At 66.9% G+C, this 57,671-nt stretch carries 48 protein-coding genes (2 of these 48 running past the window's edge); 16 read left to right on the top strand and 32 right to left on the bottom strand.

Translation table 11 applies throughout. The features are described from left to right. The 4 genes from rpsO to WC815_05690 all read left to right on the top strand — a co-directional run. On the top strand, nt 1-186 hold the 3' portion of the coding sequence (gene rpsO, locus WC815_05705) for a 30S ribosomal protein S15 (GenBank protein ID MFA5908249.1). It extends 84 nt beyond the left edge of the window; 186 of the gene's 270 nt are visible here — the last part of the coding sequence; its start codon lies beyond the left edge, outside the window; the stop codon is at nt 184-186. A gap of 36 nt (nt 187-222) precedes the next feature. Continuing rightward, a complete protein-coding gene (pnp, locus tag WC815_05700) occupies nt 223-2,421 on the top strand; it encodes a polyribonucleotide nucleotidyltransferase (GenBank protein MFA5908248.1) in 2,199 nt (732 codons plus the stop codon). Nucleotides 2,422-2,677: 256 nt separating this feature from the next. Continuing rightward, a complete protein-coding gene (locus WC815_05695) occupies nt 2,678-5,038 on the top strand; it encodes a DUF5916 domain-containing protein (GenBank protein ID MFA5908247.1) in 2,361 nt (786 codons plus the stop codon). An 80-nt stretch (nt 5,039-5,118) separates the two neighbouring features. After that, entirely contained in the window at nt 5,119-5,478 is a 360-nt protein-coding gene (locus WC815_05690) for a cupredoxin domain-containing protein (protein MFA5908246.1), read from the top strand. Here the strand turns inward: WC815_05690 and WC815_05685 are convergent, their stop codons facing one another. The 3 genes from WC815_05685 to WC815_05675 all read right to left on the bottom strand — a co-directional run bounded on the left by WC815_05685 (nt 5,479) and on the right by WC815_05675 (nt 8,463). After that, on the bottom strand, nt 5,479-6,351 hold the full coding sequence (locus WC815_05685) for a glycerophosphodiester phosphodiesterase family protein (GenBank protein ID MFA5908245.1): 873 nt from the start codon (nt 6,349-6,351) through the stop codon (nt 5,479-5,481). Between the two features lie 74 nt (nt 6,352-6,425). Beyond that, on the bottom strand, nt 6,426-7,553 hold the full coding sequence (locus WC815_05680; protein MFA5908244.1) for a M48 family metallopeptidase: 1,128 nt from the start codon (nt 7,551-7,553) through the stop codon (nt 6,426-6,428). A 67-nt stretch (nt 7,554-7,620) separates the two neighbouring features. Continuing rightward, nucleotides 7,621-8,463, bottom strand: a complete 843-nt coding sequence (locus WC815_05675) for a DUF4097 family beta strand repeat-containing protein (GenBank protein ID MFA5908243.1) — start codon at nt 8,461-8,463, stop codon at nt 7,621-7,623. Between the two features lie 238 nt (nt 8,464-8,701). Here WC815_05675 and WC815_05670 point away from each other — a divergent pair, with 238 nt between their 5' ends. Then, nucleotides 8,702-10,618 (top strand): hypothetical protein, encoded by a 1,917-nt coding sequence (locus WC815_05670; GenBank protein ID MFA5908242.1) that lies wholly within the window; start codon nt 8,702-8,704, stop codon nt 10,616-10,618. A gap of 41 nt (nt 10,619-10,659) precedes the next feature. Here the strand turns inward: WC815_05670 and WC815_05665 are convergent, their stop codons facing one another. Next, nucleotides 10,660-11,148: a hypothetical protein gene (locus WC815_05665; GenBank protein ID MFA5908241.1), complete on the bottom strand. Its 489-nt coding sequence runs from the start codon at nt 11,146-11,148 to the stop codon at nt 10,660-10,662. 26 nt (nt 11,149-11,174) lie between these two features. Continuing rightward, nucleotides 11,175-12,053: an OmpA family protein gene (locus tag WC815_05660; protein ID MFA5908240.1), complete on the bottom strand. Its 879-nt coding sequence runs from the start codon at nt 12,051-12,053 to the stop codon at nt 11,175-11,177. Nucleotides 12,054-12,210: 157 nt separating this feature from the next. Here WC815_05660 and WC815_05655 point away from each other — a divergent pair, with 157 nt between their 5' ends. Next, nucleotides 12,211-13,368 (top strand): peptidyl-alpha-hydroxyglycine alpha-amidating lyase family protein, encoded by a 1,158-nt coding sequence (locus WC815_05655; protein ID MFA5908239.1) that lies wholly within the window; start codon nt 12,211-12,213, stop codon nt 13,366-13,368. Nucleotides 13,369-13,463: 95 nt separating this feature from the next. On the opposite strand, the gene WC815_05650 is transcribed toward WC815_05655, so the two are convergent. Then, nucleotides 13,464-17,336 (bottom strand): chromosome segregation protein SMC, encoded by a 3,873-nt coding sequence (locus WC815_05650; protein ID MFA5908238.1) that lies wholly within the window; start codon nt 17,334-17,336, stop codon nt 13,464-13,466. 100 nt (nt 17,337-17,436) lie between these two features. Continuing rightward, entirely contained in the window at nt 17,437-19,047 is a 1,611-nt protein-coding gene (locus WC815_05645) for a S41 family peptidase (GenBank protein MFA5908237.1), read from the bottom strand. A gap of 170 nt (nt 19,048-19,217) precedes the next feature. Between WC815_05645 and WC815_05640 the strand changes: the two genes are divergently transcribed. From WC815_05640 to WC815_05630, 3 genes are all read left to right on the top strand, one after another. Then, on the top strand, nt 19,218-19,505 hold the full coding sequence (locus tag WC815_05640; GenBank protein MFA5908236.1) for a TatA/E family twin arginine-targeting protein translocase: 288 nt from the start codon (nt 19,218-19,220) through the stop codon (nt 19,503-19,505). A 48-nt stretch (nt 19,506-19,553) separates the two neighbouring features. Then, nucleotides 19,554-20,393, top strand: a complete 840-nt coding sequence (gene tatC, locus WC815_05635; GenBank protein MFA5908235.1) for a twin-arginine translocase subunit TatC — start codon at nt 19,554-19,556, stop codon at nt 20,391-20,393. A gap of 216 nt (nt 20,394-20,609) precedes the next feature. Continuing rightward, nucleotides 20,610-22,094, top strand: coding sequence for an OmpA family protein (locus WC815_05630; GenBank protein MFA5908234.1), 1,485 nt, complete (start codon nt 20,610-20,612; stop codon nt 22,092-22,094). A 156-nt stretch (nt 22,095-22,250) separates the two neighbouring features. On the opposite strand, the gene WC815_05625 is transcribed toward WC815_05630, so the two are convergent. The 3 genes from WC815_05625 to nadB are packed head-to-tail and all read right to left on the bottom strand — an operon-like array spanning nt 22,251 to nt 25,714. Continuing rightward, nucleotides 22,251-22,613, bottom strand: coding sequence for a DUF1428 domain-containing protein (locus WC815_05625; GenBank protein MFA5908233.1), 363 nt, complete (start codon nt 22,611-22,613; stop codon nt 22,251-22,253). Between the two features lie 46 nt (nt 22,614-22,659). Continuing rightward, nucleotides 22,660-24,123 (bottom strand): proline--tRNA ligase, encoded by a 1,464-nt coding sequence (gene proS, locus WC815_05620; GenBank protein MFA5908232.1) that lies wholly within the window; start codon nt 24,121-24,123, stop codon nt 22,660-22,662. Continuing rightward, nucleotides 24,107-25,714 (bottom strand): L-aspartate oxidase, encoded by a 1,608-nt coding sequence (nadB, locus tag WC815_05615; protein MFA5908231.1) that lies wholly within the window; start codon nt 25,712-25,714, stop codon nt 24,107-24,109. The genes proS and nadB overlap by 17 nt, the downstream gene beginning before the upstream one ends. Before the next feature lie 62 nt (nt 25,715-25,776). Between nadB and aroB the strand changes: the two genes are divergently transcribed. Beyond that, nucleotides 25,777-26,862, top strand: coding sequence for a 3-dehydroquinate synthase (gene aroB / locus WC815_05610; GenBank protein MFA5908230.1), 1,086 nt, complete (start codon nt 25,777-25,779; stop codon nt 26,860-26,862). A gap of 26 nt (nt 26,863-26,888) precedes the next feature. Here aroB and WC815_05605 read toward each other — a convergent pair whose 3' ends face one another. From WC815_05605 to traF, 22 genes are all read right to left on the bottom strand, one after another. Then, on the bottom strand, nt 26,889-28,289 hold the full coding sequence (locus tag WC815_05605; protein ID MFA5908229.1) for a sigma-54 dependent transcriptional regulator: 1,401 nt from the start codon (nt 28,287-28,289) through the stop codon (nt 26,889-26,891). Next, entirely contained in the window at nt 28,286-28,882 is a 597-nt protein-coding gene (locus WC815_05600) for a hypothetical protein (protein MFA5908228.1), read from the bottom strand. The genes WC815_05605 and WC815_05600 overlap by 4 nt, the downstream gene beginning before the upstream one ends. 65 nt (nt 28,883-28,947) lie before the next feature. After that, on the bottom strand, nt 28,948-29,646 hold the full coding sequence (locus WC815_05595; GenBank protein ID MFA5908227.1) for a hypothetical protein: 699 nt from the start codon (nt 29,644-29,646) through the stop codon (nt 28,948-28,950). Beyond that, the gene (locus tag WC815_05590) at nt 29,643-30,587 is read right to left on the bottom strand and encodes a prepilin-type N-terminal cleavage/methylation domain-containing protein (protein ID MFA5908226.1); all 945 of its coding nucleotides are present in this window, start codon (nt 30,585-30,587) and stop codon (nt 29,643-29,645) included. The genes WC815_05595 and WC815_05590 overlap by 4 nt, the downstream gene beginning before the upstream one ends. Beyond that, nucleotides 30,584-31,084 (bottom strand): hypothetical protein, encoded by a 501-nt coding sequence (locus tag WC815_05585; protein ID MFA5908225.1) that lies wholly within the window; start codon nt 31,082-31,084, stop codon nt 30,584-30,586. Before WC815_05585 ends, WC815_05590 begins: the two co-directional genes overlap by 4 nt. A 382-nt stretch (nt 31,085-31,466) precedes the next feature. After that, nucleotides 31,467-31,934, bottom strand: a complete 468-nt coding sequence (locus WC815_05580; protein MFA5908224.1) for a hypothetical protein — start codon at nt 31,932-31,934, stop codon at nt 31,467-31,469. Between the two features lie 72 nt (nt 31,935-32,006). Beyond that, nucleotides 32,007-32,357, bottom strand: a complete 351-nt coding sequence (locus WC815_05575) for a DUF5615 family PIN-like protein (GenBank protein ID MFA5908223.1) — start codon at nt 32,355-32,357, stop codon at nt 32,007-32,009. Next, a complete protein-coding gene (locus WC815_05570) occupies nt 32,354-32,578 on the bottom strand; it encodes a DUF433 domain-containing protein (GenBank protein ID MFA5908222.1) in 225 nt (74 codons plus the stop codon). The genes WC815_05575 and WC815_05570 overlap by 4 nt, the downstream gene beginning before the upstream one ends. Nucleotides 32,579-33,411: 833 nt before the next feature. Then, nucleotides 33,412-34,659, bottom strand: coding sequence for an ATP-binding protein (locus WC815_05565; protein MFA5908221.1), 1,248 nt, complete (start codon nt 34,657-34,659; stop codon nt 33,412-33,414). Further along, complete coding sequence (locus WC815_05560; GenBank protein MFA5908220.1) at nt 34,659-35,429, bottom strand: prepilin peptidase; 771 nt, start codon at nt 35,427-35,429, stop codon at nt 34,659-34,661. The genes WC815_05565 and WC815_05560 overlap by 1 nt, the downstream gene beginning before the upstream one ends. After that, complete coding sequence (locus tag WC815_05555; GenBank protein MFA5908219.1) at nt 35,429-36,364, bottom strand: hypothetical protein; 936 nt, start codon at nt 36,362-36,364, stop codon at nt 35,429-35,431. The genes WC815_05560 and WC815_05555 overlap by 1 nt, the downstream gene beginning before the upstream one ends. Nucleotides 36,365-36,371: 7 nt before the next feature. After that, a complete protein-coding gene (locus WC815_05550; GenBank protein MFA5908218.1) occupies nt 36,372-37,178 on the bottom strand; it encodes an ABC transporter permease in 807 nt (268 codons plus the stop codon). A 2-nt stretch (nt 37,179-37,180) separates the two neighbouring features. Then, nucleotides 37,181-38,134: an ABC transporter ATP-binding protein gene (locus WC815_05545; protein MFA5908217.1), complete on the bottom strand. Its 954-nt coding sequence runs from the start codon at nt 38,132-38,134 to the stop codon at nt 37,181-37,183. Then, the gene (locus WC815_05540; protein ID MFA5908216.1) at nt 38,134-39,387 is read right to left on the bottom strand and encodes a vitamin K epoxide reductase family protein; all 1,254 of its coding nucleotides are present in this window, start codon (nt 39,385-39,387) and stop codon (nt 38,134-38,136) included. Before WC815_05540 ends, WC815_05545 begins: the two co-directional genes overlap by 1 nt. A 169-nt stretch (nt 39,388-39,556) precedes the next feature. Continuing rightward, entirely contained in the window at nt 39,557-40,105 is a 549-nt protein-coding gene (locus WC815_05535; GenBank protein ID MFA5908215.1) for a prepilin-type N-terminal cleavage/methylation domain-containing protein, read from the bottom strand. Between the two features lie 285 nt (nt 40,106-40,390). Further along, nucleotides 40,391-41,992, bottom strand: a complete 1,602-nt coding sequence (locus WC815_05530) for a glycosyltransferase family 39 protein (protein MFA5908214.1) — start codon at nt 41,990-41,992, stop codon at nt 40,391-40,393. 3 nt (nt 41,993-41,995) lie between these two features. Beyond that, nucleotides 41,996-43,420, bottom strand: a complete 1,425-nt coding sequence (locus WC815_05525) for a sigma-54 dependent transcriptional regulator (GenBank protein MFA5908213.1) — start codon at nt 43,418-43,420, stop codon at nt 41,996-41,998. Beyond that, nucleotides 43,417-45,114, bottom strand: a complete 1,698-nt coding sequence (locus WC815_05520; GenBank protein ID MFA5908212.1) for an ATP-binding protein — start codon at nt 45,112-45,114, stop codon at nt 43,417-43,419. Before WC815_05520 ends, WC815_05525 begins: the two co-directional genes overlap by 4 nt. Then, nucleotides 45,111-46,331, bottom strand: a complete 1,221-nt coding sequence (locus tag WC815_05515) for a type II secretion system F family protein (protein ID MFA5908211.1) — start codon at nt 46,329-46,331, stop codon at nt 45,111-45,113. Before WC815_05515 ends, WC815_05520 begins: the two co-directional genes overlap by 4 nt. 65 nt (nt 46,332-46,396) lie before the next feature. Then, nucleotides 46,397-47,545 carry a type IV pilus twitching motility protein PilT gene (locus WC815_05510; protein MFA5908210.1) on the bottom strand — a complete coding sequence of 383 codons (1,149 nt, stop codon included), beginning with the start codon at nt 47,543-47,545 and terminating at the stop codon, nt 46,397-46,399. 57 nt (nt 47,546-47,602) lie between these two features. Then, nucleotides 47,603-49,396: a type IV-A pilus assembly ATPase PilB gene (pilB, locus tag WC815_05505; protein MFA5908209.1), complete on the bottom strand. Its 1,794-nt coding sequence runs from the start codon at nt 49,394-49,396 to the stop codon at nt 47,603-47,605. Between the two features lie 21 nt (nt 49,397-49,417). Then, a complete protein-coding gene (traF, locus tag WC815_05500; protein ID MFA5908208.1) occupies nt 49,418-50,347 on the bottom strand; it encodes a conjugal transfer protein TraF in 930 nt (309 codons plus the stop codon). A gap of 173 nt (nt 50,348-50,520) precedes the next feature. Here traF and WC815_05495 point away from each other — a divergent pair, with 173 nt between their 5' ends. The 6 genes in view from WC815_05495 to fusA are tightly spaced (at most 49 nt apart) and all read left to right on the top strand, a layout consistent with a single transcriptional unit that may run on beyond the window. Continuing rightward, nucleotides 50,521-51,201 (top strand): YIP1 family protein, encoded by a 681-nt coding sequence (locus WC815_05495; protein MFA5908207.1) that lies wholly within the window; start codon nt 50,521-50,523, stop codon nt 51,199-51,201. A gap of 9 nt (nt 51,202-51,210) precedes the next feature. After that, nucleotides 51,211-52,599, top strand: coding sequence for an efflux RND transporter periplasmic adaptor subunit (locus tag WC815_05490; GenBank protein MFA5908206.1), 1,389 nt, complete (start codon nt 51,211-51,213; stop codon nt 52,597-52,599). 9 nt (nt 52,600-52,608) lie between these two features. Beyond that, entirely contained in the window at nt 52,609-53,832 is a 1,224-nt protein-coding gene (locus tag WC815_05485) for an ABC transporter permease (protein ID MFA5908205.1), read from the top strand. Nucleotides 53,833-53,835: 3 nt separating this feature from the next. Further along, nucleotides 53,836-55,134 carry an ABC transporter permease gene (locus tag WC815_05480; GenBank protein MFA5908204.1) on the top strand — a complete coding sequence of 433 codons (1,299 nt, stop codon included), beginning with the start codon at nt 53,836-53,838 and terminating at the stop codon, nt 55,132-55,134. 14 nt (nt 55,135-55,148) lie between these two features. Next, entirely contained in the window at nt 55,149-56,453 is a 1,305-nt protein-coding gene (locus tag WC815_05475; GenBank protein MFA5908203.1) for an ABC transporter permease, read from the top strand. Between the two features lie 49 nt (nt 56,454-56,502). After that, nucleotides 56,503-57,671, top strand: the 5' portion of a protein-coding gene (fusA, locus tag WC815_05470) for an elongation factor G (protein ID MFA5908202.1). 925 nt of this gene lie beyond the right edge of the window; the window shows 1,169 of its 2,094 coding nt (coding positions 1-1,169); the start codon lies at nt 56,503-56,505; its stop codon lies off the right edge, out of view.

Below are 57,671 nucleotides of genomic sequence, written 5' to 3'. Positions count from 1 at the left end.
GTCGCGATCCTCAGCGATCGCATCACCTACCTGACCGAACACTTCAAGACCCACGGGAAGGACCACCATTCCCGCCGCGGATTGCTGAAGCTCGTTGGCCAGCGCCGTCGCCTGCTCGACTACCTGAAGAGCAAGGACACGCAGCGCTACGCAGAGGTCATCAAGCGCCTCGGCATCCGCAAGTAACCGGGACCCGTCCCCTTCATTTTCGCAGGTTGAGTTATGCACAAGCGTGAACTATCTCTCGGCTCGCAGACCCTGTCTATCGAGACAGGCCGGCTGGCGAAGCAGGCCGATGGCGCCGTGGTCGTCCGCATGGGCGACACCATGGTGCTGGTAACGGCATGCCACTCGTCCAGCCCCCGCGAGGGCATCGATTTTCTGCCCCTCACGGTTGACTATCGTGAATACACCTACGCCTCGGGCCGCATCCCCGGCGGCTTCTTCAAGCGCGAAGGCAAGGCCACCGAAAAGGAAACCCTGACCAGCCGCGTCATCGATCGGCCGATCCGGCCGCTGTTCCCCGCCGGCTGGGCCTACGAGACGCAGGTCATCGCGTTCGTGGTGTCGGCCGACACCGACAACGACTCGGACGTGCTCGCCCTCACCGGCGCCTCGGCCGCGCTCGCGCTGTCGGAGATGCCGGTCGAGAAGACCATTGCCGGCGTGCGCGTCGGCCTGGTGGACGGCCAGTTCATCGTCAACCCGACCTTCCCGCAGCGCAAGCTGAGCAAGCTCGACCTCGTCGTCGCCGGCACCAAGGACGGCATCGTGATGGTCGAAGCCGGCGCCATGGAGGTCTCGGAAGAAGAGGCCGTGCAGGCGCTCGAGACGGCGCAGGCCGCCATCAACCAGATCTGCGACATGATCGACGCCCTCTCCAAGGAAGCCGGCCGCAAGAAGCTGGCGAAGCCCGCGGTGAAGGTCGACGAGCAGCTCGCCGCCTACGTCGAGAGCAAGGCCTACGCCGCGCTCGGCGAGGCGATGCGCATCAAGGGCAAGATCGAGAACTACGGCACGGTCGCGAGGATCGAAAAGGAGTTCGCCGCCAACCTGCCCGAGGAATTCGCCGATCGCAAGTCGGCGGTCAAGGGCATCTTCCAGGACCTGCAGGAAAAGACGCTGCGCGACTCGATCCTGAACAAGGGCATCCGCCTGGATGGCCGCAAGTTCGACGAGATTCGCCAGATCACCATCGAGAACACGGTGCTGCCGCGCGTGCACGGCTCGTGCGTGTTCACGCGCGGTGAGACGCAGGCCCTGGTCACCGTGACCCTGGGCACCGCCGACGACCAGCAGAAGATCGAGATGGTCGATGGCGAGACCTGGAAGCGCTTCATGCTGCACTACAACTTCCCGCCCTTCTCGGTCGGTGAAGTCAAGCCGATGCGCGGCCCCGGCCGCCGTGAAATCGGCCATGGCGCGCTCGCCGAGCGCGCGCTGGCGCCGATGATGCCGGCCGAAGCCGACTTCGCCTACACCGTGCGCGTGGTCTCCGACATTCTCGAATCCAACGGCAGCTCGTCGATGGCGTCGGTGTGCGGCGGCTCGATGGCGATGATGGACGCCGGCGTGCCGATCAAGGCCGCCGTCGCGGGCGTGGCCATGGGCCTGATCATCGACGAGGCGACCGGCAAATACGCGGTGCTGAGCGACATCGCCGGTGCCGAGGACCACTACGGCGACATGGACTTCAAGGTCACCGGCACGGCCGCGGGCATCACCGCGCTGCAGATGGACATCAAGGTCACCGGCATCTCCGCCGAGATCATGCGCATTGCGCTGACCCAGGCGAAGGCCGGCCGCATGCACATCCTCGGCATCATGAACGAGGCGCTGTCGGCCACGCGCACCAACATGTCGGCCTACGCGCCGCGCATCATCACCATCAAGATCCCGGTCGACAAGATCCGCGACGTCATCGGGCCCGGCGGCAAGATGATCCGCAGCATCATCGAGAAGACCGGCGTCAAGATCGACGTCGAAGACAGCGGCCAGGTCAACGTCGCCTCGGCCGACGAGGCCGCGGCCCTCAAGGCCATCGGCATGATCCAGGAACTGACCCAGACCGCCGAGCTCGACAAGACCTACCTCGGCAAGGTGCAGCGCATCACCGACTTCGGTGCGTTCATCGAAATCATGCCCGGCACCGACGGCCTGCTCCACGTCTCGGAAATCGCGCACTACCGCGTCAAGGACGTGCGTGACGAGCTGAAGGAAGGCCAGCAGGTGCTGGTGAAGGTGATCAACATCGACCCGACCGGCAAGATCCGCCTGTCGCGCAAGGCGCTGATCACCCCCGAAGAGGGCGGCGCACCGCCGGCCGACTCGGGTGCCGCCGAGGGCGCTCCGTCAGCGCCCGAGGGCGACCGTCCCCCGCGCGGCGACCGTGGTCCCCGCCGCGATCGCGGCCCGCGCTAGGTCTTACGGATCCCGACGGGAGGACACCTCCCGTCGGGATCGCACTTCCTGCTTGCCTCGCCGAAGCGCGCAAGCGCGAAGGCGGGTCGGGAGGGCGCTTCTCGTCGGGAACACACCCGACAGGTACAATTTCCGGCCCGGACGATCGGTCCACGCACTCATCACCTCAAACAGGGAAAGTCCCGTGATCTTCGTTGTTGGTACCCGTGAGTTCTCTGGTCGGTTACGTCCCGGCCCTGCCCTTTTCGCCGTCGCCGTGCTGGCCGCGGTTTTCGGTCTTCCCGGCGCGGCCGTCGCAGGTGGCCGCCAGGGGGCCCCGGCCGCAACCGGTGCCCCCGCCCGACAGCGCCAGGCCCGCCGGCAGTTCAACCTGCCCGGCGCCCCGGAGCCACCGGCGCCCGTGGCACCGGAGGTGATCGTGCGCGGCGACAACGGCCGCGTCGTGGTGCGGGCCACGAAGCTGGCCAGACCGCTCAACATGGATGGCGTGCTGGATGAGCCGATGTACACGCAGGTGAAATCGGTCAGTGATTTCATCCAGACGGTGCCCAACGAGGGCGAGCCCGCCACTGAGCGGACCGAGGCGTGGATTTCGTACGACGAGAACAACTTCTACCTGTCGTGCCGGTGCTGGGACTCGGCGCCCCCCGAAGAGTGGACGGCCAACGAGCTCAGGCGCGACACCAGCCAACTGCGGCAGAACGACATGTTCGGCGCGATGATCGACACCTTCCACGACCGGCGCAACGGCTTCAACTTCTACACCAATCCGCTCGGCGCCCGCGCCGACCAGGTGGTGACCAATGAGGGCAACCCCAACGCCGACTGGAATCCCGTGTGGTTCGTGCGCACGGGACGCTTCGAGGGCGGGTGGACGGTGGAGATGGCCATTCCCTTCAAGTCCATCCGCTACGTGTCGGGCGCAAACCAGGAGTGGGGCATCCAGATTCGCCGGGCGATTCGCCGCAAGAACGAGTGGACGCACCTGACCTTCGTGCCGGCATCGACGGGCGGCGTCACCAGCATCTTTCGGGCATCGGCGGCGGCCACGCTGGTCGGACTCGACCTCCCGCCCGCCGCCAAGAACGTTGAGCTCAAGCCGTACGGGATCTCGAAGCTCACCACCGACGCGGTCCGCACGCCGCCGCTCCTGAACGACCTCAATGCCACCGGTGGGCTCGACGCCAAGTACGGCATCAACGCCAACATGACCGCCGACCTCACCGTCAACACCGACTTCGCGCAGGTTGAAGTGGACGAGCAGCAGGTGAACCTCACGCGCTTCCCGGTGGTTTTTCCAGAAAAGCGCGACTTCTTCCTCGAAGGACGCGGCACCTTTGAGTTCGCCCGCGCGTCGGGCCAGGCGGGCTTCACCGGCCAAACCAGCATCAACACCAACGCGCCCCAGCTCTTCTTCACGCGCCGCATCGGCCTCAACAACGGCCGCCAAGTCCCCATCATCGCCGGGGGGCGCGTGACGGGGACGATGGGCAAGACGGCCTTTGGCGCGATGAACATGGAGACCGGCTACGAGTCGCCCAATGGGATCGACCCGGACGCGTGCGCCGCGCCGTTCAGCCAGTGCACACCGCGCACCAACTTCACGGTGCTGCGCGTGCGGCAGGACATTCTGCGCCGGAGCAACATCGGGGCGATCTTCACCAACCGGTCGCACTCCCCGTCCGCGGCGGGCGCGAACCAGTCCTACGGCGTCGACGGGGCCTTCTCCTTCTTCCAGAACGTCACCGCCAACGCCTACTACGCGCGCAGCGAGTCACCCAACCGGCAGGGCGACGAGGACAGCTATCAGGGCCGTGTCGAGTACTCCGCCGATCGCTACGGCGCCCGCCTCGACCATCTGGACGTCGGCGCGAACTACTACCCAGAAATCGGCTTCGTGCAGCGCCGGGGCTTCGGCCGGACGTTCGGCTCGGCCCGCTTCAGCCCCCGCATGCGCCGGGGCCGGCGCGTGCGCCGCTACGTCTTCGAGGGCGCGGCGGAGTACCTGGTCAACCGCTCGCACGACGTCGAGTCGAGCAGCCGGACCGCGCACTTCCTGACCGAGTTCCAAAACAGCGACCAGTTCGTGTTCGACGTCAACGTCGACTACGAATTGCTGCTGCGTCCCTTCACGGTGTCACCCGGTGTCGTCATTCGGCCGGGCGCATACCCCTTCAACAGCATCAAGACCAGCTACGCGTTCGGCCAGCAGCGGCGCGCCTCGGGGACCGTGGCCGTACAGACCGGGCAGTTCTACGATGGCCGGCTGACCTCGCTCACGCTGAGCGGCGCGCGCCTGGCCATCATGAAGCAGCTCTCTGCCGAGCCATCCCTGACGGTGAACCACGCCACCCTCACGGCCGGGGATTTCACCACGACGCTGGCACGGGTCCGCGTCGACTACGCCTTCTCGCCCCTGCGCTTCCTGGGCGCCCTGCTGCAGTACAACTCGAGCGACCATAGCTTCAGCAGCAACTTCCGCTTCCGGTGGGAATATCGCCCGGGCAGCGAAATCTTCGTCGTCTATACAGACGAACGGGACACCACGACGGCGGGGTACCCCGGCCTGCGGAACAAGGCCTTCGTGGTCAAGGTCAACCGGCTGTTCCGCTTTTAGGGCCTCAATACCAGCGTCGCGAGTAGCCTTCCTCAACCGCGAGGGACGCGAAGCACACGCCGACGTCGTACAATTACCCCATGCGCGTCATGCTCGCAGGTGCCCTCGCCGTCGCCCTCGCCTGGCCAATGCTGGCGGGCGCGCAGGAACAGGCGCCCAACCGGCGCGAGTTCACCATCATCGCCAAGGACCACACCTTCACGCCCAACCGGCTGGAAGTGTCGCAAGACGACCTGGTGAAGATCACGCTCAAGAGCGAAGACCGGCCCAGCAGCTTCGCCATCGACGCCTACCGCATCGTCAAGCGCGCCGCCGGCGGGCAGACCACCACCTTCGAGTTCCGCGCCGACCAGGCCGGCACGTTCCCCTTCTACTGCAACCTGACCACCGACGAGGCGTGCCAGGACATGAAGGGCACGCTCGTCGTCAAGCCGAAGTAGTCACTTCCGCGGGAACTTGTCGGGGTTGTCGGTGAACAACGCATCGACACCGAGCGTGTAGAGATGGTGGCTCATCTCCGCGGTCACGTCCTTGAAGCCACCGGGATCCGACGACCGGAACGTATACGGCGTGACCGTCATGCCTTCGGCGTGCGCCCACTTCACGAAGTCGGGGTTCTTCAGCACGATCTGCTTCGCCGGGCCAAAGCCCTGCACCACGCCCTTCCACGCCGTCACGGCCGCCGCGGATTCAAACCCCTCGGCGTTGCCGAGCAGCAGCACCACCGGCACGCCGATCTTCATCTGTGCCAGCTTGCGCGCGCTGGGCTGACCGAACGTCTGCAGGATGACCGGCGTCTTCGGATCCGCCTTGGGCCCGCGCAGCCCGTTCTTATCGAGCGCGGCCGCCACCATCTCCTCGAACTTGACGTCGCGCCCGGCGTAGATTTCGGGGGTCTTCAACTCCGGGAAGATCCCGGCCTTGCCGCGAATGGCGGCAATGGCCTCGTCGAACGTCAGCACCTTCTCGCCGGCGAACTTCTTGTCGAACCACGAACCGGCATCGAGCGTCTTGATCTCGGCCAGCGTGAAGTCGTTGGCGAGCCAGGCCTTGCGGGTCTTCCCCTCGATGGTCTGCGTGCTCACCCGGCCCGGGAACAGCTCCTCGACGTTAGTGGTGCGCTCGAGGCTGGCGTCGTGGAGGCAGATCAAGACGCCGTCCTTGGTTACCGCCAAGTCCTGCTCGACGTAGTCGGCGCCCTGCTCGATGGCGAGGCGATAGGCCGCCAGCGTGTGCTCGGGCGCGTAGGCCGACGCGCCGCGGTGCGCGACGACGGTCTTCTTCGTGTATTGCGCCTCTCCGGTTCCGGTCATGAGCAGGATCAGGGCTCCCAGGGCCATGGTCCGGCTGAAGCCGGACGCTACAAGTGTAAGGGCTCTACGCGGCATCATCGATCTCCTGCTGAAAAGGCCCGCGCCGCCTCGATCCGCTCGCGGATGGGCGGGTGGGAATAGAAGATCCACCGCACCAGCGCGGACGGATACTCCTCCGCCAGATTCTGCTGCGACAGCCGCCTCATCGCCGTGACGAACGCGTCAACATTGCGTGTCGTGTCGAGCGCGTAGCGGTCGGCGGCCCGCTCCTGCGCGCGCGACAGCGCGTTCACCAGCGGCAGCATCAGGAACGACCAGGCGCCGGCGACCAGCATCAGGATGGGCAGCGCCGCCGGATCGGAGAGGCCGCGCAGGCCCGCCGCACCGGCCACCCGCCGCAGCACGAGATCCGCGGCGAAGAATCCGCCCACGAGCAGCAGCGTCTGCGCCGCGATGCCACGCCAGAGATCGCGATGCACGTGGTGCGCCAGTTCGTGCGCGAGGATGACCTCGATTTCATCCTCCGAGTAATCCGCGAGCAGCGTGTCCGACAGCAGGATGCGGCGCGTGTGCCCCAGGCCCGCGAGCGCCGCGTTCGCCTTCCTGGTGTGGCCGCTGAGCACCCACTCGAACACGCCGACCACGTCGGTCCGGGCCTTCTGGGCCAACGCCAGCAACCGCGCCACCAGGGCGGGGCGATCGAGCGGCTTGAACTTGTAGAAGATCGGCAGCAGCACGACCGGCGCGAGCTGCGCCAGGCCGACCATGCCCACCGTAAAGACGGCGGCCGACAGCCACCACCACTGCCCTGGCCAGCTTCTCAGCGTAATGAACACCACCGAGGCGCCGAGGATCGCCAGCGCGAGCCCCAGCACGACGCCCTTCGCCTGATCGACCAGCCAATGGCCGGCCGACTGCGTCGACAGCCCGTAGTGATGTTCGAGCAGGTGTCCCTGGTAGAACGCGAACGGGAGCTCGACGATCTGCAGCAGCAGCACGAGCATCGCGGTCAGCACCGCGACCGTCAGCACGTCATCGAGGCCGCCGGGCATGAGGCTCGAGGCCGCCGCGGCCCACTCGCGCATCCGCAGGGCGGCGCCGGTCAGGATGAGAGTCAACAGCACGAAGCCGGCGCCCGCCGTCCCCAGGAGGTCGGCGCGCCGGCGCAGGCGGTGGTAGCGGGTGGACTTGTCTTCGTTCACGAATCAGCAGCCAGTGTAACCCCGCGGCTGCTGGCGCAGGACCCAGGACCTAGGACCTGGGGCTGAATTACGTGGTCGGCCCGCCCGACCGCGAGAGGCGGACGCCGCCGTTGGTGGTGCTGATGGTGACCTTGGCGCCGCCGCCGTTCAGCGTGCCCTCGAGCCGGCGCTTCGACTCGAACGAGGATGACTGTTCCTGCTTCTGCACGTCGAGGTCGGTCACGTGCACGCCGCCGTTCACCGCGCGCGCCGTGATGGTGGCCTTGCTGTCGGAGGTCAAGCCCAGCTCGACCCCGCCGTTCACCGTTTCGATGTCGACCGTGCCGCCGGCCTCGAGCGGACCGCCGAACTCGATTTCGATGCCGCCATTCACGGACGAGGCCTCGAGGATCCGGGCGTTGACGTTGCTGCCCTTGACGCCGCCGTTGGTGGTCTTGGCGTGCACTTCGCCCGCGAGACCGGTGAGGCGAATGCCGCCGTTGACGGTGCGCAGGTCAACAATCACGCCGGCCGGAACCTTGATGGTCCACTCGACTTCGTGACCGCTGAAGCCGCTCAGGCGCGGGGGGCGTGACTCGACCCTGACCCGGTCCCCACTGACTTCCTCGCGAATTTCCATCTTGGCCAGGTTTTCCTTGGCGGCCTCGTCGGTGGACCCCTTGGCCGTGCGGCGGCCCTCCACCGTGACCTTGCCGTCGGTCGCCGGCTCGGCCGTGATGCGGCCGTTCACGTTGATGATTTCGAGGCGCCCCTGGTCGGCCAGGGTGTAGGTGCGGGTCCAGGTGTCCTGGGCCTTGCCGGAGGCAATCCCGAACGAAAGCCCGCCCTCGCCGCCCGCCTGGATGTCGCAGGCGGCAACGCTGAGTCCGGCGGTCAGAACGAGCCCGAGCAGGGCGGTCTTGCTGCGCATGCGAGTACCTCTAAACAGTTTACGAACTCTGCACGCGGCAAGTTCAGTCGACCGACAATGCCACCCGGACGGCGTTCTTAAGTCCACTGAGCGGCGCGTTGCCCGGCCGTCAGGAACGCGGTAGACTCCTCCGCCAAGGCCCATTTACATTTCACATCCCTCCCAGTTTCCCGCTGTCTCGCCGGCCGATTGGGGATCGACCGACGCCAGAACCACCCGCCTGGTTCTTGGTTCGCTCTTGGTGGTCTTCAGCTACGTCTTCCTGGCCAACGCGTGGATTGCCGACGACGCCGCCATCACGTTCCGTGCCGTGTGGAACTTCGTCAACGGCTACGGCCTGACCTATAACCCGGACGAGCGCGTCCAGTCTTTCACGCATCCCCTCTGGGCACTCGCCATCGCCGGTCCCCACGCCCTGACCGGCGAGTTCTTCTTCACCGTGACGGCACTGTCGTGGGCCTTCAACGTGGCGGCCGGCGTGGTCCTGCTTCGCCGCGTCCGCACACTCGGGGGAGCGGCGCTGACGGTGGCGTGGCTGCTCAGTTCGAAGGCCCTGGTGGACTACACCTCGTCGGGTCTGGAGTACCCGCTGAGCTACTTCCTGCTGGCGCTCTTCTACACGCGCTATCTCAATCGCCGGCACGACACCGGCATCACGCCGGCGGAACTGCGCTGGTACATCGTGGTGGCATCGCTGGCCTTCGTCAACCGGCCCGACGCGGTGCTGCTGTACGTCGTGCCGCTCATCGGCCTGCTGTGGCGCGCCGCTCGCGAGCACCGTTCGGCGATCGTCCGCCCCATCCTGATTGGCGGGTCGCCGGCTCTCGCCTGGGTGGCGTTTGCCACGTTCTATTACGGGTTCCCCCTGCCGAACACCTACTACGCGAAGGTCGCCAACGACCTACCGGCGTTCCTGCAGCATGAGCAGGGCGTGGCGTACCTGTTCAACAGCATCCGTTTCGACCCTCTCACCATCGGCACCATCGCGCTGGCCCTCGTCGTCGCCGCCAGCATGAAGGGTCATGCGCGCCTGGCGGCGCTCTCGGCCCTGGTCTCGGTGGGCTACACCGTCGACATTGGCGGCGACTTCATGAGCGGCCGCTTCTTCGCCCTGCCGTTCCTGGTGGCCGTGATCGCCATCGTGCCGGTCATCGAGACCCGCCTCGTCCCGTGGCTGGGCGCCGGTCTCGTGCTCTACAACGTGATCATGCCGCTGGCGCCGATCAAGACCACGGCGTCGACCGATGGCGGGTGGTCGTGGCGCACACAAAACGGGATCAAGGATGAACGCGGCTTCACGCATCAGGGGAGCAATGTGCTGGGCTACGCGCCGTTCCGGCTGCTTCCCGATTCGACGTACGCCCGCCAGGGTGTCAGCATGACGGGCAGCGACCGCCATGCCGTGGTGGTCTGCTGTATCGGCCTGTTCGGGCTCAACGCGGGTCCCACCAAGCACGTGATCGACACCATGGCGTTGGCGGATCCGCTGCTGGCGCGGTTGCCGGTGTCGCCGCGCGTGTATTTCGAGTTCTGGGCCAGCCATTATCTCCGCGACCTGCCGGACGGCTACCTCGAATCGAACGAGCTGAACCAGAATCTGCTCACCGACCCTTTCTTGCACGCGTACTACGACCGGCTGAGGGAGGTGACGCGCGGGCCGCTGTGGCGATGGTCCCGGTACCGCTCGATCTGGGCGCTGAATCTCGGGCCCGACCGGAACATGCGGCGCACCTACGAGAAGCATCGGCCCATCGCGCTGTCGATTCGCGCCGACAACGACCGCTTTCTGACCGACGTGGGCGTTCGCGACCCGCAAGCCGGCAGGCTAAGCACGACCGCCCGTCAGGGTTACCTGCAGTTCGGGCCGGGCATCCCCATGAAGGCCGGGACTTACCGCGCCCGATGGGAAGGCACCGTCAGCGCGTCGGGCGGCCTGCCGCTCGGGTACGTCGAGGTCTGGAATGGTAGCGAGCGAATCGAGCGGCAGGCGGTGCCCTCGCCGACGGGTTCGTCGCAGGTTGTCGCACAGGTCGATTTTTCGTTGCCGCGCGACGCCCGCTCGCTCGAGTACCGCTTCTGGGTGAACGACACGGCGTCGATTTCCCTGGCGCGCATCGCCCTCTACTCCGTCACCGCCATTCCAGCCGACGAGTAGCGTCATTGCCGGCTGCCGGGCCTCTGCCCCGGCGCGCTCCCCTACTGCGGCTGCGGAAACGCGCGAACGCGGTCGGCCTGGGCCTTCTTCATCACCGCATCAATCGCGGCCCCGTTGGCCTTGGCCAACGCGATGTTCTTGGGGTTGATGCGATCGGCCGGAAACGTGCGTCCCTGCGACTCGCCCAGCGCCGCGACCTGCGCCTGCATCACCGCCATGGGCAGCACCACCATGTCCAGGCCGGTGACCTTGTGCTTGTCGAGCAGCAACTTCACGGCCGGTTCCTTCTCGAAGATCGCGGCCGAGTCCTGCACCGACATCGGACCCTTCGGGGCGCGCCCCATCATGGCCGCAACGGCCTTGGGGTCCTTGCCCGCCCAGTCGGCGATGCCCGCCATCACCGCGCCGTAGCCCTCGATGCGCGGCATCGTCAACTCGTAGACCGCCACCGTCCTGGTGAGGTCATCCGAGTTGCTCTGCGCCTCGGCACCGGTTGCGCAAAGCAGGAACAGGACAAGGACGACAGGCATGCGAATCTCCCTCCCGATACCGAAAGCTAGCGGAGCACCATTTCAACCCGGCGGTTCTTCGCCCGGCCGGCTTCGTCAGCATTGCTGGCCGCGGGGGCCAGCGGGCCAACGCCGTCGGCGGACAGCCGATCGACCGTGATCCCGTGGTCCTTCACCAGCGCCGCAATCACCGCCGCGGCGCGATCGCGCGACAGGGTCCGGTTGCGTTCGACCGGGCCTTGCATGTCGGTGTGGCCGACGATGAACACCTTGGCGGTCGCATTGGTCTTGAGCCACTTCGCCATCTCGGCCAGGGTCGGCGCCGATTCGGCCTTCAGCGTGGCCTTGTCGGTGTCGAAGTAGATGCCGTAGAACACGACCTTGCCTTCGGCGCCCATGGCCTTGGCGATCTGCTCGGCCGACACCACCACCGACTGCTCCATCGCCGCGACGCGGATGATCTTGTGCATGATCGCCGAGCAATCGTCGCCGCCCCGCCCGCAACCCGCCTGGCCCCAGAACTCGTCGTTCCCCTTGCGGATGCGATAGTAGACCGCACTGGAGTCGGTGGAGAGCACGTCGCCCTTGGCCTGGCGAACTGCGGTCTCGAAGTTCCGCCGCACCTCCAGCTTACCGGGGAAGAGGCCCTTGGCGTCCCGCGCGATGTCGTTGAAGTAATACCAGTACTCGCCCTCGACCTTGTGCACCGCGGCGCCGGACTTCGGGTCGTCAGGCGTCTTCCATCGGTACAGCTCGAGCTCCCTGAAGCGGGCGCGCTCGCAGCTCCCCATCACCTCTCCGGCAAACCGGTTGAACACCGGATTGGGTTCGCACTTGGGATTGTCCTTGGGCGCTTGCGCCGGCGCGTTAGCCGCGAACACCGCCACCAGGGCGCCACTCAGTATTACGCTCGTGAGACGTGCCATCGACTGCTCCTTTAGCCTGGCTCAAGTGTATACAGCAACCTCGATCACGTGAAGGGGAACAGCATGAGATCCGCCAACCTGATATATTTCAGCCCGCCGAGAGGTCGCCACCCTCGGGATCCCGTTGCGTTCCTGTCACTCATTTGTGGAGGTCGTCGTGAGAACTCTGATTCTGACTGTGCTGCTGGTTGGTTGGACGCTGTTGCCGGTGTCCACGCAAACGCCGGCGGTGCCGGATCTGCCGTTCGAGTCGGTGCCCGATCCGCTGACGCTTCCGCCTGATGTGCATTTCGGCGAGATCGCCGGGTTGGCGGTCAACTCGAAGGGCCACATCTTCGTCTTCTCGCGCGGCAACTCGACCGGTCCGGCCTACATGGCCACCGCCGCGCAGTTGCTCGAGTTCGATCCCAAAGGCAAGTTCGTTCGAGAGATCGGCAAGAACCTGTTCGCCTGGGCCTACGCGCACGCCGTGCGCATCGACAAACAGGACAACATCTGGATCGTCGACAAGGGCTCGAACATGATCCTGAAGATGAGCCCGCAGGGTCGCGTGGTGTGGGTGTTCGGCCGCAAGGGTGAGTCGTCTCACCTGGACGTGCCGCCGGACTATGCCTCGCAGATGGCCGGGCTGCTTCAGCGCGCCGGCCTGCCGGTCACCATCCCGGCCAACAACAATCCGCGCAATCCGGTCCCGGTGCATCGTGACAACGTCTTCAACCAGCCGACCGACGTCGCCTGGGACTCGCAAGGCAATTCGTACTTCAGTGACGGCTACGTCAATTCGCGGGTTGCCAAGGTGAACGCGAAGGGCGAATGGGTCGCCAGCTGGGGATCGCTCGGCAACGGCCCCGGACAGTTTGATACCCCGCATGGCATCGCGGTGTCGCCGAAGGATGAAATCTACGTCGCCGATCGCGGCAACCGCCGCATTCAGGTGCTGGACACCTCGGGCAAGTTCCTCCGCGAGTTCACCATCGACATTCCGGTCGACACCACGCGCGGCAAGATCGTCTACGGTCAGGAGGCGCCCAATGCCAAGACCGGATCGCAAGCGCCCGGCGCGCCCGACGCGCTCTGCATGACGCCGGGTCCGAACCCGGTGTTGTTTGTCGGTGACCTCTATCCGAGCCGCATCTACAAGGTGTCGCTCGAGGGCAAGCTGCTCGGCGTCTACGGCCAGCCCGGCCGCAACCTCGGCGAGTTTGGCTGGATCCACGCGATCGCCTGCCCGTCCGAAAACGAAATCTGGGTCGGTGAGCTGATCAACTGGCGCGTGCAGAAACTGGTGACGAAGAAGGGCGCGGCCGCCAAGTAGGCGGCCGCCGCCGCAGAACCTGCGGGCCGCGGGGCGGCAACGGGCGTGGTCGGCATGCGTGGCCAGCACGGCAAGTGCTGGCCACCACCAGCGCGTTAGTTGAGTTGGATGGAAATGAGCTTCGACACGCCCGGCTCTTCCATCGTCACGCCGTAGAGCCGATCGGCGATCTCCATGGTCTTGCGGCTGTGCGTGATGATGATGAACTGGGTCTTGTCCATCATCGACTTCAGCATGTCGATAAACCGCCCGATGTTGGCATCGTCGAGCGGGGCGTCGATTTCGTCGAGCAGGCAGAACGGGCTCGGCTTGTACTTGAAGATGGCGAACATCAGCGCGATCGCGGTCAGCGCCTTTTCACCACCGGACAACAGCATCACGCTCTGCAGGCGCTTGCCGGGTGGCGAGGCGATGATGTCGATGCCGCTCTCGAGCGGATCGTTCTCATCAAGCAGCGTGATGCCAGCCTTGCCGCCGCCGAACAGCGTCGCGAACATTCCCTGGAAATTCTCGTTGATGGCACTGAACGCCTCGCGGAACCGGGCGTGCGTGGTCTCGTCGATCTTACCGATGGCTTCGTTGGTCTGCGCGATCGAGTCGATCAGATCCTGGCGTTGCGTTGAGAGGAACAGGTGGCGCTCTTCGAGCTCCTTCGACTGCTCGATCGCCATCATGTTGACGGGGCCCATGCGGTCGATCTTGTCGCGCAGTTCGCTGATCGCCTCTTCCGCGGTCATGCGGACCGCGGCCCCGCCTTCGCTGCCGGAGGCAGCTTCGGCGAGGTCTCGCCGTAGCTCCTCAGAATCTGCAGGAGCGTAGGCGGATTCGTCCTCTTCGTCCGGCTCGGCCGCTTCGGCGGCGCGAATCGCGCGCACGTCGGGCTCGATCTGGCCGGCCGCTTCCATCTCCGCCACCTGCTCGCGGATCTCGTCGAGCGTGGCGTTGACGGTGTCCACCGACTGCTGGGCGAGGTGGGTCAGGTCCGACTCGGCGGTGGCGCGCTGCACGTCCACTTCGGCGGCGAGGGCGCGCAGGGCATCCACGGCGCGGCGGGCGTCGCGGATCACTTCTTCCTGTTTCTCCGTCGACTGCCTGATCGTGAGGGCGAGCTCGTCGGCGACGAGCATGTCCTCGCGCAGGCCCTGGAGCCTGCCGATGTCTTCGTCCATCAACCGCTGGCCGTCGGCAATCGCGTTCAGCAGGCGCTCGCGCTGGTCGCGCATGAGCGCGACGTCGCGGGTGCACGCCTGCACGCGGCGTTCGAGTTCGGCGGCGGCGTCTTCCATCCGGGCCACTTCGGCCAGGGCGGCGGCGCTGCGCTCGACCAGGCCGGCATGCGCGGCGCGCGCCTCGCCGGCCCTCAGGCTGAGGCCTTCCGCCCGGTCGCGCGCCTCGGCGAGCTGGCGCTGCGCGTCCGACAAGGTGAGGTCGGCCTCGACCCGCTGTTCGTTCAGCCGCGCGATCGACTCGCGAGCCTCCGCCTGGCGCGCGTCGAGCCCGGTAATCTCCTCGGTGACGCGGCTGATCTCGGTCCGCACCAGCTCGGTGCGCTGCTGCACGCGGAACTCGTCTTCCGCCGCGCGCTGGGCCTGGCCTTCGACGCCGACAATGGCCTTTTCCTGGCGGTGGAATTCCGCCGACAGTCCGGCAATGGCGGCGGTGGCGTGCGCGATGGTCTGTTCGAATCCGGCGGTCTCGGCAATCAACTGCTCGAGCGCCGACTTCGACTCCGCGACCTTCTCGCGCAGTTCCTTGATCTCGCGCTTGGTGCCGAGAATGCCGCGCGACTCGGCCTTGTCGCCGCCGGTCACCACGTAGCGTCCGCGGAACACGTCGCCTTCGAGCGTGGCGACGGGGCCCGGCACGGTCGGCGCAATGCGCGCCGCCGCTTCGAACGAGTCGGCGATCAACGCCCCGCCCAGCACGGCGTGAATCGCCTGCGGGAACGGGCCGCCAATGTGAACCACCGACGACAGGGCCAGCGCGCCGGCGGGCGCACCCAAGTGCGCCCCCGCGTCTTCACCCGGCGCGTCCGCGGTGCCGCCGAAGGCGGTCATCGGGGTTTCCACGAAGGAACCCTCACCCGATCCCGAATACCTGGCGGCCGCCGAGCCGTCATCGGGACGGCCGACGATGAATCCACAGCGGCCGGCGTTCTCCTGGCGGATCAACTTCAATCCGGCCGAGACGTGCTCGAGGCGTTCGACCACCACGTGCTGGAGCAGATCGCCGAGGCAGGCTTCGACGGCCCGCTCGTACTTCGGCTCCACTTCGATGAAGTCGGCGAGCGCGCCCATCTGGCCGACCTTGCCGTTGGCGTTCACCAGCACCATGCGGGCGGCGTCGGCGAAACCCGAACGGTGGCTGTCGATCTCTTCCAGTGAATGCAGGCGCGCGCTCATCGCAGCGAGGTCGTGCTCGCGCGAGCGGACCTCGCGGGCGCGCCATTCGTGCTCGATGCGGGCGCTGGCCAGCTCCGACTCGCGGGCGGCACGCGCCACCTTGGCGGCGTCGAGGCCGTCCTGGGCGCGGCGCAGCGCTTCGGCGGCCATTTGCCGCTGGGCGCGGGCCTTCTCGAGCTCGGCGGCCAGCTCGCTGGCTTCGAGTTCGAGACGGCCGGAGGCCGCCATCGCGCGCTCGCGCTGGGCGGCGGCGTTGTCGTGGGCGGCATTGAGCGCGGTGATCGTGTTCAGCACCGCGTAGACATCGGCGCGCGCGCGCTCGACGTCCTGCTCGAGCGCTTCGATCGCCAGTTGCGCCCGCGCGTACTCGTCGCCGGCTTCGGCCGCGAGGGCCGCGGCTTCGTCGCGGGCGGCGGCGGCTTCACCGGCGGCGGCACGACGGCCGTCGAGGGCCAGGCGTTCCGGTTCGCGGCGGTCCTCGAGCTGCTGCCGTTCGGCCTCGAGCTCGTTCGCCCGCGCCCGGAGCATCTCGGCCTGCTGCGTATCCAGCGCAATCTGCTGCTGCCGGCGGTTGATCTCGAGCTCGTGACCGTGCACCGTTTCGCGCGCGCTGGTGGCCGCGGCGTCGGCCGAGGCCAGCTCGATGCGGATGCGCGAGAGGTCGTTTTCAACTTCGGCAAGACGGGCGGCGGCGGAGGTTTCGTTGCTCCGCGCCTCGGCGAGGCGGGCGCGCGCGGTTTCGATGGCGTCCGACAGCGTGCGATACCGCCGCGCGAACAGCACCTTCTCCCACCGGCGCATCTCGTCGCGCAGGCGCGTGTAACGCTTGGCTTTGGCGGCCTGGCGCTTCAGCGAGCCGCGCTGCTTGTCGATTTCGTAGACGATGTCGTCGAGGCGCGTCAGGTTCTGCTGCGCGGCTTCGAGCTTGAGCTCGGCCGAGCGCCGGCGCGCCTTGTACTTGGTGATCCCCGCCGCTTCTTCGATCAGTTGGCGCCGATCGGTCGGGCGCGAGCTGAGGATCATCCCGATCTTGCCCTGCTCGATGATGGCGTAGGCCTTCTGTCCGAGGCCGGTGTCCATCAGCAGTTCGTGGATGTCTTTCAGCCGGCAGGCGTGGCCGTCGATCAGGTATTCGCTTTCGCCCGATCGATACAGGCGGCGCGTCACCTCGACCTCGCGGGTCGTCGGTTCGAGCAGCGCCGCCACGTCGGGGTGGTGGCCGTTGCCGTTCCCGTTGCCGTTGCCGTTGGCCTCGCGGGCCGGGGCTTCCTCGCCCATCTCCTTCATCAGGGACGGCGGGACGATGACATTGCCGAAACGGAGACGGACTTCGGCGGCGCCGGTGGGCTTTCGCGCATCGGATCCGTTGAAGATGACGTCTTCCATCTTGTCGCCGCGCAGGCTCTTGGCGCTTTGCTCGCCGAGCACCCACGTCAGCGCGTCGGCCACGTTGGACTTACCGCAGCCGTTGGGTCCGACAATGGCGGTGACGCCACGGTCGAATGCCAGCTCGGACCGATCCGAGAAGGACTTAAATCCTGAGATTTCTAGGCGTTCGAGATGCATTGCAGGCTGACTTGGAGGAAACGTGGCAAGTCTAACAAGCCCTGCCTGTTGTGGCAAGGCTGAACGTAGACCCAATATTTAGGGGCGTGGCCCCAATTTTTCAGGGCTGGGCCGGGCGGTTCTTCGCCAGTTCCTGGAGCTTCTCGGCTTCGGGGAACTTGGAAATGGCGAACCGGGCCTGCGGGTCAACCGTGACCAGGCGCTGACGTGCCGTGGCGATGTCGAACACGGCCTCGTCGATGTTGTACCGGATCATGGCGCGGATGAAGTCGATGTCTTTCGCCCACGCGTCTTCCTCGATCTTCACGTTGCGGCCGGTCACGTAGCTCTTGAACTCGGCCACCATCGCATCGTCGACGACGAAGCCCTTGCGCACGATCTTGCGCGACGGGCCGGAGTGGCCGATGCGGGTGTCGCCGTCGGCGCTGTACTGCTCGGCGTAGCCGGCGAACAGGCCGCGGCCCTGCAGCGCACGGCCGAAGCGCGTGGGCGAGAAGCCTTCAACCGGGCCGTCGAAGCGCAGGTCCGGCTCGATACCGCCGCCCGAGAAGACCTTGCGGCCGCCGGTCGTGTACTTCAACTGGTCCGGCGTCTTCGCGCGCTCGCTTTGATCCTTCAGCGTGTAGGTGAGGTACTCGTCGAAGGTGCCGTCCCACGGACGCTGGATCAGGCGGCCGCTCGGCGTGTAGTAGCGCGCCGTGGTCAGCGCCAGGCCGGCGCCGCCGCTCACGCGATACACCGACTGCACCAGCGCCTTGCCGAACGTGGTCTCGCCGACGACCAGCGAGCGGTCGTAGTCCTGCAGCGCGCCAGACACGATCTCCGACGCGCTGGCGCTATTGCGGTTGACCAGCGTGATCATCGGGATGCTCGTGAAGTCCGGTGTCTCGGTGGCGCGATAGTCGGAGTCGGAGTTGGCGACGCGGCCGCGCGTGTAGACGATCATCGCCCCCTTGGGGATGAAGCGATTGGTGATGCGGATCGCCTGATCGAGCTGGCCACCGGGATTGCCGCGCAGATCGAACACCAGGCGCTTCATGCCCTTCCTGGCGAGCGCCTCGAGCGCGAGACCGAGATCCTCGTCGGTGTGCTCGGCGAAGTCGGTGACGCCGACGTAGCCGGTGGTCGCGTCGATCATGAACGACGCCGACAGACTCGGGATGCTGACCTGGTCGCGCATCACGTTCATTTCGAGCAGGCGCTCGAACCCCTTGCGGCGCACGCCGATCTTGACGAACGTGCCCTTCGGACCCTTGAGCTTGTTGACGGTCGCCTCGGTGGTCCAGCCCTTGGTGTTGGTGCCTTCGACGTCGGCGATCACGTCGCCGCGGCGGATGCCGTTGGTGAACGCCGGCGAGCCTTCGAACACGCGCACCGCGGTGATGTCGCCGTCAACCGATTGGATGGTGAGGCCGAGGCCGTAGTAGCGCCCCTCCTGCCGCTCGCGCATCTGCGCGTAGCTGCGGGGATCCATGAAGCTCGAATGCGGGTCGAGCGTCTGCAGCATGCCGTTGATGGCGCCGTAGACCAGGCGGTCCGACTCCACCGGCTCGGCGTACTGCGTCTGGATAGCACTCAGCGCCGCGGTAAAGGTGCGGTAGTGCTCCGGCACCGTGTTCTCAGTGGCCTGGGCGCCCTTCCCGTAAACCCCGCCGATCACGGCGGAAACGACGATGGCGACAATCGCGGCGGTGACGGAGCGGTAACGCATAGGGCGATGCTAGCTGACTACCCGGGTGTCCGCAAGGATTCCCGAGGCGGGTTTTGGGGGCTTGCCCCGCCGAAGCCCCTGGGTGACGTGGGGCGAAGGCGGGTATACTGCCGTATTGGACGTTTGGGTCCCGGAAAGGGCCGTTTCTGTCCTAGCAAGGGAGCTTTTTTATGTTTGGTTCCATCGGAATGCCCGAGCTCATCATCATCCTGGTGATCGCGCTCATTATTTTTGGCCCCCGGAAGCTCCCGGAATTGGGCAAGTCGCTGGGCCGCAGCTTGAACGAGTTCAAGAAGGCCTCCACCGAGCTGCAGAACACGCTGGAGCAGGAGATCAAGATCGAGGAGCAGAAAGAACAGGCGGCCAAGGCTCCCAAGCCAGTGGAAACCGTGATCGACACCGCGTCGCACGACGACCAGGCCACCGCGGCTCCTCGCGAGACGGTATCGCGCAGCTAGGCCACCGATTAGACACAGATTAGGCACAGATAGGTTTCTGACTAAGCCGTGGCGCTCGTTCCATTCCCCAGCCAACACCAGGACGAAGACCCTCGAGAGCTGCCCGCGCAGGCCTCGAGCGCCTCGCCGTTCCAGGAACCCGAGGAGCCGGCCGAAGGCCGGATGACGTTCCTCGAACACCTCGACGAGCTGCGCAAGCGGATTACGCACGCGGTGTCGGCGCTGGTGGTGGGCTTCATCGTCGCGTTCGCCTTCATCGACCAGGTCCAGGCGTTCATCTACCAGCGCCTCACCGCCGACATTCCCGGCGGCAAGTTGATCTTCACCGAGCCGGGCGAGGGCTTCTTCCTCTGGATGAAGATGGCGGCGCTCACGGGCGTGCTGATCGCCTCGCCGTACATCATGTGGCAGGTGTGGCTCTTCATCGCGCCTGGGCTGTACTCGAAGGAGAAGCGCCTCGCGATCCCCTTTGTCATCTTCTCCTCGGGATTGTTCGTCGGCGGCGCCGCGTTTTCGCACTACTTCGTGTTTCCGGCGGCGTGGAAGTTCTTCGCCGGCTTCTCGAACTCCTACATGGAGTTCACGCCGAGAATCGACCCGGTGTTCGGGCTCTACGTGAAGCTGTGCCTGGGCATGGGCCTGGTGTTCCAGCTGCCGGTGCTGATGTTCGTGCTCGCCAGGCTGGGCATTGTCTCGGCCGGCTTCCTGCTCAAGAACTTCAAGTATGCCGTCCTCATCATCTTCATTGTCGCCGCCATCATCACGCCGGACGGTAATCCGGTGACCCAGTTGCTGGTCGGCGGCCCCATGGTCGTGCTGTATCTGTTCGGGATAGTTGCAGCCTGGCTTTTTGGCAAATCCAAGAAATCGGATCAGTCGGACGAATAGACCCTAAAGCTCGGAGTACGTTTGACTTCGGGACTTTTTCGGCTCTAGACTGTGCGTATGGGTGTGGGTATGGGTATGAAAATTCTTCGCCATTTGGCGGTTGGCCTAACGCTGTGCGTCTTGGCTTCATCCAGTGCTTGGGCGCAAGAAAGCCGGCCCGGCAGTAGCACGATCCTTGGCGACACGGGACTTTGGTTCGTCCCGACGGGCGAGACGTTGCCCAAAGGCCAATGGTCCGGCGCCTTCCAGTTGGTGAACTTCGACCGGAGTGAAGGCTTCAGCGACATCACCGACATTGGCGGCATGTTTGGCTTCGGCGTCACCAACCGCATCGAGTTGTTCGGTGCGATGGGCTTCCGCCGCCTTGACGCCGACCTGGTTCCGGTGGCGCTCAACGGCCAACCGCAGGATTACCTGATCAACAAAGGCTGGAGCACCGGCCTCGGCGACCTCACCGTGGGCGCGAAGTTCAACCTGATGTCGCAGGCCACCAACAACGGCTACGCCGCGGCGTTGCGCGTGTCGGCGAAAGTGCCGACGGCGAGCGCAGACGACGGCCTCGGCACGGGCAAGCCGGACTTCCAGTTCGACCTGATTGGCTCGCGCGAGTTCAACCAGCGCGTGGAGCTCACGGCGTCGGCCGGCTTCAAGGTGCGCGGACAGCCGGACGGCTACAACCTGACGCAAGGCTTCAACTGGGGCATCGGCGCGGGCTTCCCCAGCCGCTCGAAGTTCAAGGTGATCGCCGAAATGCACGGCGAGGCGCTGGTCGATCAGGAACAGACCTACACCGGACCATCGCTGGCGGCCATCGGCATGCCGGGCGCCTGGGATCCTGACGCCACGCGCGACCTGTTCGGCGGCTTCCAGTACCACGCGACCAACGGCTTCTACTTCGGCTCCGGCGTGAGCTACACGGCGTCGTACTACCTGCACCGCCGCGACTTCGTGACCTCGGAAGACAGCGACTTCGACCGCCTGGGCCTCCAGGTGCGCCTCGGCTATTCGCCGGGCATCAAGAACTACGTGCCGCCCGCGGCCGTCGTGCAGCCCACCGCACCGGTGGCGCCGCCGATGCCCGCCAACCGCCCGCCCACGGTGAAGGCGCGCTGCGAGCCGTGCACGGTGGAAGTGGGCCGCCAGCTCACGGCGACCGCCGACGCGCAGGATCCGGACGGCGACACGCTCCGCTACCGCTGGTCGAGCCCCACGGGTTCGTTCGGCAACGCGGGTGACCGCCAGACGCCGTGGACCGCTCCGGGCCAGGTCGGCGCCGTGCCGCTGACCGTGACCGTGGACGACGGCAAGGGCATGACCGCCACCGACACCATCACCGTGCAGGTGATCGCCGCGCCGAAGAAGGAATACACGTTCGAAGACGTGCACTTCGACTTCGACCGCTACACGCTGCGCGCCGAAGCCACGCGCATCCTGGACGAGGCCATCAAGGCGATGAGCGAAGACCCGAACCTGCGCATCACGGTTGAAGGCCACACCTGCAACATCGGCACGACCGAGTACAACCTCGCGCTCGGCGAGCGCCGCTCCAACGCCGTCCGCGAGTACCTCGCGAGCCGCGGTGTGGCCGCCACTCGCCTGCAGACGGTGAGCTACGGCGAAGAGCGTCCGAAGCACGACAACTCGCGCGAAGAGACCCGCCGTCTCAACCGCCGCGCGGCGTTGACGATTCGGCTGCAGTAGCCGACCTAGGAAGTTAGAAGTTCGAAAGGCGGGCAGCCCTCAGGGGTTGCCCGCCTTTTTCATTTGCGGAGTCTGACCCCGAGCAAGTATCGCCGAGGGGTCTGACCCCGCCGCGGTTCAGCGCGAAGCGCGATAAAGCTGCAAGGCCGCGCCGGATCAGGCCTCGACCAGGACCTTGAACCCGCCGTAACTCATGCGCTTGCTGTCAAACGGCATGGCGCCGGGAGCCATCATCGCCTGGAGTCGCGGGTCCTTCATCACCTTCTTGTTGACCGCGTCGCGATGGGCCTTCGACTTGTAGACGATCCAGGAGAACACCACCACTTCCCCGGCCTTCAACCTGGTCACCTTGTCGAACGGCGTGCCCATCTGCTGCTCGAGGTGGTCGCTGACGCACTCCACGTAGTCGAGCGCGCCGTGATCTTTCCACACCTTGCCGGCCTTGCGCGCGATGCCGCGATACTCCGTCAACCGCTTCTTCGGGACGACCAGCAGAAATCCGTCAACGTAACGAGGCATGTGTCTTCTCCCCCCGGTGGCGTCCGCCTTCAGGCGGACCGTTATCTTAGTACGCCTTCGCGAACCAGGCACTCACCTTGCCCGGCTTGCCGCACTTCACGCAGGGCTTGCCGGGCGCCTGGTCGTAGCCGACCGGGATGTTGCGAATGGTCGCCTGTGTCTCGGCCTTGATGTCGGCCTCACACTGCGCCTCTTCGCACCACGGTGCGATCACGAAACCCGGGCGGCCTTCCATGGCCGCCTTGAAATCATCGTAGGTGCCGGCCGTCGAGGTGTGCTCGTCGCGGAACGTGCGCGCCCGATCGAGCAGGCTCTTCTGGATCTCGGCGAGCAGGCTCTTGATGGCATCGGCCAGGCCCGCCATCGGGATCGAGGCCTTGACGCGGGTGTCGCGGCGGGCCGCGAAGACCGCAGACTTCTCGATGTCCTTGGGGCCAATCTCGAGGCGCAGCGGCACGCCGCGCATCTCGTACTCCGAAAACTTCCAGCCGGGCGTCTGGCTTTCGTCGGCATCGAGCTTGACGCGAATGCCGGCCGCCTTCAGTTGATCGCGAATCTCTTCGCACTTGGGCAGCACGGTTTCTTTCCAGTTGCCGCGCGGGATGGGCACAATCACCACCTGCCACGGCGCCACCGCGGGCGGCAGGATCAGGCCGCTGTCGTCGCCGTGCGTCATGATCACGCCGCCGATCAGGCGCGTCGAAACGCCCCACGACGTCGTCCACGCGTGCTGCAGCGTCTTGTCGCGGCCCTGGAACTGGATCTCGAAGGCCTTGGCGAAGTTCTGGCCGAGGTTGTGCGAGGTGCCGGCCTGCAGCGCGCGGCCGTCGCCCATCAAGGCTTCGATCGAGTAGGTCTTCGAGGCGCCGGCAAATTTCTCGCTGTCGCTCTTCTGCCCGTCCACCACCGGCATGGCCAGCACGTTCTCGGCAAACTCCTTGTAGATGCCGAGAATCTTCATGGTCTCTTCCTGCGCCTCATCCGCCGTCTCGTGGGCGGTGTGGCCTTCCTGCCAGAGGAATTCCGTGGTCCGCAGGAACGGCCGCGTCACCTTCTCCCACCGGACGACGTTCGCCCACTGGTTGATCAGCACGGGCAGGTCGCGCCACGACTGGATCCACTTCTGGTACATCACGCCGAAAATGGTCTCGGAGGTGGGCCGGATGACCAGCCGTTCCTCGAGATCTTCACCGCCACCGCGCGTGACCCACGCCACCTGCGGCGCGAAGCCCTCGACGTGCTGCGCTTCCTTCAGCAGGAGGCTCTCGGGAATCAGCAGCGGAAAGTAGGCGTTGACGTGTCCGGTGTCCTTGAAACGCTGGTCGAGCTGCTGCTGGATCAGCTCCCAGATGGCGTAGCCGTACGGCCGGATGACCATGAAGCCCTTGACCGGCGAGTAGTCGGCCAGTTCGGCCTTGCGGACGACGTCGAGATACCACTTCGAGAAGTCGACCGACTGCTTGGTGATTTCCGTAACAAAGGCTTCGTCTTGATTAGGTTTCGCGGCCATGGGCTCCCGGGTTTCTTTCGGCGATATGAACCTTAAAGTTTACGTCATCTCTGGCCGGGAAGTCGGATCGGGCGTGCCCGCCGCGGGTTTCTTCCCGCCGCAGGGCGGCACGGGCCATCAGGCGCCCCACCGTCACGATCGAGGCGAGCCGCCATTCGGACGGAGACAGGCCCCCGGCCTCCACGCGCCGGGTGATCGCGTCGTACCAGGCGTCGAGCTGGTCGTTCGCCGCTTCGAGCGCGGCGCCGTCGCGAAGGAGCCCGACGGAGTTCCACATCAGCTCGCGGACCGAGTCTTCGATGAGCCCGCCTTCGCTCGCCAGATGGCGCGCGAGCTTCGGCGAGGTCCCGCCGGAGCGGCCTTCGGCCGCGGAGGCGGACACCTCGCGTACTGCCTCGGCCATCTGCCCGGCCTCGACCGGCAAGAGCATCGCTTGCGCGCTCCGCGCGCCGAAGACCAGCCCCTCGAGCAGCGAGTTGCTCGCGAGCCGGTTGGCGCCGTGGACCCCCGTGCAGGCCACCTCGCCGGCCGCGTAGAGCCCAGGCACGGTCGTGCGTCCCCACAAGTCGGTCTCGACGCCGCCCATCACGTAGTGCGCCGCCGGTCCCACGGGCACCCGATCGGTGGCCAGGTCGAATCCCGCGGTGAGACACGCCGCGGCCACGGTAGGGAACCGTGAGCGGACCCACGCCGCGTCCAGGTGCTGCATCGAGAGGAACACGGGCTGTCCCGTTCGCTGCTGCTCGAGCCGGATGGCCCGCGACACCAGGTCCCGGGAGGCCAATTCTCCGGCCGGCTCGTACCGCGTCATGAAGCGCTCGCCGGCGGCGTTGAGCAGGTAGGCGCCCTCGCCGCGCATGGCCTCCGACAACAGGAACCTGGGCGCGCCAGGCGCGCTGAGCGCGGTGGGGTGGAACTGGACGAACTCGAGATCCGCCACGCGGGCGCCGGCATGCCAGGCCAGCGTGACGCCGTCGCCGGTGGCGATGGACGGATTGGTCGTTTCGCGAAAGAGGTGACCGGCGCCGCCGGTGGCCAGCAGCACCGCCGGGGCCTCCACGATGTGGGTACCGCCCTCGTCTTCGTAGGCGGCGCCAATGCAGGCGCCGTTGCGCATCAGCAGCCGGCTCACCCGCGCGTGACGCTCGACGCGCACGCGCGGCAGGTGAGACACCTTATCCCAGAGGGTGCGGCCGATCTCGCGGCCGGTCGCATCCGCCGCATGCAGCACGCGGCGCAAGCCATGGGCACCCTCGCGGCCGAACGCAATCTCACCGGCGGCGTCGCGGTCGAAGCGCGCGCCCCACTCGATCAGCTCGCGCGTGTAGCGCACGCCGTCTTCGGCGAGCACGCGGACCGCGGCCTCCACGCAGAGCCCGTCGCCGGCGGCCAGGGTGTCGGCGGCGTGCAGGTCGGGCGAATCGCCGGGGCCCAACGCCGCGGCGATCCCGCCCTGCGCGTAGCCGGTGTTGCTCTCGGTGGGAGCCGCCTTGGTGAGAATGAGGACGTCGCCGGCCCGCGCGAGATCGGCGGCAGCGCGCAACCCCGCGATACCGCTGCCGATCACCAGGAAGTCAGGACGACGTAGCACCAAATGATCGTATCAGTCGCGAGTCCCGTCGTCGAATGAGGATGTTATCCTAGCAATCGTACATGGCGCCCACCCGCATCGGAGTGACCGCCGCCGCGGGCGGCTACACGGTAATCATCGGCGATCGCACCATCGACACCCTCGGTGCGGAGATGGACGCGGCGGGCCTCGGCCCGCGCCGCATCCTGGTATCGAGCCCGCGGGTGTGGGGCTTTCACGGCCCCCGCTTCCGCAAGGCCGGCGCCGATCGCGCGGTGGTGCTGGTGGACGACGGCGAGCGCTCCAAGAACCTGGCCACCGTGACCCGCGTCCACGACGCGCTGGTCAAGGCCAGCGCCGACCGCTCCACCGTGGTGATTGCCGTCGGCGGCGGCGTCATCGGCGACCTCGTCGGCTTCGCCGCGGCCACCTACCTGCGCGGCATCCGCGTGGTCCACGTGCCGACGACGCTGCTGGCGCAGGTCGACAGCGCCATCGGCGGCAAGACCGGCGTCAACCATCCGCTCGGCAAGAACCTGATCGGCTCCTTTCACGCCCCCAGTCTCGTGGTCGCCGACCCGACCGTGCTCGATACGCTGCCCCGCCGCGAGTTCAGGGCCGGTCTCTACGAAGTGATCAAATACGGCGTGATCTCGGACCCATCGTTGCTGGATCGGATGCGAACGACGCTGGCGGCGATCTTCGCGCGCAAGCCGGAGGCGGTGGCGCCGCTCGTGGCGGCCTGCTGCCGCATCAAGGCGGAGGTGGTCTCCGCCGACGAGCGTGAAGCGGGACTGCGCCGCATCCTGAACTTCGGCCACACCGTGGGCCATGCACTCGAGGCCGCGACCAAGTACAAGCGCTTCCGTCACGGCGAAGCCGTGGGCTACGGCATGCTGGCGGCGCTCTCGATCGGCGTCGCCCGCGGGGTGACACCCTCGTCGCTATACGACGAGGTCCTGGAGTTGATCACCCACCTCGGACCGCTGCCGCCGGTCGCGGACATCTCGCCGAAGGAGGCGCTCGCCGCCATCGGCCGCGACAAGAAGGTGGTGGCCGGCAAGCTGCATTTCGTGGCGGCGACCAGGCGAGGGCAGACGACGACGCTGACGGATGTGACGCCGAAAGAGATCAGGGCGGCGTTGAAGAGCCTCGGGTTCAGGGCTTGAGAAGCGGCACCCCATAAAGGGGTGCCCTACTGGGTGACTCCAAGCTCGCGCATCTTGGCTTCGAGTGCCTTGTAGTTGATCTGAAGCACGTCCGCGGCGCGGCCGCGATCGCCGCCGGCGTCCCGGAGCGCCTGCTGGATCTTCCGGCGCTCCACTTCCCGAACCGTTCTCGCCGTCGCTTCCGCCAGGCTGCCGCCCAGGTCGATGCGCTCCCAGGGGTCCATGGACGAGCCGCTCTTCGGCACCGGCGACAGGCTCAGGTGCCGCGGCAGCAGCGTGTCGCCGTCGGCGAGGATCACGGCGCGCTCGATGGCGTTCTGCAGCTCGCGGATGTTGCCCGGCCACGAATGGGCCATCAACTCGGCGACGGCTTCCGGCGACAGCCTGATTTTCTTGCCGACGTCCCGGGCCACGCGCTCGACGAAGTGATGCGCGAGCTTGGGAATGTCTTCGCGCCGCTCGCGTAATGGCGGTACGTTCACCGGGAACACCGACAGGCGGAAGTAGAGGTCTTCGCGAAACTGGCGGGCGGCCACGGCCTGGCGCAAGCCGCGGTTGGTGGCCGCGACAATGCGCACGTCGAGCTGGATCGAGGCGCCGCCGCCGAGCCGTTCGATCTTCTTGGTTTCAACGGCGCGCAGCATCTTGGCCTGCACCGTCATCGGCATCTCGCCGATCTCGTCCAGGAAGAGCGTGCCGCGCTGCGCCATCTCGAAGCGTCCGAGCTTCCGCTGGTTGGCGCCGGTGAAGGCGCCCCGCTCGTAGCCGAACAGCTCGGCCTCGAGCAGCGTGTCGGGAATGGCGGCGCAGTTGATGGCCACGAACGGCCCGTTGGCGCGCGGGCTGCGGTCGTGCAGCGCGCGGGCGCACAGCTCCTTGCCGGTGCCGCTCTCACCTTCCAGCAACACCGTGGCGTCGCTGCCGGCGGCGCGGTCGATGGCCACCATCATCTCGCGCAGGGCCGGCGAGTCGCCGATGATCTGCGGCCCGCCGCGGCGGGCCGCGGCCTCTTCCTTCAGCAGCCGGTACTCGCCGAGCAGGCGCCGCTGGGCGAGCGCGCGTTCGACCAGCAGCAGCAGGTGATCGGGATCGACCGGCTTGGCCAGAAAGTCCAGCGCGCCCTGCTTCATGGCGGCGACGGCGTCCTGGATGCTGCCGTGCGCGGTCATCACGATCACCGGCAGTTCGGCATCGGCTTCCTTGGCGGCGCGCAGCACGCCGAGGCCGTCGCCATGGGGCAGGCGCAAGTCTGACAGCACGATGGCCGGTTGGGAATCACGCAGCGCGGCGACGGCTTCCGGCTCGTCGCGCGCCTCGATCACGGCATGGCCCTGCGCTTCGAGCGCCAGGCGGAGCATCGCGCGCAGCGAGTCTTTGTCTTCAACGAGCAGGATCGACGCCGCCGGCTGGTCGGCCCGGGCGCTCACACGCCCGGTCGCAGCCAGCCCGAGGGCACGCCGGCCCGGCGGGCTTCATCTTCGATGGCCGCAATCTCCTTCTGTTGCGTGTCCATCTCCTTCTTGACGCGGTCGAGCTCGGCAAGGGCGGCCTTGCGGTCGCCTTCGATTTGCGCCCGCTGCGCGGGGTCGTCGCGGTTCACGAAGTCGGTGGTGAGCGCGTTGATGCGGCTCTGCAGCGCGTCGGCGAACATCCGCGACCGGTCGTAGGCAGTGCGCGCCGCGCCGATCCTGGCGCTCCAGTAGGCCTGGTCGTGCGTCTCGGTGGTGGCGGCCGGCGCCGCGCCGCCCGGGATGTTGATGGCCGGCGTGGTGTTACCGGACGCGTCCGGCTTGGCAGGCGTGGCCGGCGGCGGGGGGACCGCGGCCGAGTTCTCGCCTTTCAAGTCGCCATTGGTATAGACCTTGGCCGGCTTGCGCACGTTCTTGCGCCGCGCCTCTTCCGCCTTGGCCACATCGACCAGCGTCTGCGACGCGGGTTTCGGCGCCGGTCCGGCCTGGGCCGCTGCCGGCAGCGGCCCCATCGCGAGGATGGCGGCTACGATCGCACTTGCGCGTTTCATGTTCGTGTTATCGGCTCGACGCCGATTTCCCCCTGGGGTGATCGTACGACTCGCGTCCCGGCGGGTCAAGGAACCAGCTGACGCACTTCCTGCCACGATTGCACACGAATCCCGGGCCGGCAGACCTCCTGGCCGTTGGCCCTGGCGCAGACTCGGGCCAGCTCGGCCTCAATGGCCCGCCTCGAGCCCAGCCGGCCAAACGCCGCGGCGCGCACGCGGAGCACGCCGCGCCCCTGCGCCTCCCCGTCCCTGAGCGGATCGTCGTCCGTCTCCCGGCTGTCGTCGGCAACCCACACCGCGAGATAACCGGGCGCGGGGCGGGCAAGCCCAGGCAGGTTGTCCAACGGACCGTACGCATACAGCCGCCATCGCGGGTTGTTGGCGCCCCAGGGGCGCTCGTCGGTGTTGGCGTCCATCTGGGCGCCGCTGCACGAGGTGACCTTTCCGCAATTGAGGGTGTTGGTTTCGGCGGTGAGGTTCACGGCGCCGCCTCCGGGGATCGCGCGCACACCGGAGGGCGGGCCGTCGGCAACGGTTCCCAGCTCCGCGCCGGCGAGTGCCGCGTTCCAGTCGGCGCGGGCCAGGTCGTGGACGGCCAGCTCGATGCCGGCGTCGGCGGCATGGAGCAGCGCCACGGAGCCCTTCAGGTTGCCGGTGGCCAGGTGATCCACGAACAACACCACCGCCAGGCCGAGGCCGACGGCAGACAGGAAGCTCGTGGCGAGCAGGGCGAGGATGAGCGCGATGCCGCGTTGGCTGGTCATGACGGGTTCCTCAACGAGGCGGACAGGTGAAGGGTGCGATCCGGCACCCGGCGGCGAGGCACCGTCGATCGAGCGACGAGACGCACGGTGATGTCCACGCGCTTCAACACGTCCAACGAACGCCACGCCGCGATGCTGAACTCCGGCACGTCGTCCACGATGGGCTGCACCGCGCCGCTGGCGGTCTCTCGAACCAGCGTGGACGATCCGTCGGCTTGTGGATCCAGCCGATAGGTGTCGGCCGACACTTCCATCACGACCGCGCCCGCCGGATACGCGGTAGCGAACGCGCGCGACGGGGTCAGAGCGTGGGCGGGCTTATCGGTGGAGGCGACCGTGAACACGTCGAAGCGGCCATCCACATCGGCGACGATGGCCACCGTGCCTTTCGAGAAGCCGCACACGTCGCCCGCTGACGGGCAGCTGGCATCGGGCGTCAACTTCAGCGAGCCCGATGGGCTCGACTGATCCACGTCGAGCACGCCTCGTCCCGGCGCCGCGGGCGAGATCACACGGAAGCCGTGAAAGCGCGTTCCATCGTCGTCCGGTTCGAGCAGCATCACCGCCGGCACGGCCTCCCCCGCCGTGCCATCGTCACGGGTGGCGGCGACGAGAGCGGCGGAGCGGAGCACGCGCGCGAGCACGTCGGCCGCCGTGCGTTCGCGCTGCTGGAGATCGAGCGCTTCCGGGGTGGCATCAAAGGCTGCCCTCGCCTGGGGCGCGACGGCCGCGACGGCACCAGACAGGAGGGCGCAGACCGTGAGCGCCACCAGCAACTCGACCAACGAGAAGCCTGCCGGGCCCGGCCGGGATGTGGCATCCGGTCGGGATGTAGATCGGGATGTAGCATCCGGCTTTAGCCGGATAGTGAATGTGGCATCCGGCTTCTTGACCGCCGAAGCCTTGGCGGAGGTGGTTAGCCGGATAGACCCGCCCGTCATGGCTGCCTCGCACGCACGGTGGCGAGGCAGGCGTCGGCCGACACCGGCGCGAGCCCGTCCGCGGGGTATCGATACACGCAGACTTCGATGACGAGCGCTTCGGGCACGAAGTGATCGAGCGGAAGAATCCGCCACCGCCGCGTGAAGGCCGTGCCCTTGGTCTCGTCCCCAGACTCAACTACCCTGCCCTCGGGATCGAGGAAGTCAACGAAGCCAGAGGTGTCTTCGGCCAGGCTCTGGCTCGGCGACGATGAGAGGGCGGCGTCGGTAACCGGCTCACCGGCCGGACCGTACGTGAACAGCAGAGAGCGGAGGGACTCGAGTTTCGACTGTGCGGCCACCAGCGCCGTGCCCTGCACGCCCGCCTCGCGGGTGGAACGGACGCTCAGCGCGAAGAGTTGGGCGATGCCGGCGAGGGCGGTGACGAGGACGCCGGTGGCGACCACGGTTTCGATCAGGGTGAAGCCGTCGCGTGACGGGTCGGGGATGTTCTGCATGCCCCGGGATGGTGCAATTCGCCTGCCCTGCGGCGGATCGGGTGTGCGGAGCGACTACTCGCGGGATTTGACGAGGGCCGGTTTGGCACGGAGTCTGCGGCGCGCAGTATTTGATCGATGAATGGCGACGGCGTGCTGCAATTTCTGACAAGGCGGCTTGGACGGCCGGCGAGGCGCTGCCAAGGCGCAGCCTGGAGATGCGCATGATTCAGGGGGCGTAGCCACGCCGAGCGGGCTGGTCGAGCAAATGAGATGAGCCGCCAATGAGGTATTGGCGCAATCGCGCAGGCCGGCAGGCAACACTCATCTGAATCGCTCTCCGACGAACCCGGTACGATTCACTAGCGATAAAGTCGCCCATACTTGTCCGCGCTTGACTCGCTCAGCGCGGGCTCCTTGCGAACAGTCCCTCGACTTCCGCTACTGCCTGGGGGTCTACCGGCCCTCCGTCCTTAGAACGGTATCGGACAACGTAGGTGACCACTGCTCCGTCCTCGTTCTTCCAGTTTCCTGCCCACATCCTCACCACATTTGCCCCTTCGACATACTCCGCCCAGCCACCAGTAAACTCGGAGCTTCTGCGACCAGGAAACAACACCAACTCATCTAGCTTGACCCAAGTGGGGGGGTGATATTGGTTGTCCAATGCCAGCCGAAACCGCTCCCCCGGGTACGACTCCTTGACACGAAACGCGACACTACTGCCACGGTTTCCCAGCTTGACGTCGGTTGCATCTTCGGGCACGAACAGATGGCTATCCTGGGAGCCGACCTCCTGCTCGACGCTTCGTTCACAGCCTGTGACGGCCGAGAATCCGCAGAGAATCAGGATTCGAAACAGCTTTATCATGTCAGGCTCTCTCGCGCAGGCCGGCAGGCAACCAGACTCATCTGAATCGCTCACCGAAGAACCCGGTACGATTCAGACCGCGCTGGCCCCGATCGACAGAATGAGTAATGAGGCATCGGTGGCCGCCGCGAAAGCCTCGACACGTTGCCGCTCGCTGCGCAGCAGGGCCTCGATCGGGGCCGTGCCGGCGTTGCCGACATCGAGCCAGATGACTTTCGGAGGAAAGCCTTCGACGAAGCTGCGCTCTCGAAAATCGGTGTCTTTGGAAGCAATCGCGAAACCGTGAGTCTTGGCGTACTCCCAAATGTGAGCATCTGGCGCCGACCGAAGACTGACCTCGCGAACATGGGTGCTGCCTGGATACTCGGCACGCAGTCCGGTCACCAGCGCCGGACTCAGGTTCGCGTCGAAGAGAATCTTCACGCCACGGAGTTCGACAAGCGTCGTTCACGAGCGGCGGCGAAGGCCAACGAGGCGCGGATGTCTTCGCGCTTCAGATCTGGAAAGTCACCGAGAATCTGCTCCTCGGTCATGCCGCCAGCGAGATACTCCAGCACGTCGTACACGGCGATCCTCGTACCCTTGATGCAGGGCTTGCCGCTTCGCACTGCCGGATTCACGGTGATTCGATCTTCCCAACCCATGACGGAGATTCTACACCCGCAGTTGAATGACGTGCCCGAGTCAGGCCTGAGGCGGCCGCCGTGGAGCCCGGGAGGCAGGTCACCGGGTCTCCGGGTGCTCGCACTCGATCGGCGTACATCCGCGCCCTTGAGTTGATGCTGCTAGTCCCTCACGGCCGCAACTGGCGCGCCGCCGCGACAGCGTCGCTTTCCCGCCCCTCCCAAACCAGGTCGCGCTCTATCCCGGCCCCAAGTGCAGTCTCAAGTTCGCGCTCAATAAAACTCACTTCCACTCGAAACTTGGCCTCGGCCCTGATTGGCCCTTCTCGATCTATTGTTACGTAGTGCCCTTCCCGAGCACGGACGATCGCGAATGATTCCTCCACAGTGCATCCATGCGGAGACGCACCACGGCCGGTTGATGAGCTTCCTGTCAAGCCTGGGATCGTGATGAGGTGGCTTCGCAAGCAAATCAGCTTTGCGCTATCCGAATTGTTAACCAGTCCTACCCACAATCGCCCAGTCGCAGCATCGGACGCAGCAACCTCGAGGCGCCATGGTTCAACGGACCTCGCGGATGCCGTCTCGGAAGGTGGACTCGAGCAGTTCGTGCATTCGAGGGCTAGCGCAAGGATCAGAACGCACTTCAGATTACCGCCCATCTCGTCTCCTTTGTGAATCGTCCGGATACCTGCGCTGCGTGAGGCGGCTCAACGCGTCGTAGTCACTGGCGAGCATGCGGCCGATCATCACGTGCGAGATGCGCGTGGAAGCGCCCCACCCGTACAGAAGATCAGGAGACCAGGAGACCTTCGAACGTGAGCGCTTGAACTCCTGATCTTCTGTTCGGCCACCTACACCTCGACATGAACCGGTAAGCGCACGCGAAAGCGCGCCCCACCATCAGGATTGCTGCCGGCCACGACCACCCCGTTGTGCGACACGATCACCTTCTGCACAATCGCCAGCCCCAGCCCGGTGCCGGCCGCCTTCGTCGTCGCGAACGGCTGAAAGAGCCGGCTGAGCGCGGCCGGCGATAGCCCGGGGCCGTTGTCGTCCACGGTCACGTAGACGTCGCCGCCCGTCACCTCGCCACGCACGGTGATGGCCGGCGCCACGCCGGCCTCCGCGCACGCTTCCAGGCTGTTACGGAGCAGGTTGCTGAACGCCTGCCGCAACAGCACATCGTCCCCGTTCACCGTCGCGAAGTTGCCCTCGATCGTGGTCACGGCCGCGGCGCCCGGGAGATCCTCAATCGCGCGCGAGAGGATGGCGCGAAGGTCAACAGGCGCCATGGCGAACTGCTCGGGCCTGGCAAAGCGGAGGAAGTTCGTGACCACCTCGCCGAGGGCGATGGTCTCGGCGCGGATGCCTTCCACGTACGTTCGTGCCGGTTGTGGCAGCGCTTCCGGATCGAGCAGGCGACCGTAACCGTGAATGGTGGCAAGGCCGTTGCGGAACTCGTGCGCGAGGCCGGCGGTCAGCTCACCCAGCCGAGCCAGGGCTTCCTTGAATCGCAGGCGCTCCTCGAGTTCGACGACGGAGGTGAGATCGGTGAAGAGGCACACCACGGCCTGCATCGCGCCATCGGCGCCGGTAATCGGCGACACCGTCACGCCCAGGTGCGACGGCCTGGCGCCGCCCTCCAGCGTGACGGAGCGGCGCAGGATGGGCGACGTCGTCCGCAGCGCTTCGCCGATCACGTCCGCCAGCGCCGGCACGCTTTTCAGGATCTCCCCGACCGGCCCGCTGGTCACCGCGGCATCGAGATGGAGGATGCGGTGCGCCGCCGGATTCACGGTCTGCACCACGCCGTCACGATCGACCACCACCAAGCCGGAGGTGAGGCCGGCCACGATCTGGCTGGCGAGCCGTTCCGACGCCTCGGCCCGCGCCGCCATCTGGCGCTCCTGCGCCTTCAGCTTGGCGACGGCCTCCTGCAGCGCCATCGACAGCATGGCGCTGTCGCCGCGTTCCGGCTTTTTCGCGCGCGTGCGGCCGCTGGCCGCCCGCACGAGCATGACCACGGCCACGATCAGGAGGAACGCGATCATGAGTGCGAGGCCGAGCAGCGCCGGTCCGGCGACCGTGAGATCGCGCATCAGAAGAAGCCCGAGTACCAGGTGATGAGTGGATCGCCGGCGAGCATCGCGGCCAGCGTGCCCAGGGCCAGGAAGGTGCCGAACGGCAGCGCCAGCTTCATGCTGCCCTTCTGCAGCGCGATCAGCGCCATTCCGATCAGCGCGCCCGAGAACGACGACAGCACCAGCGTGACCAGCACCGCCTTCCACCCGAGAAAGGCGCCGACCATCGCCAGCATCTTGACGTCGCCCATGCCGAGGCCTTCTTCACGGCGCACCAGGTAGTAGGCGGCGGCCACGCCGTAGAGCACGCCGGCGCCGAGCGCCGCGCCAATCAGCGCGGCGGTGAAGCCCGGTGGCGCGATGACACTGAACAGCAGGCCCACGGCAATGCCCGGCAGCGTGATCACGTTCGGCAGGATCTGGTGTTCGAGGTCGATGCCGAAGAGCGCGACGAGAATGCTGACCAGGGTCAGCCGGCTGACCATCAGCGGCCCCACCGGTGTCAGCCACACCACCAGCACGAACAGCAGCGCCGTGATGATTTCGACAATCGGGTATTGCGCCGAGATGGCGGCGCGGCATTGGCGGCAGCGGCCGCCGAGCGACGCCCAACTGAGCACCGGGACGTTGTCGTACCACCGCAACTCGTAACCGCATTTCGTGCAGCGAGACCCCGGTGAGACCAGCGACTGCCCGAGCGGCAGCCGGTAGATTACGACGTTGAGGAAGCTGCCGATACACAGGCCGATGAGGCCGGCGACGATCAGCAACTGGGTGGTGGCCTCCATTACTGTGGCGCCAACGGTTTGGCTGGACCGCCGACCGGCAGCGGCCACAGGGATGACTGCCGGGACAGGTCGATGGCGCCCGTGGCCGGGTCCAGCACGTAGGGCGTGCCGGCGGGGTCGAGCGGAACGCTCCGCAGCCGCGCGCTGACGGCCAACTCGCGCCAGTCGCGCGGCGGCCGGCCCTGGGACTCGATGAATTGCCGCGACCGCCGGTTCAATTCATCGATCTGATCCATCGCGTCCAGCTGCGCCAGGCGAAGCTGCGCGTTGGTCTTCAGCCAGTCCACGTCCGCGGTCTCGAGGATCTGCCGCCACAGGAACCGGGACGAGATGCGGTCGCCGCCCTGCGCGAGCGTCGTCGCGGCCAGCGGCTTGAGCCACTCGGGGGCGCCCGGCTGTTCCGCACCCTTCGCGAACCATTCGGCCGCCGCCTGGTAGTCGCGCAGCCACCAGTAATAGATGAACCCGATGTCCTCGAAGTATTCCCAGCGTCCGTTGTCGCGGAGGATGCCGCGCTTCAGCAGCGACACCGCCTGGTCGGGCCGCCCCGGCCCGTTCGGGTAGGCCTCGGTGAGGAAGATGGCGCCGAACCGGTAGGCGACGCGGAAGTGCGGATCGACCGTGGTCACCAGGTCGAGTAGCGGATACAACTGCTCGAAGTTGCGCTGGCGGCCCTCCGTCAGGCGCTTGCCGCCGTAATACACCACGGCGCGAATCCAATAGACGTCGGCAACGAGCGCGTCGAACCCGAGCGAGAGGCGATCGAGCAGCGGACCGGAGCGCAGCCACATCACCGGCGCGATCGGCTCGTAGGGCTCCCAGCCGCGATCGCGCACCGCCTGCACGCCCACCGACAGCAGGAGCAGCACCGCGACCACGGCAAGTGCCGGGCGGGCGGATGGGCGCGGATCGGTGCGGGCCGGGGTGGCGTTCATGGCCGGTTCACTTGAAATCGCGCCGCCGGAAGACGGCGATCGACGACACGATCAGCGCGGTGATGTAGATCGCGGCGTAGAGCAGCGTGTAGGCCACGTGCGAGGCCGCCACCGGCATGCCGTGGACGACCTCCGCCTTGATGTCAAACGGCGCGAGGTTCGGCAGCAGGTAATACAGCACCTTGGTGAGCCAGACGATCCAGGCGACGTCCAGCACGTTCTGGAAATTGCGGAGGTCGCTGTTGAAATGACCGGCCACCCACAGGCCGAGCGTCAGCACCGTGGCCAGCAGCGGCGACGAGAACGTCGAGAAGAACAGCGCCAGCGCGGTCACCAGCATCAGTTCGCCGAAAATCAGCGCCACGGCGAGCAGCAGTCGCGGGTCGAGCGCCGGCGCGTCCCACGCCGGCTTCGCGCCAGGCGGGGTGACGACGTCCATGTAGTAGAGAACGAGGTAATAGGCCACCGTCATCACCGCGATGTTCACGCCCAGTGTCATCACCAGGCCGGCGTACTTCCCCAGGATGAACTGCACGCGGCTCACCGGCTTGGCGAGCAGGCCGTACACGCTCTTCCGCTCCACTTCCTTCGAGACCAGGTTGATGCCGATGAACACGGCGATCAGCAACCCGAAGATCGAGAGCGCGGCCAGGCCGAGGTCCTTGATGATCTTCAGGTCCTGGCCGGCGGTCAGTTGGGCGATCAGGTACGACGCGGCCATCAACAGCACGGCGAAGATCACCATCGTGTAGGGCACGCGGTCGCGGACCGATTCCTTGAAGACGGCGCCAGCGACGATCCAGATGGTCCTCACGATCAGACGCCCCCCGTGTCGCGAGGCGCGGTCGCGCCCACCACCTGCACGAAATAGTCTTCGAGGGTCTCGCGAACCGGATTGAGCGACACGATGCGGGCGCCGCGGCGGGTCAAGTCGCCGAGCAGGCGATCAGGCTCGGCATCGGGCGGCAGGTGGAGCATGACGTGGCCGTCGCTGAGCGGCGTGACCCGCCCGATGCGCTCGATCTCCGGCCGCAGGTCGGCGCCGACGCCTGACAGCACCAACTCCCAGCCTTTCAGCTCGAACGCGAGAATCTCCGACAGCGCGCCGGAGGCGGCCAGGCGGCCCTGGACCAGCACGCCGACGCGGCTGCACAACGCTTCGGCGTCGGACAGGATGTGCGAGCTGAAGAACACCGTGCACCCTCGCGCCCGCAACCGCAGGATGATGTCGCGCACGTGCCGCCGGCCGAGTGGATCGAGGCCCGACATCGGCTCGTCCAGGAACACGATTTCCGGATCGTTGAGCAGGGCCTGGGCCAGGCCGACGCGCTGAATCATGCCCTTCGAGAACCGGCGGAGCCGCATTCGCCGCTCCGCGCCGATGCCCACCTCATCGAGCACGCGCCCGACCCGGGCGACGACGTCAGGGCCGCGGTACCCGAACAGGCGCGCGAAGTACGACAACAGCTCTTCGGCGGTCAGGTAGTCGTAGAAGTACGGGTTCTCGGCGAGAAAGCCGATGCGCTGCCGCACCGCGGTGTCGCTCAACGGCCGGCCCAGGATGCGGGCGGCGCCGGACGTCGGAAACAGCAACCCCATCAGCAGCTTCAGCGCGGTGCTCTTGCCGGCGCCGTTGGGGCCGAGAAACCCGAAGACTTCGCCGGCCTCAACGTTCAGCGTGAGGCCGTCGAGCGCGCGGTAGGGACGGGGGCGCCAAAAACCGACGGGAAAATCCTTGGTCAGCCCCTCGATCTCGATCGCGGCGGCCATTACTTACCGCTGGTGACCCGCCGCAGCTCCCACGCGATCGCCGCGTCGAAAAATTCCGCCCGCAGGCCGGGCAGCCGCAGGCCGTTCATGAAGAACGTGGGCGTCCCCGACACCTTCAGTTGCGCGCCCTGGGCGATGTCGCCCTTGACGAGTTCGAGCGTGGCCGCAAACCGCGCGTCGAAGCCGGTGACGCCGCCGACGGTCGCAGCCGCGGCCTTGACGCCCTCGGGCGTGAGCGTGGGCTGGTTGGCAAACAGCCAGTCTTCCATCGCCTCGGCCTTCCCCTTCTCGCGCGCCAGGCGCACCGCCACGGCGGCTTCACACGAGGACGGGTGCAGATCCTGGTTGACGGAACTGTTGCACTGCCGCTCGAGCGGATAGTCGCGCATCACGAACCGGACCTTGCCGGGCTGCTGCTTCGCCCACTTGGCCAGCACCGGCTTGTATTCCATGAACGTCTGCCGGCACGGCGGGCACTGGTAGTCGTTGAACTTCACGATCACGACGGCCGCACCTTCGTTCGGCACCAGCAGAGGCACCCGCGGCTGCTGGGCCAGATACTGTTCGAGCTGCGCAATCTGGTCGGCGCTGGGCGCCGGGCCGGCGGCCGCTTGTTCCGCACCGGCCGCGCTGGGCTCGGCCGAGACGGCGGTGGCCGCCTGGCTGGGGAACCACGCGACCGCGGCGCCAGCCGCGAGCACGAAGGCCACCGCGGCCGCCACGGCAGACGGCGTGCGGAACATCAGCCGAAGATCACCAAGAGCACGAATGGGGAGACTGGTCATGGGGTACCTGGTGGCCGCTCCCGACAGCAGGAACAGCCCGATGATGGCCACGTATGTGCCGGCGCACAGCACGCACACCGCTTTGAGAATGACAAACGACGCATAGGCAAGATAGAGGACCACGGCAAGGCCGATGGTCGAGGCCGCAAACACATACCCCGCAAGATTCCCGGACGCGGTGGCCGACCGAGAACACAGGAGGACGAGGCCGATCACGAATGCGAAGAAGATCACGCCGAACACGGCCACCGGCACGCCGCCGACCGCGCCGTACCGGCTCGAATACGCCTCCGTGCAGCTGAACATGGCATTGACGTCGCAGATGCTCGTGTAGGTGGGGTCGTTTAGCAGCTGGTAGTGCACCCAGGCGGATGCCGACGACGCCACCAGGCCGAGCACGGCAAAGGTCGTATACCAGGCCGTCCCCGGGGGCGTGGCGGGAACGGACGAATCGGTCGGGCTGGCCATCGGGGGATTTTACTCCGTAACCCGCCTTCGCCATTGACTGAGCTGAATGGCTTCGGCGAGGTCTCGCCGTAGCCGCGCCACGTCATTGCCCGGCGTAGGGGCGGACACGACGAAGGGGTCCGGTTTGCACCGAACCCCCTCGCCGAAATCCCGAGTCGAACCCAGCTTCCTACTGGAGAGGCAAGCCGTCCGCTGCGACGATGCCGGTGGAGCCGTCGGTAGAGGCGATGGCCGCGGCCGCATTGAAGAAGATCGTGCCCAGAGTGTTCGTCCAGAAGTGGCGCACACCCGTGGAGCCGGCGGTGGTCGGGTCGGCGGTCGCCCAGTAGGTGCTGGTCAGGGAGGCGGCAGCCGTGCCGTTGCAGGCGACCAGCGTGCCCGCCGAGTTGTTGACGGTGCCGGCGCCCATGTCGATGTCGTAGCCGCTCTTGCTGAACGTTGTCGCCAGCATGAGGTCGGGGCTGATGAACGGGGCGCCGCCGGCGGCCGGGGCGTCAAGGTCGGTCAGCGCTGCCGCGTAGAACCCGTTGGCGCAGCTGGACGAGAAGGCCTGCTGCGAGCTGTTGATGGCGCGCATCGAGCCGATGGCCGAAGCCTCGTTGCCCGACATGCGGGCGCGCAGAAGGCCGGGGACGGCGATGGCCGCGATGATGCCGATAATCGCCACGACGATGAGCAGTTCGATGAGCGTGAAGCCCTTGTTGCTGCGGATGCGCATGATGCTGTCTCCTAAAATTCACCAGGTTACGGTCTATTCTCTTGACGACGCCGCCCATTAGGCGGCATCGCATACCCGTCCTATAGCAACCCGCGTACCACCCAGGTCTCCAGAGGCCGAGCCTTGAACTAACTCTCTGTCTACAGGTGCTTTATCGGCACATGGGCCGGCGCCGTTAGGCGGCCTTGTGCGCCCAGCCGGCGAGAAAAGTGACACTTTCCGTCAGGCGTCCCTGGCAGTTCTTGTCAACTGCACGGGGTTGCACTGCCCCGGCGGAAGGCCCGCTCAGGGCGCCACCTCGATGATCCAGAACCCGTGCCCCGCCGTCTGGTAGCGGACCTCGTAACCCAGCCTGGCCGCCGGCAATCCGACCTTGCGCAGTGCCACGACGTAGCGCACCCCGTCGGCCTTCCAGCGTGGCCAATCCGTGATCAGGTCGGTCGGCGCATACGCCGGGCGCCTCGTCCGCAGGAACACCAGGCCCGGGTTGGTCGACGCCACCGCCCCCTCGTCCTCGAGATGCTGGTTCATCCAGACCAGCACCTCGTCGGCTTCGCGCGCCAGCCGAACCCATTCGGATGACAGGGCGGTGTTCTTGATCCGGATGTAGAGCGCGTGGTCCACCAGGTTGAAGCCGATGACGACCAGCCACCCGACGCTCGCCGCCCGGGCCGGCACCGCCGAACCGCGAATGACGCGCACCATCGGCGCCCACACCGCGTCGGTGCCCCGCCAGAAATACAGCAGCAGGAACGGTGCGAGCGGCACCACGTAGCGATACGACTGCGCACCCACCAGTGCGATCATGGCCAGCGTCGTCGGCACGAGCAGCTCGGCCAGCGTCACGCGCGATCGCACCGAGCCGGCGAACCCGATCAGCGTGATGACGCTGATCGCGAACGACACCACCATCGTGGCGCCGGCGCCGCCCATGCTGGACACCTGAGTGCCTTCGCTCCCGCCGACGGCAATGACTTCCTGCCCGCTCTCGTCGGGCCCGCGATACAACACCGGCATCACGATGGCGCCCAGGTCGCGACCCAGGATGTTCACCGCATTGCGGACGATGCGTCCGGCGACGCCGGCGGCGGTCACGCGAGGCGAGTTGGGATCGCCGGTACGGCTCATCGTCAGCAACTCGAGGTAGGAATGCGCCATGGCGCCGCCGTTCGCGCGCCGCTGCTCGGGCGTGGGCTGGTGGGTTTGCGCGTAGAGCAGCCACGGCACGAGGCACACGGCCACGACCACGGCAAACCCGGCCGCGCGCTTCCAGAGCCGCACCTTGATCAAATACGCCACGCCCGCCACGACCAGCGCGACACCGGCGATCCGAATCAGCACGGTCGCCGCCGCCAGCACGCCTGCGATCGCGACATCCTTCGTCGCCTGGTCGCGCCGCGCGCTGCGTTCCAGCCACACCACCGTCACCACCTGCGCGAACGTGAAGACGCACTCGGCCATCACCGTGGAGGTGGCCAGGAACACGAACGCCGGCAGCGTGACGATGGCGAACGCCAGCATCGCCGCCACCGACGGCAGCAGGTTCCGGTAGCGGACGAAATACCAGTACGACGCCGGGCCGGTGGCCAGCATGGCGACGATTGACACGGCCTTGAGCCACGCGATGTTGTCCGGGAATTGCGGGGCGAACAGGAACACCGGTGCGAGCAGCAACGGAAAGCCCGGCGGCACGGCCGGCAGGATGGCGCCGCCGGCCGCGCTGATCAACTTGTAGCCGTCGCCCTGCGCCAGCGCCTTGGCCAGCACCATGTACCACGCATCGTCGACGATGAGGCCGGCGGCGTGGTCGAGGCGCAGCAGGTAGATGGCCAGCGCCGCCGCGCCGGCGGCGGCCGGCGCCAATCGCCACGACAGGCGGGAAGGCATGCGCTACTTGAGCCCGTACTTCTTGGCGAGGTAGCGGAACTGCCGGAAGCTGAGGCCCAGCACGTCGGCGGCCCTCGTCTGCACCCCGCCGGAACGTTCGAGCGCGCGTTCGAGGTGCGACCGCTCGATGTCCTGGAGGTGGCGCTCCAGGTTGAATCCCGGGCCGGCGTCGCCCACCTCGCCGTTGCCCGCAGGGCTCCCCACCGGCGTCGTCGGCTGGCCGCTGCGGAGGTTCTCGGGAAGCGTGCCCAGCTGCACGCGTGGCTGTGATTCCAGCGCCACTGCGCGCTCGATCACGTTCTCGAGCTCGCGGACGTTGCCGGGCCACGGATAGGCGCGCAGCGCGGCGGCGGCGTCCGGCGAGAAGCCGTCGATGTGCCGCCCCATCTCGCGGCCGTACTTCGCGAGCGCGTAGTCGGCAATCAGCAGCACGTCGTCGCCGCGGTCGCGGAGCGGCGGCAGCGTCACCGGAATCACGTTGAGGCGATAGAACAGGTCTTCGCGGAACTTGCCTTCGCCCACCAGCTTCGGCAGCGCCCGGTTGGTGGCGGCGATCACGCGGATGTTGGCCGGCGCCTCCTCGGTGCCGCCGACGCGCCGATAGGTGCGCTCCTGCAACACGCGCAGCAGTTTCACCTGCATCGCGGGGGTCATCTCGCCGATCTCGTCCAGGAACACGGTGCCGCCATCGGCCGCTTCGATCAGGCCCTTCTTGTCTTTGTCGGCGCCGGTGAAGGCGCCGCGGACGTGGCCGAAGAGTTCGGATTCGAGCAGCGCCTCGGGCATGGCCCCGCAGTTGACGGCCACGAACGGATGGCCGCTGCGCAGCGACAGGTTGTGCATGGCGCGCGCGACCAGCTCCTTGCCGGTCCCCGATTCCCCGGAGATGAGCACGGTGCTGTTGGTCCGGCACACCGTCTCCACCAGGTGGAACACCTCCAGCATCACCGGGCTCCGCCCGATGATCCCGGCGAACCCCGGCGCGGCGGTGGTCTGCCGCAGCACGGCGTTCTCGTGGCGGAGCCGGCGCGACTCGAGCAACTGGCGGACCTGCATGGTCACCAGGTTGACGTCGCGAAACGGCTTTTCGAACAGCGCCTCGGCGCCCAGCTCGCGCGCGTCGGCCCACTCGATCGAATCGCGCGTCCAGTGGGCGGTCATCATCAGGACGACGGCGTCGGGGGCGAGGTCGCGGACGGCCTTGAGCAGCTGCACCCCGTCGAGGCGCGGCATGCGGATGTCGGTGAGCACCACGTCGAGGAATTCGCGCGTCACCAGGTCGCGGGCGGTGACACCGTCTTCCGCGGTCAGCACGTCGAAGCCGTCGCGCTGGAACAGCAGGCGCATCCACTCGCGCATCGACTGCTCGTCGTCGACGATCAGGATGCGCGGCTTGGTGGCCGCGGCCCGCTCGGCGGGCCTCTTCACGACGCCTGCCCTTCCATGATCGACTGCGGGGTGCGGCCGGCGGGACGCGCCGACGGAAAGGTCACGCGGAAGGTGGTGCCGCGGACCGGGCGGGACTTGACGTCGATGTGCCCGCCGTAGTCGCTGACAATGCTATGCACGATGGCCAGGCCGAGCCCGGTGCCCTTGCCGAACGAGCCGCGGAAGGGCTGGAAGATGGCATCGGCGTCTTCGGGGGCAATGCCGACGCCCTCGTCTTCGACCAGCAGCACGGCGGTGCGCTGGTCGCCATCGGCCTCCTCGAGCGCGCTCAGCGTCAGCGTGCCGCTGCCGGGCATGGCGCGCAGGCCGTTGGTGGCGAGGTTCCAGACGATCTGCCGGACCTGCCCTTCGTCGGCGTCGATCATCACTTCGTGGTCGGCCTGCCCCACCTCGATGGTGTGCCGTTCTTCCACCTCGGGGCTGTTCCGCAGCAGCATCGCCGTTTCCTGGACCGCGGTCCGCAAGTCGAGCCGCTGCACCTGGAACCGCTGGGGACGGGCATAGGCGAGGAACGACTTGATGGTCTGGTTGAGGCGTTCCGACTCGCGCAGCACGATGTCCATCAACTGCGCCTGGTCGCCCGAGAGCGGCAATTCCTGCTTCAGCATCTGCATCGAGCCCGACATCGAGGCGAGCGGGTTGCGGATTTCGTGAGCGATGCCGGCCGCCATCTCGCCGACCGCGGCGAGCCGCTGCTGCAGCCGCGCGTCCTGCTCGAAACGCTTGACGTCGGTGACGTCCTGGAAGGTGTAGAGGTGCCCGCGGGTGCCGTCCGGCAGCGGCAGCGCGGCGGCGCTCACGCCCAGCTCGATCACCCGGCCGTCGGCGCGCTGGAACTGGTAGTCGATGCGCTTGCTGCGCACCCGCGCCAGGTCCTGCGAGAGGGTCGCGGCAAAGGCGCCGGGCAGCTGCAGCACGGCGGCGGCCGGCTCGCCGATCGGCAGGGCGCCGCTGCGCCCGGTGATCAGCACGGCCGAGCGGTTGAAGGTGAGCAGGCGGTTCTGGGCGTCGGCGGTGGCCAGCCCGCTCAGCAGGTTGTCGAGCACGTACTGGTTGAACGCCTGCAGGTCGGCGATCTCCTCGGTCGCCTGCTCCAGCTGCGCCTCGCCGCGCCGCGCCCGCTCCGCCAGCGAGCCGCTCAACAGCGCCACGGCGAAGAACCCGAACGTGTTGATCGCCACGGTGTACTGCGCCTCGTTGGCCGGCGGCAGCTCGACCGACGCCGGCGGCGTGAACGGCAGGTCGATGTTGCCGCTGATGTAGAGGTACTGCAGCAGCACGAGGCCGATGAACAGGATGGCGCTCAGCGCCGCCATCTGCAGCCCGCCGCGCCGGAACTGCACCGAGGCGGCGGCGACGATCGGCAGCATGTAGAGGATGGTGAACAGGCTCTCGACGCCGCCGGTCACGAACACCGCGGCCGAGATGATCATGGCGTCGAGGGCGAAGTGCACGTCGGTGAGCCACGGCCACCGGTCCACGAACCGCAGGGACCCGATGAAGCCGAGGCTCACCGCGTAGGTGACGGCGATCAGGAAGAAATACGGGTTGACCGGCCAGATGCCGGGAAAGCGCAGCTGGACCACGAGGGCCGATCCGAGCAGCACGGTCGCCACCACCAGGCGGACGGCGATGTGCGCCGCCAGCCGCTGCCGGAGGGTCCCCTGCTTCATCCCGTCAGCTTGCTGATCAAGTCGAAGATCGGCATGTACATCGCGATGACGATGCCGCCGACGGCGCCGCCGAGCAGCGCGATCATCAGCGGCTCGAGCAGGGTCAGCAGGCCTTCCACGGCGACGTCCACTTCTTCCTCGTAGAAGTCGGCGATCTTGCTCAGCATGGTGTCGAGGGCGCCGGTCGCCTCGCCGACGCTGATCATCTGGCACACCATGCCGGGGAAGACGCCGGTCTCCTTGAGCGGCGCCGAGATGGTCTCGCCGCGTTCGATGCTCTTGCGCGTGATCAGGATGGCGTCTTCGATGATCGCATTGCCCGAGGTCTTGGCGGTGATGTCGAGGCCGTCGAGAATCGGCACGCCCGACGCCATCAGCGTCGACAGCGTGCGGCAGAAGCGCGCCACCGCGATCTTGCGCAGAATGGGCCCGAGGATCGGCAGCTTCAGCGCAATCGCGTCGATCATGCGGCGGCCCTTCGGCGTGGCGTAGTAGGTGCGGAACGCCCAGCCGCCGGCGAAAAACAGCACGAACAAGACCGGCATGAAGCGGATCAGGTTGTTGCTGAGCGCAATCACCACTCGCGTCGGCAGCGGCAGCGTCGCGCCGAGACCGGCGAACAGCGAGGCAAAGGTCGGGATGACCTTCCACAGGATGACGCCGATCACGATGCCGGCGATGGCAATGACCGCGATCGGGTAAATCATCGCCGACTGGACCTGGCCCTTCAGCTTGACGGCCTTCTCGATGTAGACGGCCAGGCGCTTCAGGATGGTGTCGAGGATGCCGCCCGCTTCGCCGGCGGCGATCATGTTGCAGAACAGCGCGTCGAACACCTTCGGGTGCCGCTTCATGGCCTCGGCGAGCGACATGCCGCCCTCGACGTCGCTGCGCGTCGCCAGGATCACCTGGGCGAAGTACTTGTGCTCCTCCTGGTTGCCCAGGATGTCGAGGCACTGCACCAGCGGCAGGCCGGCGTCGATCATCACCGAGAACTGGCGCGTGAACACCGCCAGGTTCTTGGCCGGCACGCTGCGCGCCTTGAGCGGCTTGATCACCGCGGCGGCGGCCGACCTGGCCTTGGCCGGCTGGATGCGGGTGACCTGGATCTGCTCGCGGCGCAGCGCCGCCACCACCGCGTCCATGGTGTCGCCGATGCGTTCGCCCGAGACCGCTTCGCCGGTCCGGGTCCGTCCTGAGAATGCAAAAGTCGCCATAATCAATCTCCGATATCAGTGTCTCGATCGTCGATTGGGGGGAGGCACCTTTATCCGAACCGTCCTTACGTCCCGGGCCGCATCGGCGGCCGCGGTCCCGCGCCCGGGCCGCCCGGACGGCCGCCCATGCCGGCCCCGGCGACGACGCCGGCGCCGCGATTGATCATCTCCTGCAGCTCCTCCCGGTTCGACGAGGCGTTGATCGCCGTGTCGAGGGTAATCAGGCGGCGGAAGTATAACGTCGCCAGCGACTGGTTCATCGTCTGCATGCCGAGTTTTTCCTGGCCGGTCTGCATCGCCGAGTAGATCTGGTGGACCTTGTCCTCGCGGATCAGGTTGCGGATGCCGGGCGTCGGCACCAGGATCTCGAGCGCCACGGTGCGGCCCTTGCCGTCGGCGCGCGGCAGCAGCGCCTGGCAGACGATGCCCTCGACCACCAGCGACAGCTGCGTGCGGATCTGCGACTGCTGGTGCGACGGGAACACGTCGATGATGCGGTTGATGGTGGACGACGCCGAGTTGGTGTGCAGCGTGCCGAACGTGAGGTGGCCGGTTTCGGCGATGCGCAGCGCCGACTCCACCGTCTCGAGGTCGCGCATTTCGCCGATCAGCACCACGTCCGGGTCTTCGCGGAGGGCGGCGCGCAAGGCGGCGGTGAAACTCTGGGTGTCGCTGTGCAGCTCGCGCTGGTTGATCAGGCAGTTCTTGTGCTGGTGCAGGTACTCGATCGGGTCTTCCACGGTCAGGATGTGGCCGTGGCGCTCGGTGTTGATCTTGTCGATCATCGCCGCCAGCGTGGTGGACTTGCCGCTGCCGGTCGGCCCGGTCACCAGCACGAGGCCGCGCGGCCGCTCCGCCATCTTGGCCAGCACCGCCGGCAGGCCCAGCTCCTCGAAGGTCCGGATCTTCTCGGGAATCTGGCGGTAGACGGCGCCGACCGCGCCCTTCTGGTTGAACATGTTGCAGCGGAAGCGGGCGACGCCGCGGATGCCGAACGAGAAGTCCAGCTCCAGCGTCTCTTCGAACCGCTTCTTCTGCGCGTCGGTCAGCACGGCATAGGCCAGCGACTTGGTGTCGGAGGGCGTCAGCTCCGGGTAGTCGAGCTTCTGCAGCTCGCCGTGCACGCGCACCTGGGGCGCCGAGCCGATCGACAGGTGCAGGTCCGAGCCGCTCAGTTCGACGGTCTGCTTGAGGAGATCCGGTAGCGTGGCCATAAGTTTTCTCAGAGGGTCCGGCTAAAGCCGGACGCTACACAATGCTGTCACCGTCGGTTACTTCACCGTCTCGCGCAACACTTCTTCGATCGTCGTCACGCCGTCCTTGATCTTCCGCAGCCCGCTGCCGCGCAGGGTAATCATGCCCTCTTCGATGGCTTTCCGCCGAATTTCCAGCGCCGAGGCGCCGACCAGGATCAACTCGCGCAATTCGTCGGTGATTTCCATCACTTCGTAGAGGCCGACGCGGCCCTTGTACCCGGTCTTCAGGCACTTCTCGCAGCCGGTGCCCTTCTTGGGCTTCACCGACTGCGCGTCTTCGCGCGAAAAGCCGACCTGCTCCATCGCCGCCGGCGGCAGCTCGTCCTCGACCTTGCAGTTGACGCACACCCGCCGCACCAGGCGCTGGGCGCACACGAGATTGAGCGAGCTGGCGACCAGGAACGGCTCGATGCCCATGTTCATCAATCGGCTGATGGTGCTGGGCGCGTCATTGGTGTGCAGCGTCGACAGCACGAGGTGGCCGGTGAGCGCCGCCTTGACCGCGATTTCCGCGGTCTCGAAGTCGCGGATTTCGCCGACCAGGATGATGTTCGGGTCCTGGCGCAGGAAGCTGCGGAGGGCGGCGGCGAAGTTGAGCCCGATGCTCTCGCGCACCTGCACCTGATTGACGCCGAGCAGGTTGAACTCGACCGGGTCTTCGGCCGTCATGATGTTGGTCTCGGGGGTGTTCAGCTTCGAGATCGACGAGTACAGCGTGTTGGTCTTGCCGCTGCCGGTCGGGCCCGTCACCAGCACCATGCCCCACGGCTTCTGAATCTGCGCCTCGAGCTTCGCCAGCGATTCCTGCTCGAAGCCGAGCTTGGTCATGTCGAGCATCAACTTGCCCTTGTCGAGCAGGCGCATCACGATCTTCTCACCGAACAAGGTCGGCAGGCACGAGACGCGGAAGTCGATGTCCTTGGCCTGGCCGGCATCGCTGAAGCGGAGCTTGATGCGGCCGTCCTGCGGCAGGCGCTTCTCGGCGATGTCGAGCTTCGCCATGATCTTGACGCGCGAGGTGATGGCGTCGCGCATCTTCAGCGGCGGCGACATGATGTTGTAGAGAATGCCGTCCATGCGGTAACGGACGCGGTATTCCTTCTCGTACGGCTCGATGTGGATGTCGCTGGCGCCCTTGGAAATCGCCGACATCAGGATGACGTTCACCAGCTTGATGACCGGCGCCTCTTCACCCTGCCGGGTGAGCATCTCGGCGCTGATTTCCTCGAGGTCTTCGATCACCTCGACGTCGGCGGTGTCGCCAAGCATCGTCGGCAGGTCGGCGAGGGAGCGCGCCGCGACGTCGAGCGCGCTCTCGCCCTGGTTGTCGGAGACCCCCATCGCCGTGGCGCCGCCGCGCGAGGCCTGCGTCTGGGCCGGGCCGCCGATGCCGTAGTACTTGTCGATGGAGTCGAGCACCGCCGTTTCCGACGCCACCACCGGCTCGACGTTGTAGCCGGTCATGAACTTGACGTCGTCCATGGCGAAGACGTTGGTGGGGTCCGTCATCGCGATGGTCAGCGTGGCACCGGCGCGGCTGAGCGGGACGATCTGGTACTTGCGGGCGGTTTCGGCGGGCACCAGCTTGATCACCGCCGGATCGATCTCGAACTGGTTCAGGGCAATCGAGGGCACGCCGTACTGCTTCGAGAGCAGCGCGGTGATTTCCTCATCCTTCACGTAGCCCATCTTCACGAGGTTGGCGCCGAGCTTCCCCCCGTTCTGCTTCTGATAGGTCAGGGCTTCCTGAAGTTGGACCGCCGTGATTCGCTTCTCCTTGAGAAGCAGTTCACCAATCCTTACCGCCATGACTGACTAGTGCGTCCTCCCCTAGAACGAATATCGCAATCCCAGGCTCCACGAGCGCTCGTCGGCCTGCCCGCGCGCGACATGGCCCTCCACATACAGCCCCGCCGACAACGCGGCCGACGCGCCCGCCGTGGCCACGGCCCGCGCTTCTCCAACGGTACTGCCGCGCAAGCCGCCGCGCACACCAAAGCGACGATCCCGCCACCAGGTCTCCACGCCCGCGGCCACGTCGCGGCGGTCACCGCTCGGCGTGGGACGGTCCATCACGTCTCCGTCCACCGCCACCACGACGCGGGAGTGGCCGGGCCATCCCGATCCCCACCCGGCGCCCAGCCGGACCTCGGTCTGCAGCTCGACCGATTCACGCCCGGTGGCGTCAAGGTCGAACGACGGGCTGGCCAGGTTGCGCGCCACCAAACCCACACGAAATCGATCAACGGCCACCATCGCGCTCGCGTCCACGTCGGCCTTGACCGAGTCGCCACCCCACACCACCTTCGGCGTGGCAGACACGACGATGTACTCGCTCAGTGAATGCAGCAAGCTCAACGCGATCGTCGAGGTCGTGAGCGCGTGCACACTGCGCCGCACTTCTTCTCGGCCTTGAGAGCCCGTCACTGCAGCCTCTGGTGCCCTCTCGGCAAAGGCCCCCTGCCGGTAGTAGGCCAGGCCCACCGGAGGCAGGGAAAACGCCAGTAAAGAGTGCTTCAAGGCGTCGGCCGTGCCGGCCGGCTCGACCCGCCCGAACTCCAGGCTAAGGCTGACAAAAGCCCCCGTAGCCAGCCCGGCCGGGTTCCAATAGACTGCTGAAGCGTCGTCTGCAACCCCGACAAAGGCCCCGCCCATCCCATTTGCCCGAACCCCTAGTGTTGATTGAGCTTCGGCCCGCGAGGCGGCCGCCAGTGACAGGATCAGCACCAGCAGCTTCAGGTTGCTTCTATTTGACGACATGAAATATTATTTTTGAACCTACGAAAACCGCTGCTGACGGAAGGGAAGACTGCGAAAGCCCGCCTCCGCGAGGCGCTTCGGCGTGGCAAGTCCATCGTATTCAGCGGTTTGGAAGCCTGTCAAGGAAACCAATGGCCATCGAGATTCGTATCAAACTCCAAAGGATCGTGTAGATGCGGCGCATGATCGGTGTGCTGTGGCACCCCAGGGCCACGATGACCGAGGTGGTACGCCGCCCGGCCTTCGTCGCGACATGGGTCGCACTGCTCGCGGTGCTGATGGTTTGCGCGTGGGCGTTGCTCTCCACGGGCGTGGGCCGGCAGGCGCTGGTGGACGAGCGGGTTCGCGTGATTGAAGCGCTCGGTGGCCGCGTGGATGATGCCGCGTACGCCGGGCTGCAGGCCAATCCTCCGTGGCTGGTGTATTTGACGAGCGGCGGGCGACTACTGTTGACGCCCGCAATCACGTTGCTCGTCGCCGCGGGTTTGATGGCGCTGGCGGCGCTCGACGGGGCCAGGGTCCGGTACGTGGTGGCCCTCGCGGTGACCGTCCACGCCAGCGTGGTGCTGGTGTTGCAGCAGATCGTGGCGACGCCGCTGCACTTCGTTCGGGAATCGCTGACCAGCCCCACCAACATCGCGGGCGTGCTGCGGATGCTCGAAGAAGGCAGCGTGCCGGCCCGGTTGCTGGGGTCGATCGATGTGTTCGGGTTGTGGTGGGTGTGGCTGCTGGCGGTGGGGCTGGCGGCGGCCACCGGACGCCAGGCGCGCCATTACCTGTGGCGCCTGTTGGCGGCGTATGTCGGGATCGCGGCAGTGGTCGCCGCGGTCTTCGCGGTGCTCGGAGCTCAGTAAGGGGGACACGTGTTTCGCAGGAAGTGGCTTCTCGTCGTAATCGCGCTCGTCATCGTCGGCGGTGGCGCCAGCGCATACTTCGCCCGTCGCGGTGAGACCGGCGTCTCGGTGACGGCCGAGAACATCCAGAAGCGCGATCTCGAAGCGATCGTGTCGGCCTCTGGCAAGATCGATCCCAAGAAGACGGTGAACATCAGCGCCCAGTCGATGGGCCGCGTGACCCGGCTCGGGGTGAAGGAAGGCGACCACGTCAAGGCGGGCCAGTTCCTGCTGCAGATCGATCCGGTCAACGCCGAAGCCTCGGTGCGCCGCGACGAAGCGGCGGTGCAGGGCGCCCTGACCGGCCTCGAGCAGTCCAAGGCCTCGCTGCAAAGCTCGCGCGCCGCGCTCGAGAGCGCGCGGCAGACCCTCAAGCGCCAGCAGGAGCTGTCGGCCGCCGGCCTGACCACGCGGGAATCGCTGGAGAAGGCGCAGACCGAGGTCGAGATGCGCGAAAGCGATCTCAAGGCGCGCGAGCAGGAAATCAAGAACCGCGAGACGCAACTCAACCAGCAGCAGGCCGGGCTGGCCAGCAGCCGGCACACGCTGACACAGGTGCGCTTCGAGGCGCCGTTCGACGGCATCGTCACGCGCCGCAACATCGAAGAGGGCGAGAACGTGATGGTCGGCACCATGAACAACGCCGGCACGGTGCTGCTCACGGTGGCCGACATGTCGGTGATCGAAGCCGAAGTGGAAGTCGATGAAACCGACATTCCGTTCGTGCAGATGGGCCAGAAGGCCAAGGTCACCATCGACGCAATTCCGGACCAGGAATTCACCGGCACGGTCACCGAGATCGGCAACAGCCCGATCCAGACGACCGGCACCGGGACGACGCGCACCGCCACCAACTTCAAGGTGGTGGTGACCATCGACCAGCAGATCCCCGACGTGCGGCCCGGCTTCACCTGCACGGCGGAGATCACCACCGCCACGCGCCAGCAGGCCACGGCAGTGCCGATCCAGTCGCTGACCGTGCGCGAGCTGGTCTACGACGCGCAGGGCAACATCGTCAACGAGCCGCGGCCGCCCAAGGCGCGCTTCCAGTTCGGCGCTGCGGCCACGCCGGCGCCGGTGGCGGCGAGCCGCGAGTTGCAGCCCGGCCAGAAGCGCGAAGAGGTCGAAGGCGTGTTCCTGATCAAGGCCGGCAAGGCCGCCTTCACCAAGGTCAAGCTCGGTATTGCTGGTGAGCGCTACCTTGAGGTGCTGGGCGGCCTGTCCGACGGCGATCGAGTGATCACCGGACCCTTCGATTCGGTGCGGACGCTGTTCGAAGGCGACGCCGTGCGTGAGGCGGGCGCCCCCGGCGCGGCAGGCGGCGCGGCCTCAGGCGTGCGCGTCCGGGTTGGCGGATAGCGCGGTCCGATGGCGCAGCTCTACGAATCGATCCTGCTCGCGCTGGACTCGATCTGGGCCAACAAGCTCCGATCGTTGCTGACCCTGCTCGGCAACATCGTCGCGGTGTCGTCAATTATCACGGTGGTCGCGCTGATCACCGGGGTCAACGAGGCGGTCACCGACGCGATCGTGTCGGACCTGGGCGCCGATTCCTTCACGGTCCAGCGGATGGGCATCACGCAGAACGAAGATGAGTTCGAGCGGATGCGCAACAACCCGCTGGTCACGCTCAAGGACGCGACGGCGATCAAGCGCTTCGGGCAGGCGGTCGACTCGGTGATGGCGCAGGCCCAGACCTCGACACGGGTCGCCTACCGGGATGAGGAACTGGAGTCGATCCAGGTGCAGGGCGTCAGCGAGGAGTACCTGGACTTCACGACGTTCGACGCCGAGCGCGGCCGCATGGTGACGCCGACCGAGGTCTCGCGCAAGCGACTGGTGGCGCTGATCGGCTGGGGCGTGGCCGATCGCCTGTTCGGCGCCGCCGACCCGCTCGACAAGGACATTCGCATCGCCGGCGTGCCGTTCACGGTGGTTGGCGTCAGCAAGAAGAAGGGCGCCGCCTTCGGCCAGTCGCTCGACGAATTCGTGGTCATTCCGCTGGGGTCGTTCCAGAAGCTGTTCGGGGCGCGGCAGTCGCTGCAGATCATGATCAAGCCGCGCGACGCGACGCTGGTGGCGACGGCCAAGGACGAAACCCGCGTCGCCCTGCGGGTGGCGCGCGGCCTGAAGCCGGCCGAGCCCGACAACTTCGGCATCGTCGCCTCCGATTCGGTGCTCGGGATCTTCCAGCAGGCCACCGCCGGCATCGCCGTGCTGCTGGTCGGCATCGTCGGGCTGTCGCTGCTGGTCGGCGGCATCGTGATCATGAACATCATGCTGATGGTGGTGAGCGAGCGCACCCGCGAGATCGGCCTGCGCAAGGCGCTCGGCGCCAAGCGGCGCGACATCATGTCGCAGGTGCTGACCGAGTCGATCACGCTGTCGATCGTCGGCGGCATCGTCGGCATCGCGCTCGGCGCGCTGTTCTCGACCATCATCTCGTCGCTGACGCCGGTGCCGTCGAGTGTCGAGGCGTGGTCGGTGATCCTGGGCGTGACCATCACCGCGCTGGTCGGCCTGGTGTTCGGCTACTATCCGGCCCGCCGCGCCGCGTCGCTGGACCCGATCGAAGCCCTGCGCCGGGAATAAGCCATGTCCGCCCTGACCAAGCAAATCGCCTTACTGCGCGAAACGGCCGACATGGCCTTCGGCACGCTGCGCAGCAACAAGATGCGATCGGCGCTGACCGTGCTCGGCGTGGTGATCGGCGTCACCTCGATCGTCGGCATGACCTCGCTGATCCGCGGCTTCGACACCTCGCTGCGCGAGTCGATCAACTCGCTCGGGCCGAACACCATCTTCGTGCAGAAGTTCGGCGGTCTCAGTTTCTCCTCGGGCGCGTCGTTCATGGAGCTGATGCGCCGCCCGAACCTGACGCTGGCTGACATGCAGGCGATCGAGCGCCTCGGCACGACGGTCGGCATGACCGACATCTGGCTGGGCGCCGGGCCAGGCCAGCCGCCGGTGCAACGGGTCTTCTATGGCGGCGAACGAACGCGCCCGATCGGAATCCTGGGAACCACCGAACAGTACGTCAACATCAACTTCGCCAAGATGCACGTCGGGCGCGCATTCACCGAGCAGGAAGTGCGGCGCGGCAGACCGGTCGCGGTGATCGGCTACGGCCCCTACCAGGCCTTGTTCGAGAAACGCGGGATCGACCCGATCGGCAAGACGGTGCGCATCGGCACCGTCGAATACACCGTTCTCGGGGTGGTCGGCAAGCGGCCGGCGCCTGGCGGCTTCGGTGGGGCTGACGATTTCGCGATCATGCCGTACACGGCGTTCCGCAAGCAGTTCGGCCACGAACGCATCCAGCGCGGGCCGATGGGGATGCCGATCATGATCGCGGTACTGCCCCGCGACGGCGTCTCGCGCGAGGAAACGATGCGTGAGGTTGAGACGATCATGCGCATCCGCCACGGCCTGACGCTCGACAAGCCCAACGATTTCGATCTCGTCACCTCCGACGCGATTCTCGCGGTCTGGGACCAGATTTCTGCCGCCATCCTGCTGTCGCTGGTGGTGATTTCGTCGATCGCGCTGATGGTCGGCGGCATCGGCGTGATGGCAATCATGACCATCTCGGTCACCGAACGCACGCGCGAGATCGGTGTGCGCAAGGCGATTGGCGCGCGCCGCCGCGAGATCCTGGTGCAGTTCCTGATCGAGGCCGCGGTCCTCACCTCGGTAGGCGGCATCCTCGGCGTGCTGGGCGGCAGCGCCATCGGCCTGATCGTGAACCTGATCTCCGGCTTCCCGGTGTCCCTGCCCTGGTGGTCGTTCGCCCTCGGCCTCGGCTTCTCCGCCTCGATCGGCATCTTCTTCGGCATGCTGCCCGCCTGGCGCGCCTCGCGCCTCGACCCGATCGAAGCGCTCCGCTACGAGTAGGCAGAGGTCCTGCCATGGCCGCCTTCACCAAGCAACTCGCACTTCTCGGCGAAACCGCCGACATGGCGATGGCGACGCTGCGCGGCAACAAGATGCGCTCGGCGCTGACGGTGCTCGGTGTCGTGATCGGCGTCACCTCGATCGTCGGCATGACGTCGCTGATTCGAGGCTTCGACTCGTCGTTGCGCGACTCGATCAACGCGCTGGGACCGAACACCATCATGGTGGCGCGCTTCAGCGGCGTCAGCCTGGCGGCCGGCTCATCGTTCCAGACGCTGATGCGGCGGCCCAGCCTGACCGTCGCCGACGCCCAGGCGGTCGAAAAACTCTCGACCACTGCCGGCATCGTCGACATCTGGCTCGGCGCCGGGCCGCCCCAACCGATCACCGAACGGATCTTCTATCGCGGCGAGCGCACGCGGCCGGTCGCGGTGATGGGGACCACCGAGAAGTACGTCGAGGTGAACTTCGCCAGGATGTTCGCCGGCCGCTCGTTCACCGAGCAGGAAGTGCTGCGGAACCGGCCGGTCGCGGTCATCGGCTTCAACGCCTACGATGCCCTGTTCGGCGGCCGCGGCATCGATCCGATCGGCAAGCAGGTCCGCATCGGCGCGATCGAATACACGGTGCTGGGCGTGGTCGACAAGCGGCCGGCCATGGGCGGCTTCAGCCTCGGCCAGGACGATTTCGCGATCGTGCCGTACACCGCGTTCCGCAAGCAGTTCGGCAACGAGCGGGTCCGGCGCGGGCCCTTCGGCGGCATGCCGGCGATGCTCGTGGTCGTGCCCCGCGAGGGCGTCAACCGCGACGAGGCCATTCGCGACATCGAGACGATCATGCGCATTCGTCACGGCCTGACCCTCGACCAGCCGAACGACTTCGACCTCGTCACCTCGGATGCGATCCTCGCCGTGTGGGATCAGATTTCGGCGGCCATCCTGCTGGCACTGGTCGTAATCTCGTCGATCGCGCTGATGGTCGGCGGCATCGGCGTGATGGCGATCATGACCATCTCGGTGACCGAACGCACGCGCGAGATCGGCGTCCGCAAGGCGATTGGCGCGCGCCGGCGCGAAATCCTGGTGCAGTTCCTGATCGAGGCGGCCGTGCTGACCAGCGTCGGCGGCCTGCTGGGCGTGGTCATGGGCAGCGCCATCGGCCTCGGAGTGAACCTGATTTCGGGCTTCCCCGTGTCCCTGCCCTGGTGGTCGTTCGCCCTCGGCCTGGGCTTCTCCGCCTCGATCGGCATCTTCTTCGGCATGCTCCCCGCCTGGCGCGCCTCGCGGCTCGACCCCATCGAAGCGCTCAGATACGAATAGTTCTATGATGTCCCTAGCGGGCGCGTAGTCGCCCGGGAGGGTACCTTCCATGAAGGTCTACGACGCTGCCAGCATTCGCAACGTGGCTGTAGTGGGGCACGGCGGGTCTGGCAAGACGCAGTTGGTGTCGGCCTTGTTGTGTGACGCCGGCATGGTGAACCGCCTCGGGCTGGTGGACGACGGGACCACGGTCACCGATTACGACGAAGAAGAAATCATCCGCAAGCACACCCTCTCGGCCAGCCTCGCCTACGCCGAGTGGAACCAGACCAAAATCAACCTCATCGACACGCCCGGTTTCGGCAACTTCTTCACCGATGCCCGCGCCGCGCTGCGCGTCGCCGACGCCGCCCTGGTGGTGGTTGACGGCGTCGCCGGCGTGGAAGTGCAGACCGAGAAGGCCTGGGCCGTCGCCGAGGAGCAGGGACTGCCGCGCCTGATCGTGGTCAACCGGCTCGATCGCGACCGCGCCTCGCTCGAGCGGACGCTCGACTCGGTCCGCCAGACGCTGGGCCGCGCCATCATCCCCATCCAGCTGCCAATCGGCGAGGAGAAGTCGTTCACCGGCGTCATCGACCTGGTGGCGATGACGGCCCATACGTTCGCCGCCGACGGCTCCGGCAAGATGACCGAAGGCGCCGTGCCCGCCGCGCTGGCCGGCGCCGCCGCATCCGCGCGCGAAGCGCTGATCGAGATGGTGGCCGAAGCCGACGAGTCGCTCATGGAGAAGTTCTTCGACGCCGGCACCCTCACCCAGGACGAGCTCGAGAAGGGCCTGGCCCGGGCGACGCGGGCGGCGAAGATCTTCCCGCTGGTCTGCACCTCGGGGTTGCGGAACATCGGCGTGCAGCCGCTGCTCGACGCCACGCTCGCCTACCTACCGTCGCCGGCGGAACGGCCCTTCACCGCGCTGGTCAACGGCGAGAACGCGTCGCGCCCGGCCGACGACCAGGCGCCGTACGCGGCGTTCGTGTGGAAGACCGTGGCCGACCAGTTCGCCGGCCGCATCACCATGTTCCGCGTCTTCCAGGGCGTGCTCAAGGCCGACTCCACCGTCAACAACGCCACGCAGGGCGCGCCGGAACGGCTCGGCCACCTGATCGTGATGCAGGGCAAGACCGCGACCAACGTGCCCGAGCTCAAGGCCGGCGACCTCGGCGCCGTAGCCAAGCTGAAAGACACCCGCACCAACGACACCCTGGCCGAAAAGGCGGCCGG

Source organism: Vicinamibacterales bacterium, from assembly GCA_041659285.1.
GTDB lineage: Bacteria > Acidobacteriota > Vicinamibacteria > Vicinamibacterales > UBA2999 > 12-FULL-67-14b.
Note: the sequence above shows the minus strand (reverse complement) of the source record. Positions and strands in the feature narration are given on the sequence as shown.

Coding starts and splice junctions, on each gene's coding strand:
- pnp (MFA5908248.1), top strand. CDS start 223: ATGCACAAGCGTGAACTATCTCTCGGCTCGCAGACCCTGTCTATCGAG.
- WC815_05690 (MFA5908246.1), top strand. CDS start 5,119: ATGCGCGTCATGCTCGCAGGTGCCCTCGCCGTCGCCCTCGCCTGGCCA.
- WC815_05685 (MFA5908245.1), bottom strand. CDS start 6,351: ATGACCGGAACCGGAGAGGCGCAATACACGAAGAAGACCGTCGTCGCG.
- WC815_05675 (MFA5908243.1), bottom strand. CDS start 8,463: ATGCGCAGCAAGACCGCCCTGCTCGGGCTCGTTCTGACCGCCGGACTC.
- WC815_05665 (MFA5908241.1), bottom strand. CDS start 11,148: ATGCCTGTCGTCCTTGTCCTGTTCCTGCTTTGCGCAACCGGTGCCGAG.
- WC815_05660 (MFA5908240.1), bottom strand. CDS start 12,053: ATGGCACGTCTCACGAGCGTAATACTGAGTGGCGCCCTGGTGGCGGTG.
- WC815_05650 (MFA5908238.1), bottom strand. CDS start 17,336: ATGCATCTCGAACGCCTAGAAATCTCAGGATTTAAGTCCTTCTCGGAT.
- WC815_05645 (MFA5908237.1), bottom strand. CDS start 19,047: ATGCGTTACCGCTCCGTCACCGCCGCGATTGTCGCCATCGTCGTTTCC.
- WC815_05640 (MFA5908236.1), top strand. CDS start 19,218: ATGTTTGGTTCCATCGGAATGCCCGAGCTCATCATCATCCTGGTGATC.
- WC815_05625 (MFA5908233.1), bottom strand. CDS start 22,613: ATGCCTCGTTACGTTGACGGATTTCTGCTGGTCGTCCCGAAGAAGCGG.
- proS (MFA5908232.1), bottom strand. CDS start 24,123: ATGGCCGCGAAACCTAATCAAGACGAAGCCTTTGTTACGGAAATCACC.
- aroB (MFA5908230.1), top strand. CDS start 25,777: ATGGCGCCCACCCGCATCGGAGTGACCGCCGCCGCGGGCGGCTACACG.
- WC815_05600 (MFA5908228.1), bottom strand. CDS start 28,882: ATGAAACGCGCAAGTGCGATCGTAGCCGCCATCCTCGCGATGGGGCCG.
- WC815_05595 (MFA5908227.1), bottom strand. CDS start 29,646: ATGACCAGCCAACGCGGCATCGCGCTCATCCTCGCCCTGCTCGCCACG.
- WC815_05590 (MFA5908226.1), bottom strand. CDS start 30,587: ATGACGGGCGGGTCTATCCGGCTAACCACCTCCGCCAAGGCTTCGGCG.
- WC815_05585 (MFA5908225.1), bottom strand. CDS start 31,084: ATGCAGAACATCCCCGACCCGTCACGCGACGGCTTCACCCTGATCGAA.
- WC815_05580 (MFA5908224.1), bottom strand. CDS start 31,934: ATGATAAAGCTGTTTCGAATCCTGATTCTCTGCGGATTCTCGGCCGTC.
- WC815_05570 (MFA5908222.1), bottom strand. CDS start 32,578: ATGGGTTGGGAAGATCGAATCACCGTGAATCCGGCAGTGCGAAGCGGC.
- WC815_05565 (MFA5908221.1), bottom strand. CDS start 34,659: ATGCGCGATCTCACGGTCGCCGGACCGGCGCTGCTCGGCCTCGCACTC.
- WC815_05560 (MFA5908220.1), bottom strand. CDS start 35,429: ATGGAGGCCACCACCCAGTTGCTGATCGTCGCCGGCCTCATCGGCCTG.
- WC815_05555 (MFA5908219.1), bottom strand. CDS start 36,364: ATGAACGCCACCCCGGCCCGCACCGATCCGCGCCCATCCGCCCGCCCG.
- WC815_05545 (MFA5908217.1), bottom strand. CDS start 38,134: ATGGCCGCCGCGATCGAGATCGAGGGGCTGACCAAGGATTTTCCCGTC.
- WC815_05540 (MFA5908216.1), bottom strand. CDS start 39,387: ATGGCCAGCCCGACCGATTCGTCCGTTCCCGCCACGCCCCCGGGGACG.
- WC815_05535 (MFA5908215.1), bottom strand. CDS start 40,105: ATGCGCATCCGCAGCAACAAGGGCTTCACGCTCATCGAACTGCTCATC.
- WC815_05530 (MFA5908214.1), bottom strand. CDS start 41,992: ATGCCTTCCCGCCTGTCGTGGCGATTGGCGCCGGCCGCCGCCGGCGCG.
- WC815_05520 (MFA5908212.1), bottom strand. CDS start 45,114: ATGAAGCAGGGGACCCTCCGGCAGCGGCTGGCGGCGCACATCGCCGTC.
- WC815_05515 (MFA5908211.1), bottom strand. CDS start 46,331: ATGGCGACTTTTGCATTCTCAGGACGGACCCGGACCGGCGAAGCGGTC.
- WC815_05510 (MFA5908210.1), bottom strand. CDS start 47,545: ATGGCCACGCTACCGGATCTCCTCAAGCAGACCGTCGAACTGAGCGGC.
- pilB (MFA5908209.1), bottom strand. CDS start 49,396: ATGGCGGTAAGGATTGGTGAACTGCTTCTCAAGGAGAAGCGAATCACG.
- traF (MFA5908208.1), bottom strand. CDS start 50,347: ATGTCGTCAAATAGAAGCAACCTGAAGCTGCTGGTGCTGATCCTGTCA.
- WC815_05495 (MFA5908207.1), top strand. CDS start 50,521: ATGCGGCGCATGATCGGTGTGCTGTGGCACCCCAGGGCCACGATGACC.
- WC815_05485 (MFA5908205.1), top strand. CDS start 52,609: ATGGCGCAGCTCTACGAATCGATCCTGCTCGCGCTGGACTCGATCTGG.
- WC815_05480 (MFA5908204.1), top strand. CDS start 53,836: ATGTCCGCCCTGACCAAGCAAATCGCCTTACTGCGCGAAACGGCCGAC.
- WC815_05475 (MFA5908203.1), top strand. CDS start 55,149: ATGGCCGCCTTCACCAAGCAACTCGCACTTCTCGGCGAAACCGCCGAC.